Source organism: Methylobacterium sp. E-045, from assembly GCF_022829685.1.
GTDB lineage: Bacteria > Pseudomonadota > Alphaproteobacteria > Rhizobiales > Beijerinckiaceae > Methylobacterium.
Genome location: NZ_JAKSYE010000122.1, coordinates 106,626 through 162,038 on the forward strand (window position 1 = coordinate 106,626; position 55,413 = coordinate 162,038).

The 55,413-nt window shown below is 69.0% G+C and carries 58 protein-coding genes and 1 pseudogene (2 of these 59 running past the window's edge); 40 read left to right on the forward strand and 19 right to left on the reverse strand.

The features are described from left to right. From MKK51_RS22780 to MKK51_RS22805, 6 genes are all read left to right on the forward strand, one after another. Positions 1-4, forward strand: partial view of a Do family serine endopeptidase gene (locus tag MKK51_RS22780; protein WP_243981239.1) — the 3' portion only. It extends 1,532 nt beyond the left edge of the window; the window shows 4 of its 1,536 coding nt (coding positions 1,533-1,536); its start codon lies off the left edge, out of view; it ends in the stop codon at positions 2-4. Positions 5-331: 327 nt separating this feature from the next. Then, a complete protein-coding gene (locus MKK51_RS22785; protein WP_243981240.1) occupies positions 332-787 on the forward strand; it encodes a hypothetical protein in 456 nt (151 codons plus the stop codon). 43 nt (positions 788-830) lie between these two features. Then, on the forward strand, positions 831-1,346 hold the full coding sequence (locus MKK51_RS22790) for a hypothetical protein (RefSeq protein WP_243981242.1): 516 nt from the start codon (positions 831-833) through the stop codon (positions 1,344-1,346). A 10-nt stretch (positions 1,347-1,356) separates the two neighbouring features. Then, entirely contained in the window at positions 1,357-2,214 is an 858-nt protein-coding gene (gene kdsA, locus MKK51_RS22795; protein WP_243981250.1) for a 3-deoxy-8-phosphooctulonate synthase, read from the forward strand. 104 nt (positions 2,215-2,318) lie between these two features. Next, positions 2,319-2,642 (forward strand): hypothetical protein, encoded by a 324-nt coding sequence (locus MKK51_RS22800; RefSeq protein WP_243981251.1) that lies wholly within the window; start codon positions 2,319-2,321, stop codon positions 2,640-2,642. Between the two features lie 151 nt (positions 2,643-2,793). After that, a complete protein-coding gene (locus MKK51_RS22805; protein ID WP_243981253.1) occupies positions 2,794-3,312 on the forward strand; it encodes a hypothetical protein in 519 nt (172 codons plus the stop codon). A 23-nt stretch (positions 3,313-3,335) separates the two neighbouring features. Here MKK51_RS22805 and queF read toward each other — a convergent pair whose 3' ends face one another. Beyond that, a complete protein-coding gene (gene queF, locus MKK51_RS22810; RefSeq protein WP_243981255.1) occupies positions 3,336-3,803 on the reverse strand; it encodes a preQ(1) synthase in 468 nt (155 codons plus the stop codon). Between the two features lie 348 nt (positions 3,804-4,151). Here queF and eno point away from each other — a divergent pair, with 348 nt between their 5' ends. Both eno and MKK51_RS22820 read left to right on the forward strand, forming a co-directional pair. Next, entirely contained in the window at positions 4,152-5,441 is a 1,290-nt protein-coding gene (gene eno / locus MKK51_RS22815; RefSeq protein ID WP_243981257.1) for a phosphopyruvate hydratase, read from the forward strand. 165 nt (positions 5,442-5,606) lie between these two features. Further along, a complete protein-coding gene (locus tag MKK51_RS22820; RefSeq protein WP_243981259.1) occupies positions 5,607-6,023 on the forward strand; it encodes a thiol-disulfide oxidoreductase DCC family protein in 417 nt (138 codons plus the stop codon). Between the two features lie 126 nt (positions 6,024-6,149). Here the strand turns inward: MKK51_RS22820 and MKK51_RS22825 are convergent, their stop codons facing one another. From MKK51_RS22825 to MKK51_RS22850, 6 genes are all read right to left on the reverse strand, one after another. Further along, positions 6,150-7,031, reverse strand: a complete 882-nt coding sequence (locus tag MKK51_RS22825; protein ID WP_243981261.1) for a WecB/TagA/CpsF family glycosyltransferase — start codon at positions 7,029-7,031, stop codon at positions 6,150-6,152. Beyond that, a complete protein-coding gene (locus tag MKK51_RS22830) occupies positions 7,028-8,989 on the reverse strand; it encodes a GumC family protein (RefSeq protein ID WP_243981263.1) in 1,962 nt (653 codons plus the stop codon). Before MKK51_RS22830 ends, MKK51_RS22825 begins: the two co-directional genes overlap by 4 nt. Before the next feature lie 312 nt (positions 8,990-9,301). Further along, positions 9,302-10,180, reverse strand: a complete 879-nt coding sequence (locus tag MKK51_RS22835; protein ID WP_243981265.1) for a polysaccharide deacetylase family protein — start codon at positions 10,178-10,180, stop codon at positions 9,302-9,304. Then, positions 10,177-10,980, reverse strand: a complete 804-nt coding sequence (locus MKK51_RS22840; protein ID WP_243981267.1) for a class I SAM-dependent methyltransferase — start codon at positions 10,978-10,980, stop codon at positions 10,177-10,179. The genes MKK51_RS22835 and MKK51_RS22840 overlap by 4 nt, the downstream gene beginning before the upstream one ends. A 248-nt stretch (positions 10,981-11,228) precedes the next feature. After that, positions 11,229-12,194 (reverse strand): DUF6492 family protein, encoded by a 966-nt coding sequence (locus MKK51_RS22845; protein WP_243981269.1) that lies wholly within the window; start codon positions 12,192-12,194, stop codon positions 11,229-11,231. Positions 12,195-12,294: 100 nt separating this feature from the next. Next, positions 12,295-13,641, reverse strand: a complete 1,347-nt coding sequence (locus tag MKK51_RS22850) for a lipopolysaccharide biosynthesis protein (protein ID WP_243981271.1) — start codon at positions 13,639-13,641, stop codon at positions 12,295-12,297. Between the two features lie 267 nt (positions 13,642-13,908). Here MKK51_RS22850 and MKK51_RS22855 point away from each other — a divergent pair, with 267 nt between their 5' ends. The 3 genes from MKK51_RS22855 to MKK51_RS22865 are packed head-to-tail and all read left to right on the forward strand — an operon-like array spanning position 13,909 to position 17,301. Continuing rightward, entirely contained in the window at positions 13,909-14,988 is a 1,080-nt protein-coding gene (locus tag MKK51_RS22855) for an endo-1,4-beta-xylanase (protein WP_243981273.1), read from the forward strand. Next, positions 14,985-15,950, forward strand: coding sequence for a glycosyltransferase family 2 protein (locus MKK51_RS22860; protein WP_243981275.1), 966 nt, complete (start codon positions 14,985-14,987; stop codon positions 15,948-15,950). Before MKK51_RS22855 ends, MKK51_RS22860 begins: the two co-directional genes overlap by 4 nt. 13 nt (positions 15,951-15,963) lie before the next feature. Next, on the forward strand, positions 15,964-17,301 hold the full coding sequence (locus tag MKK51_RS22865; RefSeq protein WP_243981277.1) for an O-antigen ligase family protein: 1,338 nt from the start codon (positions 15,964-15,966) through the stop codon (positions 17,299-17,301). A gap of 26 nt (positions 17,302-17,327) precedes the next feature. On the opposite strand, the gene MKK51_RS22870 is transcribed toward MKK51_RS22865, so the two are convergent. Further along, a complete protein-coding gene (locus tag MKK51_RS22870; protein ID WP_243981279.1) occupies positions 17,328-17,489 on the reverse strand; it encodes a hypothetical protein in 162 nt (53 codons plus the stop codon). A gap of 58 nt (positions 17,490-17,547) precedes the next feature. Beyond that, positions 17,548-18,660: a hypothetical protein gene (locus tag MKK51_RS22875; protein WP_243981281.1), complete on the reverse strand. Its 1,113-nt coding sequence runs from the start codon at positions 18,658-18,660 to the stop codon at positions 17,548-17,550. A gap of 247 nt (positions 18,661-18,907) precedes the next feature. Here MKK51_RS22875 and MKK51_RS22880 point away from each other — a divergent pair, with 247 nt between their 5' ends. The 4 genes from MKK51_RS22880 to MKK51_RS22895 all read left to right on the forward strand — a co-directional run bounded on the left by MKK51_RS22880 (position 18,908) and on the right by MKK51_RS22895 (position 23,470). After that, positions 18,908-19,735 carry a hypothetical protein gene (locus tag MKK51_RS22880; RefSeq protein ID WP_243981290.1) on the forward strand — a complete coding sequence of 276 codons (828 nt, stop codon included), beginning with the start codon at positions 18,908-18,910 and terminating at the stop codon, positions 19,733-19,735. Between the two features lie 169 nt (positions 19,736-19,904). Beyond that, a complete protein-coding gene (locus tag MKK51_RS22885; RefSeq protein WP_243981292.1) occupies positions 19,905-20,837 on the forward strand; it encodes a hypothetical protein in 933 nt (310 codons plus the stop codon). Beyond that, positions 20,834-22,024, forward strand: coding sequence for a GNAT family N-acetyltransferase (locus MKK51_RS27445; RefSeq protein ID WP_243981294.1), 1,191 nt, complete (start codon positions 20,834-20,836; stop codon positions 22,022-22,024). The genes MKK51_RS22885 and MKK51_RS27445 overlap by 4 nt, the downstream gene beginning before the upstream one ends. A 117-nt stretch (positions 22,025-22,141) precedes the next feature. Beyond that, positions 22,142-23,470 carry an LLM class flavin-dependent oxidoreductase gene (locus MKK51_RS22895; protein ID WP_243981296.1) on the forward strand — a complete coding sequence of 443 codons (1,329 nt, stop codon included), beginning with the start codon at positions 22,142-22,144 and terminating at the stop codon, positions 23,468-23,470. Between the two features lie 42 nt (positions 23,471-23,512). Here MKK51_RS22895 and MKK51_RS22900 read toward each other — a convergent pair whose 3' ends face one another. After that, on the reverse strand, positions 23,513-24,016 hold the full coding sequence (locus tag MKK51_RS22900; RefSeq protein ID WP_243981298.1) for a ferritin-like domain-containing protein: 504 nt from the start codon (positions 24,014-24,016) through the stop codon (positions 23,513-23,515). Between the two features lie 448 nt (positions 24,017-24,464). Here MKK51_RS22900 and MKK51_RS22905 point away from each other — a divergent pair, with 448 nt between their 5' ends. The 5 genes from MKK51_RS22905 to MKK51_RS22925 all read left to right on the forward strand — a co-directional run bounded on the left by MKK51_RS22905 (position 24,465) and on the right by MKK51_RS22925 (position 26,860). Further along, on the forward strand, positions 24,465-24,623 hold the full coding sequence (locus tag MKK51_RS22905) for a DUF2735 domain-containing protein (protein WP_243981300.1): 159 nt from the start codon (positions 24,465-24,467) through the stop codon (positions 24,621-24,623). 84 nt (positions 24,624-24,707) lie between these two features. Then, positions 24,708-25,523, forward strand: a complete 816-nt coding sequence (locus MKK51_RS22910) for a shikimate 5-dehydrogenase (protein ID WP_243981302.1) — start codon at positions 24,708-24,710, stop codon at positions 25,521-25,523. Positions 25,524-25,707: 184 nt separating this feature from the next. Further along, entirely contained in the window at positions 25,708-25,797 is a 90-nt protein-coding gene (gene pqqA, locus MKK51_RS22915; RefSeq protein ID WP_018043773.1) for a pyrroloquinoline quinone precursor peptide PqqA, read from the forward strand. Between the two features lie 466 nt (positions 25,798-26,263). After that, entirely contained in the window at positions 26,264-26,416 is a 153-nt protein-coding gene (locus MKK51_RS22920; RefSeq protein WP_243981303.1) for a hypothetical protein, read from the forward strand. Positions 26,417-26,581: 165 nt separating this feature from the next. After that, a complete protein-coding gene (locus MKK51_RS22925; protein WP_243981305.1) occupies positions 26,582-26,860 on the forward strand; it encodes a hypothetical protein in 279 nt (92 codons plus the stop codon). Positions 26,861-26,953: 93 nt separating this feature from the next. Here MKK51_RS22925 and MKK51_RS22930 read toward each other — a convergent pair whose 3' ends face one another. Then, on the reverse strand, positions 26,954-27,862 hold the full coding sequence (locus tag MKK51_RS22930; RefSeq protein WP_243981307.1) for a LysR family transcriptional regulator: 909 nt from the start codon (positions 27,860-27,862) through the stop codon (positions 26,954-26,956). A 93-nt stretch (positions 27,863-27,955) separates the two neighbouring features. Between MKK51_RS22930 and MKK51_RS22935 the strand changes: the two genes are divergently transcribed. Further along, a complete protein-coding gene (locus MKK51_RS22935) occupies positions 27,956-28,837 on the forward strand; it encodes an aldo/keto reductase family oxidoreductase (RefSeq protein WP_243981309.1) in 882 nt (293 codons plus the stop codon). A 434-nt stretch (positions 28,838-29,271) separates the two neighbouring features. Beyond that, positions 29,272-29,532: a hypothetical protein gene (locus MKK51_RS22940; RefSeq protein WP_243981310.1), complete on the forward strand. Its 261-nt coding sequence runs from the start codon at positions 29,272-29,274 to the stop codon at positions 29,530-29,532. Between the two features lie 260 nt (positions 29,533-29,792). On the opposite strand, the gene MKK51_RS22945 is transcribed toward MKK51_RS22940, so the two are convergent. Further along, the gene (locus MKK51_RS22945) at positions 29,793-30,101 is read right to left on the reverse strand and encodes a hypothetical protein (protein ID WP_243981312.1); all 309 of its coding nucleotides are present in this window, start codon (positions 30,099-30,101) and stop codon (positions 29,793-29,795) included. 60 nt (positions 30,102-30,161) lie between these two features. Here MKK51_RS22945 and MKK51_RS22950 point away from each other — a divergent pair, with 60 nt between their 5' ends. Both MKK51_RS22950 and MKK51_RS22955 read left to right on the forward strand, forming a co-directional pair. Beyond that, the gene (locus MKK51_RS22950; RefSeq protein ID WP_243981314.1) at positions 30,162-30,329 is read left to right on the forward strand and encodes a hypothetical protein; all 168 of its coding nucleotides are present in this window, start codon (positions 30,162-30,164) and stop codon (positions 30,327-30,329) included. Between the two features lies 1 nt (position 30,330). Then, the gene (locus MKK51_RS22955; protein ID WP_243981315.1) at positions 30,331-30,597 is read left to right on the forward strand and encodes a hypothetical protein; all 267 of its coding nucleotides are present in this window, start codon (positions 30,331-30,333) and stop codon (positions 30,595-30,597) included. A 128-nt stretch (positions 30,598-30,725) separates the two neighbouring features. Here MKK51_RS22955 and MKK51_RS22960 read toward each other — a convergent pair whose 3' ends face one another. Further along, positions 30,726-31,022, reverse strand: a complete 297-nt coding sequence (locus tag MKK51_RS22960) for a hypothetical protein (RefSeq protein WP_243981316.1) — start codon at positions 31,020-31,022, stop codon at positions 30,726-30,728. A gap of 33 nt (positions 31,023-31,055) precedes the next feature. Here MKK51_RS22960 and rsgA point away from each other — a divergent pair, with 33 nt between their 5' ends. Both rsgA and MKK51_RS22970 read left to right on the forward strand, forming a co-directional pair. After that, positions 31,056-32,168 (forward strand): ribosome small subunit-dependent GTPase A, encoded by a 1,113-nt coding sequence (gene rsgA, locus MKK51_RS22965; protein WP_243981322.1) that lies wholly within the window; start codon positions 31,056-31,058, stop codon positions 32,166-32,168. A gap of 45 nt (positions 32,169-32,213) precedes the next feature. After that, positions 32,214-32,843, forward strand: coding sequence for a 2,3-bisphosphoglycerate-dependent phosphoglycerate mutase (locus tag MKK51_RS22970; protein WP_243981323.1), 630 nt, complete (start codon positions 32,214-32,216; stop codon positions 32,841-32,843). A 45-nt stretch (positions 32,844-32,888) separates the two neighbouring features. On the opposite strand, the gene MKK51_RS22975 is transcribed toward MKK51_RS22970, so the two are convergent. Together MKK51_RS22975 and dinB are read right to left on the reverse strand one after the other, a co-directional pair. Continuing rightward, positions 32,889-33,275, reverse strand: coding sequence for a phage holin family protein (locus MKK51_RS22975; RefSeq protein ID WP_243981325.1), 387 nt, complete (start codon positions 33,273-33,275; stop codon positions 32,889-32,891). 116 nt (positions 33,276-33,391) lie between these two features. Continuing rightward, entirely contained in the window at positions 33,392-34,483 is a 1,092-nt protein-coding gene (gene dinB / locus MKK51_RS22980; RefSeq protein WP_243981327.1) for a DNA polymerase IV, read from the reverse strand. Positions 34,484-34,948: 465 nt separating this feature from the next. Between dinB and MKK51_RS22985 the strand changes: the two genes are divergently transcribed. The 4 genes from MKK51_RS22985 to MKK51_RS23000 all read left to right on the forward strand — a co-directional run bounded on the left by MKK51_RS22985 (position 34,949) and on the right by MKK51_RS23000 (position 39,814). Beyond that, complete coding sequence (locus MKK51_RS22985) at positions 34,949-35,449, forward strand: response regulator (protein WP_313898832.1); 501 nt, start codon at positions 34,949-34,951, stop codon at positions 35,447-35,449. Between the two features lie 64 nt (positions 35,450-35,513). Next, on the forward strand, positions 35,514-38,120 hold the full coding sequence (locus MKK51_RS22990; RefSeq protein WP_243981329.1) for a PAS domain S-box protein: 2,607 nt from the start codon (positions 35,514-35,516) through the stop codon (positions 38,118-38,120). A 220-nt stretch (positions 38,121-38,340) separates the two neighbouring features. Continuing rightward, complete coding sequence (locus MKK51_RS22995; protein WP_243981331.1) at positions 38,341-39,084, forward strand: Crp/Fnr family transcriptional regulator; 744 nt, start codon at positions 38,341-38,343, stop codon at positions 39,082-39,084. Between the two features lie 40 nt (positions 39,085-39,124). Continuing rightward, positions 39,125-39,814, forward strand: coding sequence for a sensor histidine kinase (locus MKK51_RS23000; RefSeq protein WP_243981333.1), 690 nt, complete (start codon positions 39,125-39,127; stop codon positions 39,812-39,814). A 163-nt stretch (positions 39,815-39,977) separates the two neighbouring features. Here the strand turns inward: MKK51_RS23000 and MKK51_RS23005 are convergent, their stop codons facing one another. The 3 genes from MKK51_RS23005 to MKK51_RS23015 all read right to left on the reverse strand — a co-directional run bounded on the left by MKK51_RS23005 (position 39,978) and on the right by MKK51_RS23015 (position 43,038). Next, the gene (locus MKK51_RS23005) at positions 39,978-41,372 is read right to left on the reverse strand and encodes an FAD-binding oxidoreductase (RefSeq protein WP_243981335.1); all 1,395 of its coding nucleotides are present in this window, start codon (positions 41,370-41,372) and stop codon (positions 39,978-39,980) included. Between the two features lie 168 nt (positions 41,373-41,540). Next, positions 41,541-42,023: a nucleoside deaminase gene (locus MKK51_RS23010; protein ID WP_243981344.1), complete on the reverse strand. Its 483-nt coding sequence runs from the start codon at positions 42,021-42,023 to the stop codon at positions 41,541-41,543. Positions 42,024-42,087: 64 nt separating this feature from the next. Next, positions 42,088-43,038 (reverse strand): antibiotic biosynthesis monooxygenase, encoded by a 951-nt coding sequence (locus tag MKK51_RS23015; RefSeq protein ID WP_243981345.1) that lies wholly within the window; start codon positions 43,036-43,038, stop codon positions 42,088-42,090. Between the two features lie 462 nt (positions 43,039-43,500). Here MKK51_RS23015 and MKK51_RS23020 point away from each other — a divergent pair, with 462 nt between their 5' ends. From MKK51_RS23020 to MKK51_RS23040, 5 genes are all read left to right on the forward strand, one after another. After that, positions 43,501-44,154 carry a response regulator transcription factor gene (locus MKK51_RS23020; protein WP_243981347.1) on the forward strand — a complete coding sequence of 218 codons (654 nt, stop codon included), beginning with the start codon at positions 43,501-43,503 and terminating at the stop codon, positions 44,152-44,154. Between the two features lie 13 nt (positions 44,155-44,167). Continuing rightward, positions 44,168-45,466 carry a sensor histidine kinase gene (locus MKK51_RS23025; protein ID WP_243981349.1) on the forward strand — a complete coding sequence of 433 codons (1,299 nt, stop codon included), beginning with the start codon at positions 44,168-44,170 and terminating at the stop codon, positions 45,464-45,466. A gap of 166 nt (positions 45,467-45,632) precedes the next feature. Continuing rightward, on the forward strand, positions 45,633-46,886 hold the full coding sequence (locus MKK51_RS23030; protein ID WP_243981357.1) for a glutamate carboxypeptidase: 1,254 nt from the start codon (positions 45,633-45,635) through the stop codon (positions 46,884-46,886). 382 nt (positions 46,887-47,268) lie between these two features. Further along, a complete protein-coding gene (locus MKK51_RS23035) occupies positions 47,269-47,829 on the forward strand; it encodes an HAD domain-containing protein (protein ID WP_243981359.1) in 561 nt (186 codons plus the stop codon). Positions 47,830-48,017: 188 nt separating this feature from the next. Next, positions 48,018-48,755, forward strand: coding sequence for a hypothetical protein (locus tag MKK51_RS23040; protein WP_243981360.1), 738 nt, complete (start codon positions 48,018-48,020; stop codon positions 48,753-48,755). 253 nt (positions 48,756-49,008) lie between these two features. Here MKK51_RS23040 and MKK51_RS23045 read toward each other — a convergent pair whose 3' ends face one another. Then, positions 49,009-50,010: a helix-turn-helix domain-containing protein gene (locus tag MKK51_RS23045; protein ID WP_243981362.1), complete on the reverse strand. Its 1,002-nt coding sequence runs from the start codon at positions 50,008-50,010 to the stop codon at positions 49,009-49,011. Positions 50,011-50,579: 569 nt separating this feature from the next. Between MKK51_RS23045 and MKK51_RS23050 the strand changes: the two genes are divergently transcribed. The 5 genes and pseudogenes from MKK51_RS23050 to MKK51_RS27455 form a co-directional block, all read left to right on the forward strand. Next, a complete protein-coding gene (locus tag MKK51_RS23050; protein ID WP_243981364.1) occupies positions 50,580-54,203 on the forward strand; it encodes a flagellin in 3,624 nt (1,207 codons plus the stop codon). 92 nt (positions 54,204-54,295) lie between these two features. After that, on the forward strand, positions 54,296-54,679 hold the full coding sequence (locus MKK51_RS23055; RefSeq protein WP_243981366.1) for a flagellar biosynthesis repressor FlbT: 384 nt from the start codon (positions 54,296-54,298) through the stop codon (positions 54,677-54,679). 170 nt (positions 54,680-54,849) lie between these two features. Continuing rightward, entirely contained in the window at positions 54,850-55,068 is a 219-nt protein-coding gene (locus tag MKK51_RS27450) for a hypothetical protein (RefSeq protein ID WP_313898833.1), read from the forward strand. A 27-nt stretch (positions 55,069-55,095) separates the two neighbouring features. Continuing rightward, positions 55,096-55,278 (forward strand): annotated as a pseudogene (locus MKK51_RS27655) (EamA family transporter); the annotation flags it as partial. A 12-nt stretch (positions 55,279-55,290) separates the two neighbouring features. Further along, positions 55,291-55,413: the 5' portion of a DMT family transporter gene (locus MKK51_RS27455; protein WP_409565750.1), read on the forward strand. Its footprint extends 321 nt past the window's final position; the window shows 123 of its 444 coding nt (coding positions 1-123); its start codon is at positions 55,291-55,293; its stop codon lies off the right edge, out of view.

The window sequence follows — 55,413 nt, forward strand, 5'->3', positions numbered from 1 at the left end:
CTGATCCGCGCGAGCCCGAGGGGGTTTCGCGGCGCCGGTCACCGGTCCCGTGGTTTAGAAACCTGCCATACGCCAAGGAGCAAGAAGCGCCGGCCCGTTCGTTCGGGCCGGCGCTTCTCGTCTGATGCGGGTCTCTCGCACTGATCCGCCGACCGCCCTGCAGGAGGGACCGGTTCTTGCATGCCCGATTGCACGTGCGGCCACGCACGTCGGCGCCGGATCCTGTCGCAAACCAGAGACATTGGGGAGCGACGCTGAACGTCCTGCCCCGCGGGGTGGATTTCCCTCGCGGGGATGTCGTCCCGCGCGGCGACCGACATGGGAGGTGGGGATGCCAATTCCGACGCGGATGATGACGCTCAGCCTGTCGCTCCTCGGCCTTGCCGGGGTCGCGTCGGCCACACCCGCCTCGGCGAAACCCGTCTGGGCCACCGGCACATTCGTCTATGCCGACCTGTGCACCGATACGGAGAGCGGCGAGCGGGCAGGGCGGCGGATCGTCCTCAAGCGCTCCCCAACCGGCGACGTGCTGTCCTACGAAACCCCGTCGCGGTCGGCGCGGGCCGAAGTCGTGACCCTCGACGACGCGACCAGGGAGCTGTCGTTCCAGGTCGGCGGCGAGGAAGGAGGCTTCGCCTTCCGGGGCACCCTCGCCACGGACGCCCTGGTCGGCACGGTGGAGGACGAGGCCGGAACCCGGCCGCTGCGCCTGCGGCGGGTCCTGCGGTCGCATGCCCACGAGGCCTGCCCCGGCGAGGTCACGGGGTCGATCGGGGTACGGCCCTGACCCGGCTGGGTCGGAACGGCCTTCCTGGTCTAAGGTCGGCTCCATGAAGGCCTTCTGCGTCCTGTTCCTTTCCGCCCTCGTCCTGTCGCCGCCGGCGGATGCCCGTTCCATGAGGCGGGCCGATTCCTGCGACGGGCTCACCGCGCGGATGATCCGCGCCACCGGCGCCTCCCTCGCCGGGCGCGACGGGTCACTGTCGGTGTTCCGCGCCCTGGATGCCGACCGCATGAGCCTCGAATGCCGGGCTCCGGCCCGGATGACGTTCGCATCGCAGGATCGCGAGCCGGCCGGGGCGTATTTCATCTTGATCGGGCTGGCGGCCGAAGGGCTCGTCGGCGCCGGGGCGGAGGAGGTCGAGGTCCTCGCCCGCACGCTCCACCAGCGCGCGCTGGTCACGGGGATGCCCCAGGCGGGGCGGGCAGGGCGCGCCGCTCTCCGCTGCGAGACCGGCGCCGCGGCGCCGGCGCAGCCCGCCGGGGTCCGCTGCGTGCTCGTCTCGCACCGGCCTGCCGCTCTGCGCCGCCGCGCCGGACTTTTCCCGGAGCATGAGCCGGTCTAGACCGACGTCCATGTCAGATCCCGCTCGCTCACCCGCCGGCCCCGTCGTGATGGCGGGGGCCACCGCCTTCGCCAATCACCTGCCCTTCGCCCTCATCGCCGGCCCGTGCCAGCTCGAGAGCCGCGACCACGCCATCGAGATCGCCGACGCGCTCAAGGGCATGACCGACCGCCTCGGGATCGGCCTCGTGTTCAAGGGCTCGTTCGACAAGGCCAACCGGACCTCGGGCTCCACCGCCCGCGGCCTCGGCCTCGCCGGGGCGCTGCCGATCTTCGCCGAGATCAAGGAGCGGTTCGGTCTCCCCGTCCTCACCGATGTCCATGAGGCCGGCCAGTGCGCGCCGGCGGCGGAGGTCATCGACGTCCTCCAGATCCCGGCCTTCCTGTGCCGGCAGACCGACCTGCTCCTGGCGGCCGCCGCCACGGGCCGGGTGGTGAACGTGAAGAAGGGCCAGTTCCTGGCCCCCTGGGACATGGCCCATGTGGCCGCCAAGGTGACGACGGCCGGCAACCCGAACGTCCTCGTCACCGAGCGCGGCGCCTCGTTCGGCTACAACACGCTGGTCTCCGACATGCGCAGCCTGCCGATCATGGCCCAGGTCACGCACGGTGCCCCCGTCGTGTTCGACGCGACCCATTCGGTGCAGCAACCGGGCGGGCAGGGCGCCACCTCCGGCGGGCAGCGCGAGTTCGTGGCGGTGCTGGCCCGCGCCGCCGTGGCGGTGGGGGTCGCCGGCCTGTTCATCGAGACCCATCCCGATCCGGACCATGCTCCATCGGACGGTCCCAACATGGTCCCCCTCAAGGCCATGCCGGAACTACTGGAAACCCTGCAGGCTTTCGATCGCCTCGCGAAGTCCAACGGCTGACGGAGACTCTTCACCCGGAATCGTTCGAGCGGCCATGACAATGGAACCAACCCGTCGTCATCCCGTTGTCATCACTTGAACGTGACAACGATTTGAGGAACTCCATGCGCAATTTCGCACTGATCACGGCCGTTACCCTCTCCCTCGGCGCCATGGCTGCCGGCACGGCGGCAGAAGCCCGCCCCGGACACGGTCATGGCTACGGTCGCGGCGGCCATGGTGGTTACGCCCACGGCGGCTATGGCCATCGCGGTTACGGCAATCGAGGCTATGCCTATGGTGGCGGTGGACGTCGCGGCATCGGTACGGGCGCGGCTGTCGGCCTCGGCATTGCCGGCCTCGCGGCGGGTGCCATTGCAGCCGGTGCCGCCCGCGATTCCTACTACAACAACGGGTATGGCCGGCCTGCCTACGGCTACGGCTACTGAGCCGACACACTCGAAACTTCTTGCGCGAAGGGCGGCCGGTTTCTACCGGCCGTCTTTTTGTGTTCCGATGCCGGCCGCATGACGAGGCGGTTGCAGAACGGTCTGAGCGGTTGCATGAAGGCCCCATTTCGAACAGGTGGGGACCCGCGCAATGCCGATCATCGCAGCCGTCTTCAGCGCCCTCGTGGCCGGACTGGTCTACTGGATGAAGTACGGCAACGGGATGGAGCATATCGACAACGCGGTGCGAGACTGGCGCGGCACCCGCCGTCGGATGGCGAGCGAACGGCAGATCCGCTCCGCCCCCCTGCGCTCCCTCCGCCATCCCGCCGATGCAGCCGGCGTCCTGATGGAAATGGTCGCCCGTCTCCGCGGCGTACCGACGCCTGAGCAGGAAGCCGTCATCACGGCGCAGATGCGCGGCATCGTGGAGGCCGGGGACGACCTCGATACCCGGATGGTGTTCGTCCGCCACGCCGCCGCGCAGGCTCCCGATACGACGCTGGCAATCAAGATCCTGGCGCCGGTCCTTCACGATGCCCTAAGTTTCGCGGAGCGAGACCATTTCGCCGACATGCTCAGGACGGTCGCGGAGGTCCATCAAGGTCCCACCGAGGCACAGGAACGCCTGATCGACGAGATCGTCCGCGCCATCGCCGAAGATCGGTGAGGCGGGATGCGGCTTTGCGATGCTCAGCCGCGCCCGCGATAGGGCGCGATACCCTGATCCGGGAGCCAGATCGCTTTCGGCGGCTCGCCGGTCTGCCAGAACACGTCGATGGGAATGCCGCCGCGGGCGTTCCAGTACCCGCCGATGCGGAAGTACCGGGGCTTGAGCAGGTCGACGAGGGTGAGGCCGATGCCCACGGTGCAATCCTCGTGGAACGCGCCGTGATTGCGGAACGCGCCGAGATAGAGCTTCAGCGACTTCGATTCCACGAGCCAGAGGTCGGGCACGTAGTCGATCATCAGGATGCCGAAATCGGGCTGGCCGGTGACCGGGCAGATCGAGGTGAATTCCGGCGCGGTGAAACGCGCCAGATAATCGGTCGTGGGGTGCGGATTCGGCACCCGATCCAGACGTGCCGCCTCCGGAGAGGCGGGCAGGGGGGTGGCCTGGCCGAGTTGCAGGCTATCGGAGGAGGGGGGCGGGCTGGTCATGTCCGCCGCTATAGCGCAGGCCGCGCGCCAGGGAAACCGCCACCCCGGAATACCTCATGAATTCAACGTCCTAGCCTGAAGGCCGCGGGGCCTTCCCGACTCCCGCGGCAGGATCGGCGCGGAGGACGGCGACCGGTGGATCGGACCGTCTCGTCACCTCCGCAAAGATTTGTGAACGCGAGGCGGGCTTCGTCGGCGAGGGACGCTTGCCGGATGCGGCACGTTGGCGGATAAGCCTGCCCTGTATCAGACCGGTCTCATGGGCACGCTCGCCGACGCGACGCGCCTGCAGGACAATGACGACTTGGCCGGGCGCCGGCCGCAACATCGTGAGAGCTAGGGGCACGCATGACCGCGATCACCAACATCGCCGCCCGCGAGATTCTCGACAGCCGGGGCAACCCGACCATCGAGGTGGACGTCCTGCTGGAGGACGGCTCCTTCGGCCGTGCCGCCGTGCCGTCCGGCGCCTCCACCGGCGCCCACGAGGCGGTGGAGCTGCGTGACGGCGACAAGGGCCGCTACGGCGGCAAGGGCGTGCGCAAGGCGGTGGCCGCGGTCCGCGGCGACATCCTCGACGCCATCGGCGGGATGGATGCCGAGGACCAGATCGCCGTCGACGAGGCGATGATCGAACTCGACGGCACCCCCAACAAGGCGCGGCTCGGCGCCAACGCCATCCTCGGCGTGTCGCTCGCCGTGGCCAAGGCGGCGGCCGAGACCGCCGGCCTGCCGCTCTACCGCTATGTCGGCGGAACCCAGGGCCGGGTGCTCCCGGTGCCGATGATGAACATCATCAACGGCGGCGCACATGCTGACAACCCGATCGACTTCCAGGAATTCATGATCATGCCGGTGGGCGCCTCCTCGCTCGCCGAGGCGGTACGCATGGGCGCCGAGGTGTTCCACACCCTCAAGGGCGCCCTCAAGAAGGCCGGCCACAACACCAATGTCGGCGACGAGGGCGGTTTTGCCCCCAACCTCCCCTCGGCCGAGGCCGGGCTCGACTTCGTGATGGAATCGATCCAGGCGGCGGGTTTCAAGCCCGGCACCGACATGGTGCTGGCGCTGGACTGCGCCGCCACGGAGTTCTTCAAGGACGGCGCCTACCATTACGAGGGCGAGGGCCAGACCCGCTCGATCGAGGCCCAGGTCGACTACCTCGCCAAGCTCGTGGATTCCTACCCGATCCTCTCCATCGAGGACGGCATGTCCGAGGACGACTGGGCCGGCTGGAAGCTCCTGACCGAGAAGGTCGGCAACCGCTGCCAGCTCGTCGGCGACGACCTGTTCGTCACCAACGTCACCCGCCTGTCGCGCGGCATCGCGGAGAACACCGCCAACTCGATCCTGGTGAAGGTCAACCAGATCGGCACCCTCACCGAGACGCTGGCCGCCGTCGATATGGCCCAGCGCGCCGGCTACACCGCCGTGATGTCCCACCGTTCGGGCGAGACCGAGGATTCCACCATCGCGGATCTCGCGGTCGCGACGAATTGCGGACAGATCAAGACCGGCTCGCTCGCCCGATCGGACAGATTGGCCAAGTACAACCAGCTCATCCGCATCGAGGAAGGCCTCGGCGCGCAGGGACGCTACGCCGGCAAGGGCGCCCTCAAGGCCTTCGCCGCCCGCTGACGCGCGGGGCCGGGCATCGCGAGCCCGGCCGCTGCCGTCATCCCATCGGGAGACGGCCACATCGTCGATTGCATCGAGGGTGTGGCCGTTTCGCTCGCATCGGCGTTGTCCCCGGACACGGCCTTCCTCTCCGGAGCCGGTGAAGACGGACGCGCCGAGCCCAGCATGACTTCACCCGCTGCACTGACCGTCTATTACGACGGGGCCTGTCCGCTCTGTTCCGCCGAGATCCGGACCTACCGGCGCAGCCGCGGGGCCGAACGCCTCGCCTTCGTCGATGTCAGCGGCGACGACGCCCCGGCCACGCTCGGCCCCGATCTCAGCCGCGAGGCCGCGCGGGCGCGTTTCCACGTCCGGGACGAACAGGGCCGTCTCGCCTCCGGGGCGTCGGGCTTCATCCGGCTCTGGCGCGAGCTGCCCGGCTGGCACTGGCTCGCGTCCCTCACGAGCCTGCCCGGCATGCCGATCCTGGCCGAGGCCGCCTATCGCCGGTTCCTGCCCCTGCGACCGCACCTCGCCAGGCTGTTCTCCCGGGTCTCGGGCGAATCCTGCGACACCGCCTGCCGTCCACCGAAGGGGTGAAGCCAGGCCCTCCGCCGATCATGACGGCGCGGACGATCAACGCCGTCCTGTCCGACACCAGCCTCCCGGCACTGGCGGTGAGAGACGAGCCGCGGGCTTCGCGCGGGATCGCGCGAGGAGGAGGGGTCAGGCGCCCGTCGCCCGTCTCCCGACGAGATCGTCGTCCCCGGGCTCCGTCAGCGCCGTCGCCTCGTCAGCCTTCCCGTCGCCCCGCCGCGCGCAGCGAGGGTCGCCGCTGCGCGTGAGCATGAGATAGAGGGAGTGGGGATTGGTGAGGACGTAGCGCCAGAACAGGCGCCGGGGCTCCTGTGCCAGCCGCCAGAGCCATTCGAACCCGACCCGCTGCACCCAGACTGGCGCCCTGCTGCGGCTTCCGGAGAGGAAGTTGAACAGGCCGCCCGAGGTCTTGATCAGGGCGACGTTATGCAGGAGCGGCCCGTGATCCCGCACGAAGGCCTGTTCGCGCGGCACCCCCAGGGCGATCCAGAGAATGTCCGGCGCCAGGGCGTCGATCTCCGCGATCTTGTCCGTCAGCGCGTCGCCCGCGAGGTAGCCGTGGTGATGACCGACGATGCGCAGTTCCGGATAGAGGCGCCGCGTCGTCGCCACCGCCGCGCGGTTCTCGTCCTCGGTGGCGCCGTAGAGATAGAAGGTCAGGCCCTCCGCCGCGGCCCTGCGGGCGACCTCGTGATAGAGGTCGGTGGTGGCGACCCGCACGGGCAGGGCCCGGTCGCCGACGAAGCGTGACACCGTCACCATCGGTTGTCCGTCGGCACTGATGAGATCGGCCATGTCCACCAGCCCGGCGAACTCGGCATCCCGTGCGTGCCGCGACATCACCTCGCCGTTGGCCGAGGTGAAGTAGAGGGGTGGTCCGGGTCTCGGATGGAGGCGTACGGCCTCGGCCATCCTATCCACGGTCTCCTGCATGCCCAGGGCCGCGATCGAGATCCCGCCGAGACAGGTGAGGGGAACCTGCCCGAGGAACGCCCGGGACGGCGTCGTCATCGCCCCCCTCCGACCAGGGCGGCGGCGCCCGAAACGCTGAACGATCCGGTCGACGGACGCTTCCCCGCGGCACGTTTGGCCGAGGCAGGTTTCTCGAACGACGGGGTCGCGGCCTGTTCCGGTTGGAGGGGCGGCTTTGGCTCGGGACGCGATTCGGGCTCGGGACGGGTCTGGGATCTGGCCCGCGGTGCCGGCTCCGCGGGGCGTGTCGGCTCCGCTCGCGCTGCGGGTTCGACGGCCGGCTTGCTCTCCGCCTCCTTCGCCGCGCTCCGAAAGAAAGCCATGGGCGATCGCCGGGGTGCGGGGAGATCGGCCGCCCGGAAGGCGCGAGGGGTCGCGGGGAACCGGCTGTCCCTGGCGGCACGCGGCGGGACCGGCACCTCGACCGAACGGGGCGGGTCCGGCTCGGTCACGCGGGCCGGCTGGGGAGCTTGCTCCGGCAGCGGGGCTTCCTTGGCCAGCGGGGCTTGCGTCCGCTCGGGAGCCTGCGCTGCCGCGAAAGCCCGGGCCGGCCTGGACACGCGGGCCGGCCGCCCGAAACGCGCCCAGTCGTCGAGCAGGGCGAGGAGAGCGCCGAGGCCGAGCCCCGCGAGGAGGCCCATCATCATCAGCGTGCGCGCCGGAGGCGGGAAGCTGCGCATGATCGGCTTCGTCGCCGGGGAGACAACACGGGCATTGCCCAAGTCGAGATAGGCCTGCTGGCCGGTCTCGCGCGAGCGAGTGAGGAAGGCCTCGTAGACCGAACGGCTGGCCTCGGCCTCCCGCTCGAGTTCGCGCAGGCGGATCGAGGCCTGGGCGAGACCGACCGTGCGGCCCTTGGCCTGATCGAAGTTCTTCTCCAGGGCCGATGCCGTGGCCCGCGCCTTGGCGAGGTCGGTCTGGGCCGCCTGGGCGAAGCGGGCGACCTCCTGGTCGATGGAGCGCCGCGCCTGGGCGACCTGCTTGGCCATGGAAGAGACGGACGGGTGGCGCGGCCCGAGTTCGTTGGTGAGTTCGGCCTGGCGCCGGGTGAGTTCCGCGTACTGGCCGCGCAGGCCGGCCACGGTCTGCGAGGCGAGGACATCGTCCGTCGCCCCGGCATCCAGGCCGGCGCGGGCGATGCGCTGGCTCTGCTCGACGCGGGCCTGCGCCTCCGCGACGCGCGCGCGGGCGGCGGCGAGTTGCGCGTTGATCTGCGTCAGCTGCTGGTCGCTGACGAGGGCGTCGCGGGTGCCCACGAGGCCGGTCTCGGCCCGGTAGGCCTGAACCCGGTTCTCGGCGGCGTTGAGCGCGTTGCGCAACTCCCCGAGGCGCGCGGTGAGGCCGGAATTGGCGCGGTTGGCGGCCTCCGTCCGGGTGGCCGCATCCTCGGCCAGATACGCCGCCACGACGGCGTTGGCGAGGCGGGCGGCCTTCGCCGCCTCCCGAGACCAGACCGAGACGTCGATCACGTAGGTCCGACCCGTCCGCCGCACGGAGAGGCGCTGCTGCAGCAGGGCGATCGCCGCATTCGCCTCGGCCTCTGCATCCGGCGGCGCGTCCGGGCTCCCGAGGCCGAGGGCGGCGCCGATCTTCGCGAGCATCCCGGCGCCGGATGCGGCGGTGAATTCCTCGTCCTTGGTGAGGCCGGTGGCATCCACGGCCCGGCGCAGGACGCTGCTCGAGGTGATGAGCCGGGTCTGGCTCTCCACCACGCTCTGATAGGCGTTGGAATCCTGGCCTCCGGTGGTCAACTCGCGGGAAACCAGGTTCAGGTCGCGCGGGTCGATGTAGATCTGCGCCTCGGCGGTGTAGCGCGGGGTCAGCATCTTTCCCGCGACGAGGCCGATCCCGGCCAGGATGAGGGCGCAGGCGAGGATCCAGACGATACGCCGGCGCCATGCGGAGACGACGCCCCCGACGGTCAGGCGGTATGCGCTCCGTTCCGGCTCGGCCGCGGCGGGCTGGGTGGATGCCGGGGGATCGTCGTAGACCAACATCAATCGCCTCCCAACATCACGGAGTTTCGAGGACATACGGGCCCCGGCGAGCACCGGGAGTGCTGGCGTGACGATCCCGCTCCCATCCGTCCCTGTCCCGACCTGGCACATTTCGTAGAGTGCACGGCCGAATGCACGAGAGAATAGCAACTGCGAGTCCAAATTAGATTAAATTCTCGGTCGATCATCAATGAATGCGTCACAACGCGAAACGATGATGAATCTCGTCTTTACGCGGCCCACCGGAGACGGCTGAAGCCATGCTGTCGTCATCACGCCGGACGGGACGGAAAGCCCCGGATGCGGTCGGGATCACGGGTCGCGCAGGCCGCCCTCGGCGCGCCGCACCGAGGCCTCGCCCGTGAGGCGGGGCTCCTCGTCCATGCGGCGCCGCTCCCCGGCGATCCCGCGAGCCCGCGCCATCCCTTGCGCGATCGAGACGACCGGGATGCCGCGCCGGCCGGCGGCCACGAGAGTGGCTTCCAGCAGGACGGGGGAGCAGCCGTAGGGGCTCGCTCCCTCGGCGACGTCGTGACCGAAGAAGATGACCCAGCCGTTGCGCGCCACCGCCTCATCCATCAGGCGCGCGAGGAGGCCGGCATCGAGGCAGCGGTCGAAGAGAGGGTTCGCGCGCAGGAAGTAACGGTCGATGCGGCCGGTATTCAGGCCCGGCACGATGCTGCGGCCCGACCCGTAGGTCCGGCTCAGCACGCGTTTTGCCGCCAGCGATGCATAGCCGTAGGGGAAGGCGAAATTCTCCAGCGTCAGTCCGGGCACGAGGGCGGCGAACGCGTCCCGGTTGCGCCCGATATCCGCGGCGAAATCCCCTGCGTCGAGGTTGGGAACGAGGCTGTGGTCATGGGTATGGCAGCCGATCTCGTGGCCACGACGATGGATCTCCGCCAGGGCCTCGACCCCGGCGACCCGCCAATGCTCGTTGGCGGTGCCCAGGAGGGTGCGGGAGACGTAGAACGTCCCCTTGGCGCCATGGGCGTCGAGGAGGGCGGCGCCCGTGCTGCAGGCCGTGTCCGGCACGTCGTCGAAGGTGATACTCACCATCGGGCCGTGCAGGCGGGGGAGCGCGGGTGCGGTCGGGACATGCCGCGACAGACGATGCGAGAACCTGGCCGGCAGGGAGAGGCGGGCCCTGAGTTCGGTCGCATCGCGATCGAGGACGGCGTCGGGGGTCATTGCGGCGTCGGATGCCCGGCCCGCTTGCGCAGCACGAGATGATAGTCCCCGTGCCGCAGGTTGATGCGCCGCCCCGCCGCCAGGTTCGCCAGATCGGTGACGCCGTCCACGAGGGCGCCCAGCCGAGGACGGCGCACCCGCATCTCCGCGTAGCGCGGGCTCTCGTAGACGCGCTCGTAGACGGGTTCGAGTCCGACGCGATCGAGGAACGGCTTCAGCCGGGCCGGCAGGACGAGCGGGTGGTAATGGACCGGGAACGGAGGCTCGCCCGGCTCGCCCGCCCGCTCGTGACCGCGGATATGGCGGTAGAACCAGACGTGGAACCAGTGCGGCGAATACTTCGTCACGAGGCCGGAGAGCGAGCGCGGATGCGGTGCGCCGATGAGCAGGAGGCCACCGGGCTTCAGGCATTCGGCGAAGCGCTCCATCGCCGCGCCGACATCCGGCAGATGCTCGATGACGTTGTAGCTCGTCACGAGGTCGAAGGTCCGGGGCGTGAAGCGGTGGACCTGAACGTCGCCGCAGATCACCGTCTCGGCATAGGCGTTGTTGCTCACCTGGGTCGGGTCGATATCGACCACGGTCACGCGGGAGCGGCGCAGCACCGAGACCGGAAGATAGGAGGAGGCCCCGCCGCCGGCCTCGTAGACCGAGACCTCGCCCGCCGGAAGCAGCGCCTCGAGGATCTCGTGGACCTTCGCGAGGCTGAACCCGGCCTCGCCGGCCGGCATCTCCGTATCGTGGTGGAGATCCTCCAGCGCGACCTGCCGCGCCTGCGTGGCGGTGTCGTCCCGTGTCATGGCCTGCATGCTCCGTCTCTAGTCCGTCATGATGGGGCGAGACGGGAGCGAAGACTTCTGCGAGGGCATGGGAGGGGATCCGCCGTCCGGAAAGTGCGTCGACCGTGCTCTCGCACATGACACGGCAAATCTTACTTTTCCAAGTACCGGGCGCGCGGAAACGTCTTCGTCCTCGGGTCGATGGCCCTCATCCTCGAGCACCCGCGAGCGATGTGCCTCTGCAGGTCCAGGCACGGGGAAAGACCGCCTCAGGCCGCGTCCGTCCGGCGCTTTGCCTTCTCCGCCCGGCGCGCGGAATGAAACCATTCCAGGCTCGCGCGGACGGTCGAGAGCGGCGTCGAGCCGAAGGACTGGATGCAGAAGGCCCGCTCCGTCGGCGTCGCGGCGTCCAGCATCGCCAGGATGTCGGGCTCGCTCAGGGCGTCGTCGTCCCAATGGGTCCGGCAGAAGCTCTGCGCCGTCACCGCGTGCCGTGCCATGGCCGAGGGCGTGTTGGCGACGAAGGTGCCGTAGATCATGTATTCCGAGAAGTTGCGGTCCCGGCACAGGGCGGCGACCCAGCCGTGGCCCGTCACCGCCTCGATCCGCTCGGTCATCGCCCGTGCGGTCGCCTGATCCCAGATGATGATCTGATCGATGTAATCGTCGGCGGGCACGCCCTGCGGACGGGTGCCGAGGAGGCGGCTCGCGGTGCCGATCCAGAGGATGTGGCGCGGCCGGTCGGTCACGACACCGCCGGGATGGACATGGAACGGCGTCGGGTTGGGCTCGGCCAGGGCGGCAAGGTCGAAGTCCCGGAAGAAGTAGATGTCGGAATCGATCAGGCAGTAGCGTGCCTCGGGAAGCCGGCGCGTGGCCTCGATCTTGACGATCTGCTGGACGTGCCAACCGCTGACCGGCTTGCCGAAGGGCGTGAGCCAGTAGCGGCGCCCGCGCCAGCGCAGGACGGGAATCGGCCGCATCCACCAGGGCAGGAACTGCGACAGCGGCAGGATGCGGCGATCGGGGCGGGCGAAGCGCGCGAACAACGCCACGTCCTCGTCGTCGACGATGACGTAATGGCGGCCGCGCGGCGTCGCATGCCGGTCGATGGTCTCGAACAGCAGGGCGCATCGTTCCAGGTCGCCCCGGTGGCTGAGCGTGATCAGGCCCACCGTCTCGGCCCGGTCCTGCCCCGCGGATGCGGAGGCAGGATCTGCGGTCTCGGCCTTCATGCGCATCTCCTTCGATCCGCCGCCCGTCATCGGGGGGACCCTGCGCCGGGAAGGGTGAAGGATTCCGTCATCGGACCGCGCCTGTCTCGGGGTGTCGCCATCACGGTGCCGTGTTCCGCCACAAAAGACCGTAGAGGGTGAAGAAAGAGAACGCGTAGATCGCCACATAGATCGCGTTCAGCCACAGGCTCCACTGCGCCGGATCGGGAAGCGCCGTGAGGAGCAGGATGAAGGCCGCCGCCTTGAAGGCGATGAGGGCGGCCGTGACGCCCGCGCGCAGCCCCATCCGGCCGAAGGCGAAGAACAATTCACCTTGAAACTCCAGGAGGTTGCGCACCGCCGGCACGGCGACGATGGCGGTGAGCATGCCGTAGGCGGCCGAGACGTTCGGGCCGAGCAGATCGGGCCGGATGTGCAGGACGGCGACCATGAAGACGAGGGCACCCGTCGAGACGGACGCCACCATCGCCTCCACCTTCAGGCATTCGCGCAAGGACGCCCGGGTGGCGCGGCCGGCCTGGATGAGCTTGCGCGAATACATCATGAACATCGGCCGCAGCGGCACGCCGGTGAGATCGATGAGCCGCATGGAGATCGCGTAGATGCCCGCCATGCGCTCGCCGGCGAGCGTCAGGACGATGAGCTTGTCGATCTCGCCCTGGGCCAGGAACATGAAGTAGGAGGCGGCGTAGAGCAGTCCGTCGCGCAGCCGGCCCTTGAGCAGCACCGCACGGAACCGCATCCGCGTGCGCGGGTGGAAGAGAAAGGCGAGGACGGTCACCGAGACCGCGTTGCCGACGAGATAGTAGGCGGCCCAGGCCTCGGCATCGCCGCCCCCCGCGGCCCAGAACGCCACGGCGGCGGCGGCGCGAAATCCCACGGGTAGCGACACCACCGTGGCCGCGGCGGCGTAGCGGCCGAGCCCGTTGTTCACCTGGACGAGGAGTTCGATCTGGCGCCAGAGCGCCACCTCGACCACGATGATCGCGAGATAGCCGGGCAGGGCGATCACGTCCCGGAACAGAAGCGCGTAGAGCGCCAGCGAGAGGCCGAGCATGATCGGCAGGGCGAGCCCGAAACAGGCATAGTAGACGGCGAGATATCCCCCCATCGACGAGCGCCGGCCGGCGGCCGAGCGCATCACGAAGGATTGGAAGCCGAAACCCGCCAGGCATCCGATCATCACGCCCGCCGCCGAGACGGAGGCGAAGACGCCCATCTCCGCCAGGCTCAGCGTATTGGCGAGAACCAGGAAGTAGACCATCTGGAGCACGAGGCGCCCGCCGGCGCCGGCCAGGAGTTGGCCATAGCCGATCAGCACGGTGCGGTGGGTCGACCATGCGCCGGCGACGAGGCGCAAGGGCGCGAGGCGTAGGGGCGCGAGGCGCTGGCTCCCGATGCGGCGTCCCGCGCCGGGTGTCGGATTTCGGGACGAGTGGGCGGTCATGGCCGATGCATCCGCAGAGCCCGTGCCACGAAACGGGTCAGGAAGAGGGCCGGCCTCGCCCGAAGCGGGCGGGCCGGGACGAGGGGCCGTCGAGGCCCGGCGCAGGAGGCCCGTCTCGATCACCGGGCGGCGGACGGCATGCCACACCCATGGAGCGTATCCGGGCGTGTCTTATCTCATGTGCGGACCTGAACTTGCAAAACCGTTCGCCATGCCCCGGCGGACTGTGCCGTTTTGGACGATCCCCATCCTTCGCGAGGTTTCGGCATGAGACAGGGCTTTCCCCATCGCCGGACCATCCTCAAGGGGGCCCTGGGCGGCGTGCTCGGCGCCGGAGGCCTCCTCGACGACCGTCCGGCCCTCGCCGTCCCGCGAAAAAAGATCCCGTTCGGGGCCGCTGTCCGCGGAGACGCCCTGGCGGCGGATGCGGGCTACGCCGCCGCCCTGGCGGACAGGTGCCGCCTGCTGGTCCCGGAAGGGGGCCTGAAATGGCCGGTCCTGCGGCCGAACCGGGAGACATTCGATTTCGGCGAGGCCGACCGGATCGCCGCCTTCGCCCGCCGCAACGGGCTCGGCCTGCGCGGCCACACCCTGGCCTGGTATGGCGGCATGCCGGCCTGGGCCGAGGCGATCACCAGCCGGGTCGAGTCGGAATGGGTGCTGACCGGCCATATCGAGACGGTGGTGTCCCGCTATCGCGGCTTCATCGGTTCGTGGGACGTGGTGAACGAGCCGATGCCCGACGATCCGGCCTCGCCGCAGGACCTGCGTCCCTTCGTCTGGACGAGGACGCTCGGGGCCGAATACATCCCCATCGCCTTTAAGGCCGCCCACGCGGCCGATCCCGCCGCCCGCCTCGTCCTCAACGAATACGACATCGAATTCGTCGGACCGCGCTTCGCCATGCGGCGCGCCGGCATCCTCGCCATCGCGCGCTCCCTTCTCGACCGGGGCATCCCGATCCACGCCATCGGCCTGCAGGCTCACCTGTTCGCCGACCGGGAGATCGACCGGGACGGCCTCCAGGGCTTCCTGCGGGAGATCGCGGCGATGAAGCTCGACGTCCTGGTCACCGAACTCGACGTGATCGATGTTGGCCTTCCGACGGACGTCGCCATCCGCGACGAGATCATCGCGCGGAAAGCGGCCGACTTCCTCCGCATTGTGGAGGAGGTGACACCGCCGAGCCAGGTTCTTACCTGGGGCATTACGGATCGTTATACCTGGGTACCGATATACTTCACCCGTCCCGACGGGACGGCGAACCGTCCGCTTCCCCTGGATTCCGACCTGAGGCCCAAGCCGCTCATGAGTGTGATCGAGCGCTTCACCGGAAGCGCGTCGTGAAGACGCGCGCCACCCCCGTCGACGCGGTGGTCTGCATCCCGACCTTCAAACGGCCGGAGCACCTCGTCCAGACCCTCGCCTCCCTGGCACGCCAGCGGACCGACCTGCGCTTCACCGTAGTGGTGGTGGACAACGACGCCGCGGCGCAGGCCGGATCGGCGGCGGCCGAGGCGGTCTTCGCGAAGGGCCCGCTCCAGGGTCAATGCGTGGTGGAACAGCGCCAGGGCAATTGCTCGGCGATCAACCGCGCCTTCACGACGGCGCTCGGCGCCTATCCCGAGACCCGCTATTTCCTGATGATCGACGACGACGAGCTCGCGCGGCCCGATTGGCTGGAACGCATGGTGGCCACCGCCCAGCGCACCGGGGTCGGCATCGTCGGCGGCCCGGTCATTCCACGCTTCGAGCCGGGCACCCGGTCCGGCCTCGACGGCCATCCCGCCTTCGCCCCCGCCTACGACAAGAGCGGGCCGGTGCCGGTGATCTACGGCAGCGGCAATTGCCTGATCACGCGGCGCACCTTCGCGCTGATGGGCGCGCCGCCCTTCGACACGGGCTACAATTTCCTCGGCGGCGGCGACACCGACTTCTTCGTCCGCGCCCGCCGGGCCGGCGTGACCTTCTATTGGGAGGCGGAGGCCGTCATCACCGAAACGGTGCCCCTGGCCCGCACGCGGACGGGATGGCTCGCCGCGCGGGGCCTGCGGATCGGCGCCGTCAACTACCGGATCGAGCGCAAGCACGTGCGCGGCAGCCTCGGCCTCGTGACCCTGGCCGGCAAGTCCTTCGCGGTCCTCGGGGTCTCGTTCGGACGCGCCATCCTCGATCTGGCGCGGACGCGGGAGCCGACCATCGCCCTTCACCCGATCCTCGTGGCCCTCGGGCGCTGCCTCGCGGCCCTGGGCGTCGAGCCGCAGCCCTACCGCGCCAGCACGCCGCGCCTGCGGACGCGCGGGAGATGAGGGCGGGAAACCGATGAAGACGGGCGCGTCCGGATCGCCGTCCTCGCAGACCGCCGCCGCGGGATGGCACCGGGTGCGGACGGCGCTCGCTGAAACGCCCGCCATCCTCATCGCGCGCAAGGCCGCCGTCCTCGCCTTCCTGCTGCTGACCTGGATTTCCCTCCGACCCTTTCAGGACCTGAGCAATCCGGACGTTTCGGAACTCGCCACGGGGCGCGAGGGCCTGACCTATGCGAGTTTCGGCCTCCTCGCGCTCCTGTGCCTCGCCCTGACGCTCCCGACGCATGCCCGGGCCCTGCGCACGTTCCTCTCGCCCAGGTTCCTGGCCCTCGGAGCCTGGTTCGCCTTGAGCGTCGTGCTGTCGCAGGATCCCGCCACCTCGGCCAAGCGCCTGACCCTGGCCGGTTCGGTGATGCTGGCGGCCGCCTGCCTGCCGCTGCTGGCGCGCTCGCGCAACGATCTGCGCAACCTCCTCGCCATCGCCTCCCTGCTGCTGCTCGGCGCCTGCTACCTCGGCATGATGCTCGCGCCGGACCTCGCCATCCACCAGGCGAACGACGTGGTCGAACCCATGCTCGCGGGCAACTGGCGCGGCGTGTTCGGCCACAAGAACGGCGCGGCGGCGGTCATGGCCATGCTGGTCTTCATCGGCATCGCGGTGGCGCGTTCGGGGCTCGTGACGGCGGGCTGCGCCATCGTCATCCTGTCGGGGCTGTTCCTCATCGGCTCGGAGGGCAAGAGCGCGACGGCGCTGCTGGTGGCGGCGCTGACGATCACGGGGCTGTTCACCGTCGTCCGTTCGTTTCCGGGGCGCGTCCTCCTCACCCTGGTGCCGCTCTTCGCGATCAACCTGTTCAGCGTCGGCACCGTGGTGAGCGAGCCCGTAGCCGCCCTCGTACGGCTGCTGCCGGTGGATTCCACCTTCACCGGACGGACCGACGTCTGGCAGTTCGCCATCGAGGCCCTGGGGGCGCGTCCGCTCACCGGCTACGGCTTCTCCGCGTTCTGGAACAACGTCACCGTGCGCGCGGCCTCCGATGACGGGTCGAGCTGGGCCGGATACGCCTCGCACAGCCACAACAGCTACCTCGACACCGCCGTGACCCTCGGCCTGCCCGGGCTCGTCCTGGTGCTCGGGATCGTCGTCGTGGCTCCCTTGCGCGACGTCATGAAGATCGAGGCGCGGGGCCGGGCCGACCCGCTGGCGACGATGTTCGTGCAGATCTGGCTGTTCGGCCTTCTTCTCTCCTGCATGGAGAGCTTCTTCTTCGATGGCGGGGACCCGGTCTGGGTCACCTTCCTCGTCTCCGTCTTCGGCCTGCACTACCTCGCCCGGTTCCGCAGCGCCTGACCTGCCTCGCGTCTCGGGTGCCGCCTTCAGAACTCGATGATCCCGACGGCCCAGCCGCCGAGGGTCACCAGCAGGCCGCACCAGAGCAGGGTCGCGACACAGCCGGCGACCAGCCCGCCGACCGCCCAGTGCCGGGCCAGTTCGGACCTGCTCCTTTCCGGAACGTCGCTTGGTTCAGATTGGGTCATGGCGCGTCTCCTAGCCCTTCGATCGCTGCGAAAGGGCAAGGTTCGCACCTTCGGACGGTCAGCCGAGGGCGTCCCTCAGGCTGCGGGCCGCGTCGGCGAACCAGGCCCGGCGGTCGAGGGCGGGAGGCAGCGTCGGTCGTGCCGACGCGGCCAGGGCGAGGTCGGCATAGGTCTCCGGTCCGGCCCCGCCCGGGGCGAGGACGATGGCCCCGCCGGTCAGGAGCGCCCGGAAGCGCGGATGGTGGTCGAACTCGTCCGCGCGCGCCGGCTCGGTGACGATGACCGGGCGTCCGGCCTGGACGCAGGCCAGGATGCTGGCGCGGCGCGCGGTGAGGCCCTCGGGGAGCACGTAGGCGAAGGCGTCGACCGCGTCGAACAGGCCGAACAACTCCTCGGGCGAGGCGACGTAGCCGGAGACCACCACGGTCTCGGCGAGGCCGAGCGCCGCAACCTTGTTCCAGAAAATTTCCTCGATCCCGTCGGAGGCACGGATGAACGAACCGATGAAGACGACGAGCGGGTCGGCGCCGCGCGCCTTCAGGACGGCGGCGATGTCGAGGATCGCCTCCGGCTGCTTGCCCGGATAGATCGAGCCGAAATGACCGAGGACGAGGCGCCCCTCCTCGCGGGCGGCACGCATCCGCTCGGACAGGGCGCTCGCCACGGTGGTTCCGGGCCGCGTGATGTTCGGGGGCAGGGGCATCATCACCGCCCGCCGGGCGAGGCGGCCGATCACGGGATCGGCGGCGAGCTCCTCCCGGACCTGGGGCGACAGGAGGACGACCGTGTCGGCGAGGAGGAGGAGCGGCCTCAGGACGAGGCGGCGCAGGCGGTGCATGCCACCCCATTCGTGCAGGATCGCGACCCGCCGCCGCCGCCGCAGGAGCGCCACGGCGAAGGCGGCAGGCGGCCCGGAGAGGGCCCGCTTCCAGGCGACGACGGGCAGGTTGGCGATGACCGCGCGGCTCTTCCCCACGGCGCGCCAGATCTCGCCGAGCGGCACGCGGCCCGGCGCGAGCACGAGGGTCTCCTGAGGCTGTCCCTGACGCCGGAGCGCCTCCACCAGCTGGCCCGCGAAATCGCCGACCCCGCAGGGCGGATGCCCCGTTCCCACGAGATGGAGGCAGGGGGAGGGCGCCTTCGGCTCACCCGGTCCAGAACGGTGCATCATGCGGCGGGATTCCGGAAGAGGACGCGACCGAGCGGTCCTAGCAGGCCGTCGCTTGCGAAAGGCTTTCGCCCGACCGTCGTCGAACGGGCGAGCCTTCGACCGTCTGCCCTCCCCATGGGGTCCTGTGGTCGGTTGAAACGCATCGGGCAGGTCGCGGAGGCAGGAGACGACGGGTTCGGCCGCCCCGGCCCGCATCATGCCATGCCGGTGAGGCCGATGTCGCCCGGCATGCTAAGCTGACACGGTCATGAGCGCGCTTCCGCCCCCGCCGGCAACCGTTGCACCCGATGCCGATGCACTGTTCCGGCTCCTCGCCGGCAGACTCTCGGAGGATGACCGGGTCGCCATCGCGCGGGCCGATCACGGGCAGGATGCCGACGCGCACCTCGCCGCCCTCCGGACTTTCATCCGGGACGGCACGCTCGCGCGCCTCTCGTGGTGGCCGCGGGAGGTGCTGGAACTCACGCGCTGGGATGAGCCGGCCCATGAGGCCGCTGCAGTCGAACGGCACTGGCGGCGCGCCTTCGCCTGCGCGGCGCTCCTCCGGGCGATGAGCGAGCCGGACAACCAGGATCTCGACGGGCAGAGCCAGACGCTGGCCAGCCTGCTCGACAGCCTGCACGCTCTGGGCCGACTTCCGCGATCCCGCGCGGAGAACGCCGTCGTGGAGAAGCTGGACGACGCGGCGACGGCGTTCCTCGCCTGGCTGACACCCCGCCTCGTCGCCGACGAGGGGACGGAACTGCCGTTCTATGGGCTCGGCCTGTTGTGGTGCGCGCTTGGGACCGATGCGTCGGATGCGGACCTCGTGTGCCTCGCCGATTGGGTGATGGCGGCCGAGGCGGCCGTCGCGCGCCAGCGCGTTTCCGACGGACCGTCCAGCCATCGTTGGCTCCTCGACACGACGCCCTACGACCAGCGCCACCATCTCTGGCGCGCCATGGGGACGAGGCTGCCCGACCGGCTGGCCCCTCGGCATGGAGCGGGGTTGTCCGCCGCCGTCCGCAGGATCGCGGTCCTGCTCGCCGGCGGGGAGGGGCCAGCATCGCCCCCGGAAGGATCAGCCGTGCCATGACAGCGTATTCACGCGGCCCGCGCAGTCATCCTGTCCCGGCGGCACCGCGAATGCAAAGATTCCATCTCAATCGGATATGGTGTCCGGAAATGGATCGTCCCTGTCCCGCAGGGGGACCGACCCATCTCGTCTGAAGAGCAGCGGGCCACGATACGGATTGACCGTAGCCATGAACGACCCGATCTTCACCTCCTGGGACGAGACCCACAGCGCCCTCTGGGGCCACCAGCCCCTGCGGCTCGAGCATCGGCTGCACCAATCCCCCCTGTTCTCGCGGGAAGCCCTGGCCGACCTGATCGACGCCTATCCGAGCGACCAGTACAGCCTCGTCCATATGGGCGCGGCCGGCCAGCGCAAGTTCTGGCGCGAGGGCGAGACCGGGGGACTTCCCGGAGCGCAGGTGATCGAGTCCATCGCCCAGGGGCGGATGTGGCTCAACCTGCGCAACGTCGAGACCGTGGACCGGCGCTACCGCGACACCCTCGACGCCCTATTCGAGGAACTGGCCCGGCGGGTCCCCGGCTTCTCGCCGGCGAAATCCACCTGCGGCATCCTGATCTCGTCGCCCAACGCCCAGGTCTATTACCACGCCGACCTGCCGGGGCAGCATCTGTGGCAGATCATCGGCGCCAAGCGCGTCTACGTCTATCCCTCGACCCCGCCCTTCGTGACGCCGCGTCACCTCGAGGACATCGCCCTGTTCGATGTGGAGGTCGATATGCCCTATGCGCCCTGGTACGACGCCCATGCCCGGGTGATGGAGCTGGCGCCCGGCCAGATGCTGAGCTGGCCCCTCAACGCCCCGCACCGGGTCGAGAACCTCGACTGCCTCAACGTGTCGATGACGGTCTCCTTCGTGGACGAGCCGATCCGCCGCAAGCAGATCGTCAACCTCGCCAACGGCATGCTGCGCCATCGCTTCGGCCGGGAGCCCGCGAGCCGCGCCATCACCGGGCCGGGCTACTGGTCGAAGGCGGTGATGCAGAAGCTGCTGCGCGACAGCGCCTGGGTGAAGCGGGAGCGCGCGGCCCGCCGCGCCGTCGATTTCCGTCTCGATGCGGCCCGTCCGGGCCAGATCCTCGAACTCCCCGCTCCGGCGTGAGCGGGACGGCGCCGGCGGCCCATCGCCGGAGCGTCGCGACGTCGCGGATCGGCACGTCCGGCGCGCGGGGCTATGACGTGGCGATCGCGTCCGACTGGACGGAGCACGTCCCCGGCTGGACGGGCGCGCCGACGCCCTTTCAGGATCCGGCCTGGATCGAGACCTGGTACGAATCGCTCCAAGGCCGCGCCGGGCTGACGCCGCTCCTGGTGACGGCGCGGGACAGGGCGACGGGAGCACTCGCCCTGCACCTTCCCCTGGTGATCGACGAGACGGGACGCCGCCGCATCATCGCCTTCGCCGATCTCGGCCTCACCGATTACAACGCGCCGCTCCTCGGCCCCGCGGCTCCGAGGGACCATGCCGGCGCCCAGGCGCTGTGGCGGGCGATCGGCCCTGCACTGCCCCGGGCCGACCTCCTCTCCCTGCGCAAGATGCCGGCGACCTTCGCCGACGGCCCCAATCCGCTGTCCCTCCTCAGGGGCGCCTGCCCGTGCCCGCTCAGCGGCAACGAGGTCCGGACGGGCGAGGATTGGGAGGCCTATCATCGCAGCCTCGCCAAGACCGTGCGCAAGGAACTGGAGCGAAGCTGGCGGGTGTTCTCCCGCGAGCCCGAGACGGCCTTCCGCATCGTCACCGACCAGGACGAGGCGCAGCGGGTGCTGGAGGTGATGGCGCGCCAGCAGGAGGCGCGGATGCGCAGCCTCGGCGCCGATTACCGCCTCGACGAGGCCGAGTTCGACGCCTTCTACCGCCGTCTCGTGGAACGAGGCCTCGGCCGTGGCTACGCCGTCGTCAGCGCCCTGACATCAGGCGACGAGGTCGTCGCGGCCTTGCTCGGCATCCGCGACGCCGGCACCTACGTCATGATCCGCATCAGCAATGCCGGGGAGGGCTGGTCGAACTGCTCGCCGGGACGCCTCGTCATCGACAAGACCATGGAGGCGCTTCACGCCGAGGGCTGCCGCTCGTTCGATTTCAGCATCGGCGATTACGATTACAAACGCCGTTTCAACGTGGAGCCCCTGCCGCTCGTGGATCTCACCGTTCCCCTCGGCTGGCGCGGCCTGAAGGGCGCGGCGCGGGCGAGGCTGGTCGCGACCCTGCGCCGCTATCCCGCCCTCGACCGGCGGGTGCGGGACCTGGCCTGCCGGGCCGTCCTGCTCTGGCGGGAGCGCCGTTCGTGACGGGGCGGCGTCCCAGCACGTTCGTTGCCTGTCTAGGCCAAAAACCAGAACCCTTTTCTCCCGCCGCTGCTGTATTCCAACGCCGTGCTTTCATCTGCCGGACGGAGATAGCCCCGCATGAGCCACCCTCGTCGCCTGCATCTCGGCGCCTTCATGCGGCCGATCGGCATCCACACCGCCTGGTGGCGCTATCCCGGCGGATATCCGGACGCGAATTTCAGCTTTCCCCACCTCAAGCGCTTCGCCCAGCGCCTGGAGGCGGCCAAGTTCGACGCGTTCTTCATGGCCGACCATCTGGCGGTGATGAACATGCCCATGGCCGCGCTGAAGCGCAGCGCCACCGTGACCTCCTTCGACCCGATGACGCTGCTGCCGGCGCTCGCCGCCGTCACCGAGCGGATCGGGCTCATCGCCACGGCCTCCACGACCTATAACGAGCCCTATCATGTGGCCCGGAAGTTCGCCTCCCTCGACCATATCTCGAACGGCCGCGCCGGCTGGAACCTCGTCACCTCCGGCAACCCGGACGAGGCCCTGAATTTCGGCCGCGACGCCCATCTCGACCACGCGGTCCGCTATGCCCGCGCCCGGGAGTTCTTCGACGTGGTCACCGGCCTGTGGGATTCCTGGGCCGACGACGCCTTCATCCGCGACGTGGAGGAGGGCGTCTATTTCGACCCCGACAAGCTCCACGTCCTCGACCATGCCGGCGAGTTCCTGAAGGTGAAGGGTCCGCTCAACATCGCCCGCCCCGTCCAGGGCTGGCCGGTGATCGTGCAGGCCGGCGCATCGGAGGCCGGGCGCCAGATCGCCGCCGCGACCGCCGAGGTGGTGTTCGGCTCCGGCTCGAAACTCGCCGCCGCCCAGGACTTCTACGCCGACGTGAAAGGCAGGATGCCGGCCCTCGGCCGCGACCCGGACCATCTCAAGATCCTGCCCGGCGTCTTCATCGTCCTCGGCGCGACGCGGGAGGAGGCCGAAGCGAAGAAGGCGCGGCTCGACGCCCTGGTGCCCACCGATAGCGGGATCGCGAACCTCTCCGTGCGCCTCGGCGTCGACGCCTCCGGCTTCGACCTCGACGCGCCCCTGCCCGAGATCCCTGAGACCAACGCCAGCAAGAGCTCCCAGGCCCAGATCGTCGGCTATGCCCGCAAGACCGGGGCGACGGTGCGGGAGCTCGCCCAGCGGGTGGGCGGCTATGGCGGGCTCACCATGGTGGGCACGCCCGTTCAGGTGGCGGACGAGATGGAGGAATGGCTCCACGCCCGCGCCTGCGACGGCTTCAACGTCATGTTCCCGTTCGTTCCGGAAGGGCTCGACGACGTGGTCGATACCCTGGTGCCCGAACTCCAGCGCCGGGGCCTGTTCCGCACTGACTACAAGGGGACGACCCTGCGCGACCATCTCGGCCTGCCGCGCCCGGCCAACCGGTTCTTCCCGACCTGACGGACGGGCCGCCCTCCGACGGGGGAGGGCGGCTTTGTCGGATCAGGCGGCGCGGCGGTTGACCTGTCCCTCGGCCAGGCGCGTGAGGCGCTCGTCGGTGGCCCGCTCTTCGTCCAGGGTCTGCTGCAGCACGGCGGCGCAATCGTCCCGGCCGAGTTGCTTGGCCCAGGCGACGAGGGTGCCGTACCGCGTGATCTCGTAATGCTCCACCGCCTGGGCGGAGGCGATGAGCGCCGCATCGAGCACGGTCTTGTCGCCGATCTCGCCGGAGACTTCGTTGGTCTCCTTGATGATGCCGTCGATGGCCGGACAGGTCACGGCTTTCGGCGTCTGGCCATGCATCTCGAAGACCGTCTCCAGGCGCGCGATCTGGCCCTCGGTTTCCGTCAAGTGCGCCTCGAACCCGCTCTTGAGTTCCGGATCGGTTGCCTTGGCGATCATCTTCGGCAGCGCCTTGGTGATCTGATTCTCGGCATAATAGATGTCCTGCAGGGTATGCACGAACAGGTCGTCGAGGGTCTGGATGTCCTTGGTGAAAAGGCCCATGGCGCGTTGCTCCGTGAATGAATTCGTAACGTATCGGACAGAAGCGGCGCGCTTACTCAAGAAATAATCCGGATCATCCCCTTGCAACCATTCTTCAACGGCAAAGCTTGATTCAGATTACGTCGCGATATCGGCGCGCGCTTGCTAGGCCGGATCAAGAGATTGACGCTGCGATGGTTCCAAAACGGCATGAGGCCGGCGAGGGGCTTGGCTGCGGCAGTGCACCATCACTCACGGTCTGAAACAAATTAAGGCATGCTCGAATTACCGGCATGTACTGTTTTTCGCACGTTAAGCCGGTGCAAATATCAGACACCGCTCATATCATCACAGGACGTCGGGGGCATGAAGGCCCAGCAGCTTTTGGAGACGTTGGATCATGACTTCGAGTTCACCTCGGAATTCGGCCGAAGTCTTTGCTTTTGTGCCCAGGAAGATTGCAGCGCCGATGCGTGCCTCTTCGACAGGCACGCGCGCGGGCGGCAACGCCGTGGTGGACCTCGCCTCACGCGTCGCGCGGCCGATGGAATTGCCCAGGATGGATTTCTGTGACGGCTGGTACCATGCCGAGGCGATCCTGGACGACGGGCGTAACCGCAAGGCCTGACGGGCGCGACGCATCGCGGGACATGGTATCGCTCCGGCGCCGGAGTGCGGGACGGACCGCGCCTCCCGCGAGCCGGAGACCGTGATGAAGCCGCCGATCGGACGCGAGACCACCCTGTGCATGTCCCTGTCGGGACGCCCGGGCCATTTCGGTTCACGCTTCCACAACCGGCTCTACGAGCTCATGGGGCTCGACTACGTCTACAAGGCCTTCATCACCACCGACCTGCCCGCCGCGATCGGCGGCATCCGGGCGCTCGGCATCCGCGGCTGCGCCGTCTCCATGCCGTTCAAGGAGGCCGTGATCCCGCTGCTCGACGGGCTCGAAGCCTCGGCGGCGGCCATCCACAGCGTCAACACGGTGGTTAACGAGGCCGGCCGCCTCACCGGCTACAACACCGACTACATCGCGATCCGCCTGCTCCTTGAAAGGCATGGCATCGATCCGCGGACGCCGTTCCTCCTGCGCGGGTCGGGCGGCATGGCCAAGGCGGTCGTCGCGGCCCTGCGCGATGCGGGTTTCGCGGACGGGACGCTGGTCGCCCGCAATGAACCGGCCGGACGGGCCCTGGCGGAAAGCCATGGCTATGGCTGGCGCCCCGAGATCGGCGAGGCGCAGGCCCCGCTCCTCATCAACGTCACGCCCCTGGGCATGGAAGGGCCGGAGGCCGACGCCCTCGCCTTCCCCGCCCCTCAGATCGCCGCCTGCGCCATCGCCTTCGACGTCGTGGCGCTCCCCTCCGCGACGCCCTTCCTGCGCGCGGCCGAAACCTTGGGAAAGCGCCTCATCACCGGCCACGAGGTGGTGGTGCTGCAGGCTCTGGAACAGTTCGTCCTGTATACCGGGCGGATTCCCGGCGAGGACCAGGTGGCCGAGGCCGCGGCCTTCGCCCGTACCTGAAGCGCTCTCTCCGCACGGGGCACCCGAGCCAGGTTCCATGAGAGAAAACTAAGGGAATCCTGCAGAATATTTCCGTCTTTCGGCTTGCTTTGGCGGGTGGCGGGCAATAGGTGTCTCTCAAGCGCGGTGATGCCGCGCAACCGAGATGTCTTCTAAAGAAGACTTGCAACGCAGGAGAAACATCATGGCTTGGACTGCCCCCGTCGTTCAGGAAGTGTGTGTCGGCATGGAAGTCACCAGCTACGAGTCGGCTGAGATCGACACCTTCAACTAAGGCGTTGGGAAGCTTTCGAGCTTCCTCCGCATGACATGAGACTCCTGTCTCCGCGATGAGCCGCCTCCGGGCGGCTTTTTGCGTTTCCGATAGGGAGTGGCGCCCGCCCTCCCGCCGCCGCCTCAGGATGGCATCCGGGCGCGCGACGATGATCGCGACCTCCCTCTGACGGCTGAGACCGAGCCTGCCGAAGATCGCCTTCAGGTGGACCCGCACGGTGCCCTCGCGGATCGCGGGGGATTCCGCCGCCTGCCGGGGCGAGTTTCTCCGGCGGTAGTCCATCGCCTCCGGCGCTTCGGCCATGGCGGTCGCGCCGCCGCCGAGGCCGGCGCCGTCATAGGGCGGCCAAGCCGATGTGCGCGCGGGCACAGCGGAACGGATCGCGGTCAGCCATGAACCCTTCAGGCGCCACAGGCGCATGATCTCAAGGTGACGATCCGACCGCGACCCAGCCCAGGAACCCGACATGACCGTTCCACGTCCCTTCCGCTGGCTGTTCGCCCTCGTCACGCTGGTCATGCCGGCATCCCTGATCCAGAGCCGCCCCACCGTCGACGAAAGCGAGCGCGGCCAGACGAAAGACCCTCAGAGCCAGGTCGTCTTCCGGCACTACATCTGATCCCGGCCTCGGATCGGCCATCCAGGACGGAGCGGCGAGGGCGCTGGCTCCCTTCAGCTACGGTTCAACCAGTACGGTCTAGCTTGGGCGGCCTTACGGGAGAGGCCGCCGCGAACGCCTGGCGGCGGGATCGCGCGAGGCACGTCGCGCACCCCCGTGGAAGCCATGCTCGCTCTCCCCACAACCACCCTCGGCACGCCCCTCCTGCAGGTCCCGTCGAAGGCGTCGCCACCGCCCCGTCCCGGCGCGGAGGCGTCCCACGCCTTCCTGCGCAGCACGATGCCCGCCCTCGACCGCGCCTTCGGCCTCGAATGCGTGGCCGACCTGCCCGAGGACATGGCACGGCTGATCGCACGGCTGCAGGCCGGCCCATTGGGTGCCCCCTCGCAGGACACGGTTTCGGATACCGCCGGATCGGCGGCGGCGGCCTACGAGCAGGCCTGATCGCGGCGACGGGACCGCAAGCCGAGGCGCCGCCCTCCGGTGCGATCCGCGGGGTGCTTCACTGTCCCGGACGACGGTCATCGTGCGACGGCATCAGCGAGAATCGCGATGCGCACCGATGAAGTCGACAAAGGCCCGAAGCGGCGCGGGAAGGTAACGCCGGCCCGGATAATAGAGGAACGGGCCGGAGAAGGATTGCCACCATGGTTCCAGGACAGGCTCCAGCCTCCCGCTCTCGAGATGCGGGCGGAGCCAATCCTCGAAGAGGGTGATGATCCCGGTCCCTGCGATGGCGGCATCCACCGCGAGGTCGGTGGCGGCGCCGACCCGGACGACGAGGGGACCGCTTGGGTCGACGCGCACCACCTCACCCTCGCGCTCGAACTCCCACGCGGTCTTCGCGCCGCTCGCGAAGCGGCCGCCGATACAGGCGTGTTGGAGCAACTCCCTCGGGTGGGCGGGACGCCCATGACGGTCGAGATAGGAAGGGGAGGCGGCCGTCGCGAAGCGCTGCCGGCGCGGCCCGATGGGAACGGCGATCATGTCCTGCTCGAGCCGCTCGTCGTAGCGAATCCCGGCGTCACACCCGGCCGCCAGCACATCCACGAAACCGTCCTCGGCCACGATGTCGAGCCGGATGTCGGGATAGGCCGCGAGGAAGGGGGGTACGATCCGCGGCAGCACGAGCCGCGCCGCACTGACCGGCACGTTGAGCCTGAGCGTGCCGGCCGGGCGATCGCGAAAGCCGTTCACGACGTCCAGCGCGGCATCCACCTCGCTCAAGGCCGGCATCAGCCGTTCGAGGAGGCGTGCGCCCGCCTCGGTCGGCGCGACGCTGCGGGTCGTCCGGTTGAGGAGCCGGACGCCGAGCCTCGCCTCCAGCCGGCGGACAGCCTCGCTCAGGCCGGATGCGCTCGCGCCGCTCGCCCGTGCGCCATCGCGAAACCCGCCCGCCTCCGCGACGGCGACGAACGCCGCCAAATCCCCGAGATCCGTCGCCATCGTTCGCCCTTTCGCACATCCCGTGCGGATGAGGGCGCATTATCACGCAATCCACGAGGCACTACAGTTCCGCTCACCACACAGGAGAGACACATGACCGAGATCGCACGAGCCGGGACCTACGCCCTCGGAGACCGAACCGTAAAGCGCCTGGGCTACGGCGCGATGCAATTGGCGGGGCCGGGGGTCTTCGGGCCGCCGAAGGATCGGGCCGGGGCCATCGCGGTCCTGCGCGAAGCGGTCGCGCGCGGCGTCGACCATATCGACACCAGCGACTTCTACGGACCGCACATCACCAACCAGATCATCCGGGAAGCGCTCCACCCCTATCCCGACGACCTCGTGATCGTCACCAAGATCGGAGCAAGGCGCGGTGCCGACGCCTCCTGGAACCCGGCCTTCTCCGCCGAGGACCTCACGGGCGCCGTCCACGACAACCTGCGCAACCTCGGCGTCGAGGCGCTCGACGTCGTCAATCTCCGGATCATGCTCGACGTGCACGGGCCGGCCGAGGGCTCCATCGAAGCGCCGCTCTCCGTCCTCGCCGGTCTCCAGCGCCAGGGGCTCGTCCGCCGGATCGGGCTGAGCAACGTGACGGCACGGCAGGTGGCGGAGAGCCGATCCATCGCGCCGATCGTCTGCGTCCAGAACCAGTACAACCTGGCGCATCGGGCAGACGACGCGCTGATCGACGATCTGGCGGCATCCGGCACCGCCTACGTCCCATTCTTCCCGCTCGGCGGCTTCAGCCCGATCCAATCGACGATCCTGAGCACGGTCGCCGAAGGGCTCGGCGCGACACCGATGCAGGTGGCCCTGGCCTGGCTCCTGCGCCGCTCTCCCAACATCCTGCTGATCCCCGGCACGTCGTCGGTGGAGCACCTGCGCGAGAACCTGGCCGCGACGGACCTCGACCTGTCGGACGACACGATGGCGGCCCTCGAGCGCATCGCCCCCCGGCCCGGGGAAGGCTAACGCGCGGAGCGTCCTCGGCCGGGTGACGAGAGACTCATCGGGCGCTGCGCCGATCCCTCCGCTCGGGCGGGATCGGCGCGGCGGCAAAGGGGAGGCGCCCCGACGATCGGGCGCCCCGGATCGCCGCGACCGGAGCGGCCCGTCCCGATATCAGGCTGTCGGCACAGGCACTTCCGTCACGGATGCCCCTGCGACACTCATTCCCGAGGCAGTCAGGGATTATAAGAACAACACCCGGCCATGTGCTTGCCGAATTAAAGCACAAAGCGCTGGTATTCGTTATATCCGTCGGTCTGATCTGTCCGGCATCTTTAATCCACGGCGTCATGTGCGTGCCGACACGCCACAGAGGCAATTATTACTTCATATTGGCTTCAAGCAGAAGAAGCAGCCAAAACGCGGCGGCTTCACAAGACAAGAAAGCTGTTGCTCACATGAAGACATACATCGCCGCCCTCTCGACTGCCCTCGTCATGGGACTGGTCTCGATCTCGCCCACGACGGCGATGGAGCGCCCGTCGCGTTACACGGCGTTCGCCCCCTACGATGTCGAGACCACCAACGCGATCCGAGCCGATCGTCGGGCCCCCGCGTCGTTCGGTTGTCCCATGAGTTCGGCCGCAGAAGGCAATGCCAACCAGCAGACCCGCGAGGTCATGCAATACGGCCAGACGTCGGGCGGCAGCCGCTGCTGAACCCGGTCAGGACAGCGCCTTGGCATCGATGCTGAAAGTCTTTTCCTACTTCATGGTCGGCGTTGCATCGGTGATGTTCGCAGCAACCATCGTCGGGTCCGCCACGATACTGATGAGCTCGTAGCGCGTCGTCCCGGATCACGATCCGGATCGGCTCCTTCCCACGCGGCGGCGTCCGCTGCGGGAAAGGAGCCGATTCCTCGTGGGCGTCCCATGGCGCGCGCGGGACGCCAGTCCCGGCGGACCTTCGCCGTCCGGTCTCAGGGGCGGCGCATCTGCTTGCCGGCATAGGCAACCAGCTGGGAAAAGGCCAAGGCCGCCGCCGAGGCCTGGACCCGGCTCGGATACGGCATCGGAGAATGGGCGACCTCCTGGCCGTAGGCATCGCGCAGGGACCAGCCCCAGCGCCCGGCCCGCTCCTCCAGCAGGTCGAAATGCATGGCCCGGTCTCCGCCCGCGCGGGGCGACGGCGCGCTCGCCGCCGAACCGGCACCCGCCCGTCTCGCCATGCCCGAGGGCAGGCCGGCGGGCGCGAGATTCCCCGATATCCACAGGTCGGCCGTCTGCATCTTGACCTCCGCGCTTGAACTCTATGTTCACTATATGTTCTTACTCGCGGAGTGTCCACCATGATGGCGAACCCTGCGGCGCGGATCGTCGCCCTGAGCGGGATCGGGATGCCGGACTTCGCCGACGAGGCGGTGGCCGGCGGCAACGCCGCCCGTGCCCCTCGCCCGTCCGCCGGGGGCGTGCCGCGGGGCGCCATCGGGGGCGCATCGCCCCGTTCGGCGGCCTGACATGGAGCGCCTCTGCGACGTGAGGGCCGCGCACCTCGTCATCGCCTGCGGCCCCTGCGAGCGTCGGGGCGTCTACCGTGTCGCCCGCCTGCGCGAGCGGTTCGGCGATCACGCCTCGATCCTGGACGTCTACCTGAGCCTGACGCAGACCTGCCGCTGGCAGCGCGAGGTCGGCAGCAGGCAGCCCAATGTCTACGCGGCAGGATGCCGGGCCAGGCTCGACACGTCGGGCTGGGCCGTCGCGAAGGGCCTGCCCTCGCGGACTTGAAGGGCCTCGCACAACTCCCGGTCACCGTCGGTTCTCGCTCAACGCACGACGGCGCAGCGGGAGTTTGGTGAGAGACACCGGGGCGAAGGGCGATCCCCCGACGCCACCGAATCCGGTGCGAACAAGAGTCAGGCGTCGTCTTCGCGGCCGAACACCTCGCCCTCTTCGGCGAGCCGGGCATCCGCCTCGTCCGTCCGCAGCTCCAGCAGGGCGCGGTACTCCCGCAGCCGCTGCCGGAGCCGCGTGCCCGCCTCCGTGCTATCGGCCGGCTCATCCGGACCGAGGGCGCGCCCCTCGATCGCCTCCGAGGTCCGCCGGTCGACGGCCGCGCGGTCCGCCTCGCTCCATCCGGCCGGATCGCCGAGGCCGAGTTCCGCCGCAATCAGGACCGCGATCTCCTCGCGCTTCTCATCCAGTTCCGACATCGCCACCCCCATCCCCTCGACTCCGGTGCCCTGATGATCGGGCACCTTGCCGCCGGGGAGCAAGGGGAGGGATGCCGGAAGGCGGATGGGGCGCTGGTCAATCCGCCACCGCCCTGTCATGGCTGGCCGGTGACCGATGATCCCAGCAACGCCCATCCCCTGCGGCCCTCCCGGCTCGGATGGTCCGATTTCTTCGAGGAGCAACGTGAACCGGCCGAGGCCGGTCTCGTGCCCATGCGGATCGCCACGGTCCACCGCTCCCGCCTGACCGCCCTGTCCCTCACGGGGCCGGTGGGGCTGGGTCTCCCGGTCCATACCCAGACCGGCGATTTCGCCGTGGGGGATTGGGTCCTGGTCGAGCCCGAGACCGGGACGATGCGCCGCCGCCTGTCGCGCCGGAGCGTGCTGCAGCGGCGCAACGAGGGCGGAGGCCCGCTGCAGCTGGCCGCGGCCAATGTCGACACCCTGTTCGTCGTCACGTCCTGCAACGCGGATTTCAACATCGCCCGGCTGGAGCGCTACCTGGCGCTGGCCAACCAGGGAGGCACGAATCCCGTCATCGTCCTCACCAAGGCCGACATGGCGCCCGATGCCGAGACCTACCGGCGGCAGGCCGCGGGCCTGCAGCGCGACCTCGCCGTCGTGACGGTCAATCCGCGTCTCCCCGACGCCGTGACGCGCCTCGCCCCCTGGTGCGGCGAGGGGCTGACCGTGGCGGTCGTCGGTTCCTCGGGGGTCGGGAAATCGACCCTGGTCAACACCCTCGCCGGACCGGACCAGGATCTCCCCCAGGAAACCGGCGGAATCCGTGAACACGACGCCAAGGGGCGCCATACCACCACGTCGCGCTCCCTCCATGCCATCGCGGGCGGCGGCTGGGTCATCGATACGCCGGGGATGCGCACGCTGCATGTGAGCGACGCGGCGGAGGGCATCGACACCCTGTTCGCCGAGATCGTCGAGCTGGCGCCCTCCTGCCGGTTCCGCGACTGCACCCACGCCCATGAGCCGGGCTGCGCGGTTCAGGCCGCCGTGGCGGACGGCGCCCTCGATCCCGAACGCCTGACCCGGTGGCGCAAGCTCCTCGACGAGAACCGGACCAACACCCCGGTGGTCACCGGGCCGCGCGGCAACCGTCGCCGCTGACCTCCCCCCGACTTCACCCGACCTCCCGCGGACACCACTCGCCGAATGCTCCTTCCCGACCGAACCCTCGTCATCGTCCGCCACGGGCAGAGCCTCGACAACGAGCACGACCTCTTCTCCGGCATCCGCGACCCCGATCTGACGGAACGGGGCGTCGGCGAGGCGCGGAGCTGCGGGCGCCGAATGAGAGAGGTCGGGCTCGCCTTCGACCTCGCCTTCACCAGCGAGCTGACGCGGGCGCGGCGCACCCTCAGCCTCATCCTGTCGGAGCTCGGACAGCTCGACCTTGCCGTCCACCGGAGCGCCGCGCTGAACGAGCGCGATTACGGTGAGCTCGCCGGGCTGAACAAGCGGGAATCCCAGGAGCGTTGGGGTGTCGCGCAGGTCCGCGCCTGGCGAAAATCCTTCGATGCGGTGCCGCCGGGCGGCGAGAGCCTGGCGATGACCGCCGACCGACTGCTGCCCTACTATCGGGACGAGATCGAATCCCGGGTGCGCGGGGGCCAGCGGGTCCTCCTGGTGGCGCACGGCAATTCGTTGCGGGCGCTGATCATGCATCTCGACCGGATCAGTGCCGACGCGGTCGCCGACGTGCATCTCGCCACGGCCCAGACCCTGGCCTATCGCCTCGACGAGCGGGGCGGGGTGGTGGAGAAACGGCCGATCTCCGCCTGAGCCACGAGGACACGGGCGGGACGGCGAGGCGCCCCCCGAACGGCGTCAGCGGGTCCGCAAGGCGTCCCGGTCCCGCGCGAGCTGGCGCCGCGTCCGCATGGGCTCCAGGTTCGAGAGGGACATCAGCCGATACCCGAAGGCAAAGAGACCCAGGGTCACGGCGGCGAAGGCGCCGCCGACGATCAGCGCCGCGACCGCCTCGGAGCCGAGGAGGAGCCCCAGCCCTTTGACGATCGCCACCAGGAGCACGAACAATCCGATCAGGACGAAGAGGGCCGCCATCAGGAACAGGATGAGCGGACGCGCCACCTGCCCGACCGCCGATCCGACCTCGGCCCGGAACAGGGCGAGGTGCTTGGAGAGGAGGATCTGGGTTTGCCCGATCGCGTCGCCGACGAGGAGCGGGAGGCTCTTGTCATCCCGGCGGTTCATGCATCCCCTCTCATCGACGTGTTCCGACCAGGCCCCGGCCGGTCCGTGCACAGACAAGCGAGATAGGGCGCCGGGGTTGCGCGGCAATCGCCGCACATTCCGGCCCGGTGCCGGCCTCAGATCGCGAGCCCGAGCTGGCGCGGTCCCTCCGTCTCGCCCTGCTGCAGGCCCGACAGGGAGACACCGAGCAGGCGAACGCTGCGGCGGAGCGGGAACACCGTGCGGAGCAGCCCCAGCACCGAGAGCATCATCGCATCGCGGCCGGCGACCGGGGCCTCGAAGGACTGCGCCCGCGTGATCTGGACGAAATCCGAGAATTTGACCTTCAGCGTGACGGTGCGTCCCGAGACGCCCTTGGCGGCGCAGGAGGTCCAGACCTTGTCGATCAGCGGCGCCAGTCGCTCCGCCATGGCGTCGAACTCGGTGAGATCCTCCGAGAAGGTGGTCTCCGCCCCCACCGACTTGCGGATTCGGTGAGCGCGGACCTGCCGCTCGTCGATGCCGCGCGCCACCGCATGATAATAGGCCGCCGAGCTGCCGAAGGCCGCCTGCAGTTCTTCCAGGGAGCGGGCCTTCAAGTCGCGGCCGGTGAGGATGCCGAGGCGCTTCATCTTCGCCTCGGTGACGGGGCCGACGCCGTGGAACCGGCCGATGGCCAGGTCCTCGACGAAACCCGGCCCCATCACCGGCGTGATCACGAACAGCGCGTCGGGCTTGCGGAAGTCCGAGGCGACCTTGGCGAGGAATTTGTTGTAGGAGACGCCGGCCGAGGCCACGAGGCCGGTCCGCGCGAGGATCTCCGCCCGGATCACCCGCGCCACCTCGGTGGCCGTGGCCAGCCCCTGCAGGTTCTCGGTGACGTCGAGATAGGCCTCGTCGAGGGCGACCGGCTCGATGATCGCGGTATGTTCGGCGAACACCGCGCGGATCTCCTCCGAGATCGCCCGGTAGACCTCGAAGCGCGGCTTGACGAAGACGAGGTCGGGGCACAGGCGCCGGGCGGTGACCGAGGGCATGGCCGAGCGGACCCCGAAGACCCGTGCCTCGTAGCTGGCGGCGGCCACCACGCCGCGCTCGCGCGAGCCGCCGACCGCGAGGGGGCGCCCCCGCAGGGCCGGATCGTCCCGCTGCTCCACGGACGCGTAGAACGCATCCATGTCGATATGGATGATCTTACGGACGGGGCTCTCGTCGCCGGGACTCGACATCGGATCGGGCTGTCACATCGGAGCGCGGGCCATGTGCCGTCATCGCGGGGACGGCACTGCGTTCGGTTTTTGTTCCTCGCGGTTTCAAGGTCCCGGGTCAACCGGCTGCGGCGGGCGCCGTGGTCTGGACTTTCCCATGGCGGGGCGCATGATGCCCCCCCGGTTCTCCCGTGCCGTGCGGGGAGCGGCCGGAACCGGGCCGTCGTCCCCGGCGGCATGTCGGGCGCGCTCCGCCCGACCGGCTCGGTGCCGGAACGACCACCATGATGGAGGAGGACGGCATTCCTCCGCATCCTGGCGCTACGCGTCTCGAACCGGGCATGGGAGAACGACGATGCCGAGCGACTCAGAGCCAAGCGCCTCAGAGCCAAGAGCCTCGAAGCCAAGCGCCTCAGAGCCAAGAGTTTCGCAAAGCGTCCCTCACAGGCTCCCGCTGCGCCGTCGTGTCCCGAGCGGGAACCGACCGTGACCGGGAGTGTCGTGCGGCAGGCCGGGCGGGCTCTCCGGGGGCGGCGCATCCTGGTGGTGGAAGACGAGTACTTCCTGGCCGATGAACTGGCGCGGGGCCTGGCCGGGGCGGAGGCCGAGGTGGTCGGTCCCATCGCCACCGCGCAGGGCGCCCTCGACCTCCTCGAAGGCCCGGCTCCGCCCGACGCGGCCATCCTGGACGTGAACCTCGCAGGCGAGGACGTGTACCCGGTGGCCGATGCGCTCCTCGCCCTCGGAATCCCGTTCCTGTTCACCACCGGCTACGACCAGGCGACGATCCTCGGCCGCCACGCGTCGGTCCGGCGGCTGGAGAAGCCGGTGGATACCGCGACGGTGTTGCGCGCGCTCGACCTCATCCTCGCCGATCGGGCATCACGGACGGGCGCGGCCGAATGGCGTTCGCACGGCCCCTCGGCCCCGGAATGGGGGACGCGCGCGCAGTCGCGGGAATTTGATCGCATCCTTGCGCGGGAGTAGGCTTCGCGATGCGTCGGTACGCCTGACTGCCGCGACTTCGAGCGAATGGCGGGCATCGAGAGACATGACACCGACGGTGCTGCCGGATGTGGTCGCGGGCCTGGACGAGATCCCGATCACCGACGCGCTGGCGACGCGTCCCCGACGCCGTCCCGACTACGAGGCGGAAGCCCAGGCGCTGGCCGAACTGGTCGAGGCACTCGCCGTCAGCCCGGCCACGGTCCCGCAACGCCTGGTGGACCTCCTCGTCGGGATGGGCGTGGCCGGATCGGCCGGCATCAGCCTCCTCACATCGGGCGAGATATCCGGGGAGACATCGGGGGAGGGCGCGAGGAGCGTCCGCGGCCGGGCGATCGCAGGAACCTGGGCCACGCATCGCGGCGACGGCGTTCCCTTCGATGAGGGCCTTCCCGCCCTCGTGGTGACCCGAAACACCCCCCTGCTGGTCTCGCGCCCGCAGGCCCGCGTCCCGGCGGCCCCTGTCGAGCCGCCCCTCCAGGAACTGCTGCTGGTGCCGTTCCATGCCGGCGACGAGCCGGTCGGCACGCTCTGGGCCGGCACGCATGACCTCGGGCGCGGCTTCGACGGCGAAGACCTTCGCCTGCTCACGCGGCTGGCGCGCTTTGCCTCCGCCGCCTGCGTCATGACCGGCGCCCTCGATGAGGCGCGGGCCGCCAGGACGGAGCTGGAGCGGCGGGTGGCGGACGGCGCGCGCGCCCTCGCCGAAGCCCACGAGACGCTCCGCGAAACCGAGGCACGGCATCGGACCGACCTGGAACGGGAGGTGGCGGAGCGCACGGCCGAGCTGCGGTCGAGCCGTGACCTGGTCCAGGCCACCCTGGACCGTTCCGCGGACATGATCCAGGTCTTCGAGGCCGTCCGGGACGCCTCGGGCGGGATCGTCGATTTCTACTGCCGGCTGAACAACCGCACCGCCGAGTGCCGCTTGGGCGAGATGCACGGACAAAGCCTCCTCGCATGCGATCCGGGCGCGGTCCGGGACGGCATCTTCGAGGCCTTCCGGCAGGTCGTGGAGACGGGCCGGCCCTCGGTGACCGAGCCCCGCCCTGCGCACGAGCCGTTCAACGGGCGGTTCCACCGATCGGTGGTGAAGCTCGGCGACGGCGTGGCGACCACCACCAGGGAGATGACCACCTGGAACGAGGCGCAGGAGGCGATCCCGCAGGCGGGCGACGCGGTCGCGCGCGTGCGGCTGGAGGAGAGCGAGGCGAAGTACCGCCATCTGTTCAACTCCATCGACGAGGGCTTCTGCATCGTCGAGCTGATCTTCGACGACCGACAGCGGCCGGTCGACTACCGGTTCCTCTCCGTCAACCCCGCCTTCGACCAGCAGACCGGGCTCGGCGACGCCACCGGGCGGACGATGCGGGAACTGCTCCCCGGGCTGGAGGCGAACTGGTTCGAGACGTTCGGCCGGATCGCGCTGAACGGCGTGGCGGAACGGTTCGAACGCCGGTCGGGCGCCCTCGATCGCTGGTACGAGGTCTATGCCTTCCGCGTCGGCACCGCCGAGCAGCGGCAGGTCGCGCTCCTGTTCAAGGACATCCAGCCTCGCAAGAGCGCCGAGGCGGCGTTGCGCGAGAGCGAGGAGCGCCTCAGCCAGTTCGGCGAGGCCTCGTCCGACGTCCTCTGGATGCGCGACGCCGCGACCTACCAGTGGGTCTATCTCACCCCGGCCTTCGAGACGATCTACGGCCTCGACCGCGCGACGGCCCTCTCCGGCGACCACATGGTGAGCTGGGTCGAGCTGATCGTGCCGGACGATCGCGCAGGGGCGGTGGAGAGCCTGCATCGCGTCCGGGCGGGCGGGAGCGTCACCTTCGAGTATCGCGTCAGGCGGCCCGGCGACGGCGGCATCCGCTGGATACGGGACACCGGCTTCCCCATGCGCGACGCCGCCGGCGCGGTGTGCTGGATCGGCGGCGTGGGCCGGGACATCACCGAGGAGAGGGAGACCGCCGAGCATATGAGCGTGCTCGTGGCGGAGTTGCAGCACCGCACCCGCAACCTCATGGGCGTGGTGCGCGCCACCGCCGACAAGACCCTGCGGAACAGCAGCGGCCTCGCCGACTTCCGGGAGCGCTACGGCACGCGTCTGGCGGCCCTCGCCCGCGTGCAGGGATTGCTGTCCCGCCTCGCGGAGGGCGAGCGCGTCAGCTTCGACGAGCTGATCCGAAGCGAGGTGGCGGCCCTCGACGGGGAGGCGTCGCGGGTCAGCCTGAGCGGACCGAAGGCGGTGGCGCTGCGCTCATCGACGGTCCAGATCTTCGCCATGGCCCTGCACGAACTGGCGACGAACGCGCTGAAATACGGCGCCCTGGCGCAACCGCAGGCGCATCTCGAGATCCGCTGGCACGTGGATGCTGCGGAACCGGAGCGGGCTCCCTGGCTGCATGTGGATTGGCGTGAGCGCGGCGTGCGGATGCCGGCGCGGGATGGCCTGCCGCAGGGGAGCGGCTCCGGCCGCGAACTGATCGAGCGGGCGTTGCCCTACCAGCTCGGCGCCAGAACGACCTTCGTGATGGAACCCGACGGCGTTCACTGCACCATCGCACTGCCCGTGTCGGAACAGACGATCCGGGAGAGAGCCAAGGCCGCCTTACGGCGGAATTCGGAGCCGGCCGATCCCGATGCCGATCGCGGGGGATGAGGATGCCCGCCCGCTCGCATTCGCCGCCGGGAGACGCACCGGGAGTGAAGCCCGGGACGGGGAGGCGGCGACCGGCACGCCTCGCGACGGCGGGCGCCGGCCCCTCCGAGCTATCCCTCCTCCATCGCCCGAGATTAGCCGGCGACGATCAACACTTCAGGCAGGTGAATGACCGTGCCACGGCAATTCCCCATGCGCGCCATGTGTGCGAAGAGACGGTATGCCGCACTACTTCATCCGCAAGCTCGAGCAGTTCACGAAGCTCTCGCGCAGCGACCGGCAGGCCCTGGAAAACGCGGCCGGCCAGCGGCGGACCGTTGCGAAGCACTCCGACATCATCAGCGAGGGCGACGATCCTCATCACGTCAACCTGATCCTGGACGGCTGGGCGTGCCGCTACAAGCAGCTCGACGATGGCCGGCGCCAGATCATCGCCTTCTTCGTCCCCGGCGACCTCTGCGACAGCCATGTCTACATCCTGCGCGAGATGGACCATTCCATCGTGGCCCTCACCCCCGTCAGGCTGGCTGAGATCTCGCGCGCCACGCTGGAGCGGATGGCCGACGACCATGGGCGGGTGACGAAGGCGTTGTGGTGGGACACCCTGGTGACGGTGGCGGTTCAGCGCGAATGGACGGTCAACCTGGGCCAACGCACCGCCCTGGAGCGTCTCGGCCACCTCTTCTGCGAAGTGTTCCTGCGTTTGCGCGGGGTCGGCCTGACGGATGGCGCCACCTGCGACTTCCCCCTGACGCAGGTGGAACTGGCGGATGCCCTCGGTCTCTCGAACGTGCACATCAACCGTACCCTCCAGGAACTGCGGCGTGCCGGCCTGATCGGGCTCAAGGGCGGGCGCCTGACCATTCCCGACTTCGATGCCCTGCAACGGGCATCGCTGTTCAACCCGAACTACCTTCACCTCGACCACGAAGGGCGTCTCTTCGATGCCGACGGACCGGTGTGATGCCGAACCGGTTCTCCCTCCAGCACGCCGTGGACTTGCGATGACGATGGGATCCGACCCGACGGGCGCCGAGGAACAGGTGGTGCTGCTGGCCGAGCTGCAGCACCGGGTGCGCAACACGCTGGCCACGATGCGGTTGATCGCGCGGCGCTCGGCGGAATTCAGCGAGAGCCTGGAGGACTACACCGCGCATCTCGACGGGCGGCTGGCCGCCATGGCACGGGTCCAGAACGTCATCATCCAGAACCCCTCGGCCGGGGTCGATCTCGACCGCCTCGTCACCGACGAACTCACGAGCGCGCTCGCCTACCAGGAGGAACGCACGCATGTGGACGGACCGGATCTGAGGCTGCATCTGCGGGCCGCCGAGCCCCTCGCGCTCGCCCTGCACGAACTCACGACGAACGCCCTCAAGTTCGGAGCCCTGGCCACGCCGACGGGCCGCCTGGCGGTGACGTGGCGGATCGACGAACGGGACGGCGGCCCCCACCTCGTCTTCGACTGGGTGGAGGGCGGCGTGCCCCTGGACGAGGACGCGTCTCGGCGCAGGGGATTCGGCACGGTCGTGCTGGAGGAGATGCTGGCGTACAGCCTGAGCGCCGCGACGACCCTCGCCTTTGCGCCCGACGGCTTGCACTATCGCCTGACGCTGCCCCTCACCAGCCGGACATTGCACGGCGGGACCGGTGCCCCGCCGCCGCCCCTCCGGCCACAGGACGGCCGTGGTTAAACGGGTTTCGCGAGAGCGGTCACCCGTTCTGCAGATCGCGCGACGGTGCGCTGGAGCGCTCTGCACCGACGTGGATGCCGGCTCCGCGAAAACGCGCGCGGCTAAAGCCTTCTCCAGGGGAGGGCCTTGTCGTCAGGACCCGGGACGTCTCGAGGACCAGGCGTCATCCCTCGACGAATCCGTCATCGTAGGCGAAGAACACGCCTTCCGGGTCGTGCCGTCTCCTCAGGGCGCAAAGCCGTTCCCATTTCTCGGCCGTGAAGGCCTGCGGGACGTTCGTGGGCTGCTCGACCGTATTCGTCTCGCCGATATAGTACCCCGTATTATAGGGGCGTAACGTCGTCGTGATCCGGCGATGCCACTCGGTGTTGAGGTCGTCGTCCTCGGCCTTCCACCACATGGTCCATGGGCCGCCGTAGACCTTGGCGGACACGGAATAGGCCATGTCCTTCTGCGCGGCCGGGACATCCGGGCCGCAGAAGATGGTCAGCAGGAAGACGGAGGTCGCCGACGGCGCATCGGGCAGGAGGGGCAGGACGGCCCGGACCAGTTCCCCCGGACTGTGATCGGAATAGGTCGCTTCCACACGGGAGCGGGCGCCCTCCGGCCAGAAGGATCCCGACGCATCGAAGAGCTCCTCGAACGTGAGCGGCGTCGCGAAGGACGACGACATCGGCGCGATCGGAGGGGATTCCAGAGCCTGCAGGGCGGTCTTCGCCCCGTCCGGCGTGTCCTCGAACACCGTCGCCGTCACCATGCAGAGCCAGCCGTTCTCGGCGGCGACCTGCCCTCTCAGCTCCGGCGGAGCCTGCACGATGAACAGGCTCAACTCGACCGCGGGGGAGATGCCGGGGGCTAACCTGCCGAGCCACGTCCCGATCGCCGGGGCGTCCGCGAGGCGATAGTAGGAGGTGCTGCCATGCATGGCTTTCGGCAGCGGATGAAGCTTCAGATGGTACTTCGTCACGATACCGAAGAATCCGGACCCCGCCCCTCGGGCGGCCCAGAAGAAATCCGTGTTCTGCGTCGCGCTCGCCGTGATCCGCTCGCCCTGGGCGGTGACGAGCTCGATGGCCTCGACGCTCTCCGCTCCGGATCCCCAGACGGTGGGGTTCCAGGCCATGCCGCCACCAAGCAGATAGCCGCTGGCTTTCACCTGCGGGCAATGGCCGGTGGGGAAGGCCAGCCCGAGGGGATTGAGGGCCTTCTGGATGTCGCGGTTGCTGACGATCGGCTGGATGATCGCCCTGCGGTTGTCGGCATCGATGGAGACGATCCCGGAGAAATTCGCGAGATCGACCAGGATCCCGCCATGGCGCAGGGTCGGCTGGCACCAGTTATGGCCGCCTCCGCGCACGACGACCTTCAGCCCGCTGGCGCGGGCGAACCGCACGGCCGCGACGACGTCATCCTCGTCCAAGGCCGTCACGACGGCCAGCGGCGCACGGTCTGGGATCAGTCTGTTCCAGAGATTCCCGTGGATCGCCTCGAGAAACCGCGCATCCTCCGCAGTGAGAACCTCGCCTTTGCAGGCCGCCCTCAGACCATCGATGTTCATGGCGTCACGCAGTCCGGGAGCGGCTCACGACACGTCCCGGCCACGGCCTGGTCTCGCTCGGAGCACGAGGGCGAAGCGGGGCCTTGTCGGCCACCTGAGAGGAAGAGGCCGCCCGGGCGAGAACCGCCCGGGCGGTGATCGGTTCACGGCGAGACCCGAGCCGCCGTTTCAGTAAGGGACCCGGTCCGCCTTCTGGGCGTATTTCTTCCAGACCTCGACGGCTTCCGTGCGCATGATCTGCGTGGTGGGAATGGACCGCTCGGCGACGTCCTTCTTGAGCTCGGCATAGATCATGCTGTCGTCGAACCCGCCGTATTCCAGCGCGTCTTCCACCTGGGCCGCATAATAGACCCGCTTGATGCCGGCCCAATAGGCGGCCGCCATACACATCGGGCAGGGCTCGGCGCTGGTATAGAGCGTCGCGTCGCGAAGCTTGAACGTCCCTTGTGACTTGCAGGCCTTGCGAATGGCCTCGATCTCACCGTGCCAGGTCGGATCGTTCTCGGCGACGACGCGATTGGCGCCCTCGGCGATGATCTCGCCATCCTGAACGATCACGCATCCGAACACGCCGCCGGCACTCTCGACCAGGGAGGTCTTCTCGGACAGGGCGATCGCCCGAGCCATGAAATCAGTGTGGTCGTGAGCCATTTCCAGTCTTCCTCGATGATGATGATGATGATCAGCGTTCGCTGTCATGGTTGGCGAGCTGTGGTCACATGACGCGAGAGAACACGAACAGCTCGACGGCGTACAAGGCCGCCAGAGCCGTCAGACCCAGCACCTCCGTGCGCCAGCGCTTCTGCGGATCCGGCCTCAGCCACCAGCCCAGGCCGAGGATCGCGACCGCCATCAGAGGCCACGACACCAGCGAGACGCTGATCGCATTGCCGATGAAGGTGGACACGGCCAGGGGCAACCCGTTCAGCAGGGGACTGAGGAAGCGGATTTCCAGCATGACGACGGGAAACAGGACGAGCAGGACGAGGCAGGTCTGCTTCCAGGCCGGCGGCGGAGCGAGACGCTGTTCGTTGGCGAACCACCCGGCGAACGGGTTGCTCATCCGGTGGCTCTGCCAGGTCGACACCTGAGGCGTCGCCTCGGCCAGGATGGCCTTCCTCTCCGCCGATTGCAGCCAGGCATCGAGGAAGGCCGGGCCTTCGAAGCGCACCAGCGTGGTCCAGTACGGGACGTCCGACGACAGGGGCGCCTGGACGAGGGTGCCCATGTATCCGGGAAAGCGGGCCTGGACCTGCTGGATGCGCTCGGCCCAGCGCCGGAAAGCCTCCTCCTGTCCCGCCTTCACGATCGTCGTGATGACCTCCGTGACGGTGGTCGTGGAATGGTAATCCGGTGCCGCCTCGTCGACGCGGGACGTCTTGCCGTCGCCCTCCGGGGCCGAGAGGTCGGCGAGGAGGGCGGAGCGCGCCTCGTCCTCGATCCATCGGGTCAGCGCTTCGGGCGAACGGAACCGCTGGATGATCTGCCAGTCGGACGAGCCGGAGAAGGCGGGGATGATCTCCAGGCTGACGAAGTCGTGAGCGGCCGAGACGACCCGCGTGAACTCGGCCTGCCACGCGGCGAAGCGCGCCTCCATGCCGGGCGGCACGGTGAGCTTCGTCGCGACGGCTTTCGTCGCCCCGACCTGCATCGCCCCGACTTGCATCGAACCTGACGAATCCCGGCGGGAGCCCGGAGCTTCGCCCGCATTCGGGATCTCGATGGCACCCGGTTCGTACATCGTCGACGACGCCCTTCCGCTGGCAGGCTTGCAGAATACGTGATCCGTGACGCCGCCCTGTAGGTCGATGACCTACAAGAGTTCGATCCTCACGCCTCTTTAGAAGGCACATCGCCAGCTATACCGACGACCGTAAACGGACTACGCCTCGTCGGTTCTGATTTATCGACGCGACGAGCCTGATCGCCCGGATGGTAAACGGCCGGTCTGCAATCAATGTCGCCTTGTCCGGGCGTCCTGCGCGGCTCGATCACTGTTCAGGGGCGCGCTGTTCATGATCGCGGGCGATGGGCATCGGCCAGGGTCTGCTGTAGGTCGATGACCTACGGTGGCGGCAGGGATTCCGGGGGACACTCACCCCGGTTGGCCGGCTCGCTCGGGGTAGACATGTCCTTCTTTCGACTGCTGATCGTCGATGACCACCCGATCGTGCTGGCGGGCCTGAAGCTGCTGCTGCGTGGCGACGGCCGTTTCGACGTGTGCGGGGAAGCCCGCTCGGCGCAGGCGGCCTGCATCGAGGCCGAGCGGCTCCAGCCCGACGTCATCATCACCGATCTGATCATGGGCGACGGCGACGGCCTCGCGCTGATCGAGGATCTGCGCGCCATGCTGCCGGCGGCCCGGATCATCGTCTATTCCAGCCGCGACGAGACCGTCTGGGGGCCGCATGTGATCTATGCCGGCGCGCATGGCTATGTGGCGAAATCCGAGCCCCTCGAAACCGTCGCCGTGGCCCTCGACCGGGTGATGGCGGGCGCCATCCATGTCAGCGAGCCGGTGCAGCAGCTGTTGATGGGCGATCTCGCGCGGCGGCGCGACCGTCGGACGGAGATCGGCGACCTGTCCGGCCGCGAACTCCAGGTTCTGCGGCTGATCGGCAGCGGTGCGACGCTGCAATCGCTGGCCAAGGAACTGGGATTGAGCGTGAAGACGGTCGGCACCTATCGGGAGCGCCTGAAGATCAAGCTCGGCCTGGACAGCGTGAGGATGCTCGAGCGCCATGCGGCGGATCACGTCGCGGGGCGTCTCGATCCGTCATGAAGGACAGTCCCTCATGAAAAGCTGGCTGGCACGCTGGGACGTGACCCCCGCCGAACAGGCCGGCATGACGTTCGGAGAGGTGCTGACCCTCGTCAATATCCGACGGGTGGAGATCGCCTGCATGCTGGGGCTGTTCACCAAGGCGATCGAGTTCGCCACAGGACTCAGGACCGTTCAGATCGTCGTGGAAATCGCGCTGGCGCTCGCCTTCCTCCTCGCCTCGCTGGCATTGCGGCGCGGCGGCGGACCATGGCGCCGGCGCGGCTTCGTCGCGGTCTTTCTGGTTCTGACCCTGCTCGATACCCAATGGGCGATCGCAGCCATGGGCGCCAAGGGGCGGCTGACCAGCGGATATCCCATGATGCTGCTGTCGCTGACCCTGCTGTTCGTGCTGCCGCCCCTCGCCTTCGCGGTGACCTTGATCCCGCTGCTGCTCACCTATTGCTGGATCGTGCTCGCCACGGCGACGTTCCCCGCCGAGCAGGTCATCGCCATCGTCAATGCGGCGATCGTCTCGGTCATCGCCGTCGTCGCCGCGGCCCTGATCCATGCCGGACGGCGCAGCGACTACGAGCAGAAGCGCACCATCCGTCTCCAGAACGATCGGCTGACCGCAAGGAACAGCGAGCTCGACACCCTCATGGCGATCACCGCGCATGACCTGCGCAGTCCCCTCTACGGCCTGCGCAACCTGTTCGACCTCGCCGTCCGGCGGGCGCCGCGGGAGCCGGAGCTGCCGCTCGCGGTCCTGCGGGAGGCGAAGGCGAGCATCGACGCGATGCTGGGTCTCGCCACGCGCCTGCTCGATGCGCACGCCGCCGAGCACCGGCCCCTCGCGCGCCTCGCCCATGAGGATGTGCGCCGGCATGTGCTGGCCGCCGTCGACCGGATCCAGCCGCTCGCCCAATCCGCCGACGTCCGGATCGCGGTGGATCTGCCGGACCGGCCGTTGATCGCCACCCTCGACGCGGGCGCCCTCTCGCAGATCCTCGACAATCTCCTCAGCAACGGCGTCCGGTTCAGTCCGACGGGCGGCATCCTGACGATCGGCGCCGCCCGGGATGACGGGTCCGTGGCGATCGAGGTGCGGGATCGCGGGCCGGGCATCGATCCGGCCGGGTACGATCTCCTGTTCAAGAAGTTCCATCAGGCCGCGGGCGCGCGGTCCGAAGGAGCGCCGAGCACGGGCATGGGACTGTTCATCGTCGCGACCCTCGCCGACCGCATGGGTGCCGCGGTGCGGTGCGAACCTGCGCCGCAGGGGGGCGCGGTCTTCGTGGTGACGCTGTCCGCGGGCGGGACCGAGACGTAGAGCGGCCGATGCCCGGCTCCCCGTCGCGGGCGAGCGGATCGGTCCTGCCCGTCGAATTGATGCGTCAGGGTTTTGCGAGCATTGATACGCGACCTCCGGGGAAGGCGGCCCCGGCGCGGGCGGCGGACGTGCCGCGCCGCGTCGGCCGCCGACGAACAGGATCTCCATGCGCACGATCGCCGCCTCGCTCGCCCTCACGCTGCTCGCGGCCCTGGCGCCGCTTCCCGCCCTGTCCGCTCCGGACAAGGCCGTGCTGGCGGTGGCCGAGGCCCAGAACGGCCCCTATCGCGAGACCCTGAAGGGGCTCGTCGACGTCGATACGGGCACCGGCGACGTGCCAGGCCTTTCCAAGGTCGAAGCGGTTCTGACGGCGCGCCTCGAAGCGCTGGGCCTTGCGGTCGAGACCCGGGCCGCCCCCGCCTTCGGCGGCAACACCCTGATCGGCACGCGATCCGGCAAGGGCACGCGCAACATCCTGCTGCTGGTGCACTACGACACCGTGTTCGGCACGGGCGACGCGGCCAGGCGCCCCTATACCGAGCGCGACGGCCGCGCCTACGGACCGGGGGTCGCCGATGCCAAGGGCGGCGTCGCGATGATCCTGCATGTCCTCGGTGCGCTGGAGGCGTTGCGGTTCGACGGCTACGGCACCCTCACGGTGGTGTTCAACCCCGACGAGGAGCGCGGCTCGCGCGGATCGCGCGACGAGATCGCCAGGATCGCCCGCGGTCAGGACGTGGTCCTGTCCTTCGAGCCTTCGTTCGCCGAGGCCGGCGTCGACGCCGTCACGGTGGCCACCAAGGGCATCAACTACGCGAGCCTGACGGTGAAGGGACGCGCGTCCCATGCCGGGGGTGCGCCGGAGGCCGGCCGCAACGCGGTGGTCGAACTCGCCCACCAGATCCTCCAACTGCAGGACCTCGGCGACCCGGGCAAGGGGACCAGCCTGCATTGGACCATGATCCAGGGGGGAACCAAGCCGAACATCATCCCCGAGACCGCCAAGGCGGAGGGCGACATGCGCTACTTCGTGGCGGGCGAGTACGACCGCATCCTGACCGAGGCCCGCAGGATCGTCGGTACGCATCGCGTTCCCGACACGCAGGTGAGCTTCGATCTCGCCAGAGGCCGTCCGCCGCTGCCGCGCAACCCGGCATCGACGTCGCTCGGCGACCGCGCGAAGGCGATCTATGCCGAGTTGGGCGCGGACCTCGCCCTGGCCGAAATCGGCGGCGGCACCGATGCGGGCTACGCCTTCCAGCCCGACAGCCCGGCGAAACCCGCCATCCTCGAGTCGCTCGGCATCGTCGGCGGCCACTATCACAGCGCCGAGGAGTTCGCGGTCCTCGCCAGCATCACGCCGCGGCTCTACCTCGCGACCCGCCTCGTGATGGAGGCGGCGCAGGATTCGGGCCGTTGATCGCCAAGGCCGGGGCGTCGTCCCGAGTAGGCTTGGCGAGACGTGGCTCCGGTTCCGCGATGGACCCCTGCGACGCATCGAAGGCCTCGGCGAGGTGAAGCGTCGACTTGCCCGTGCGAACCTGCCGAGGCCGGGGACATCGGGCGGCAGGCTGGCGCGCCGCGAGTTCCGGCGGAAGGCCGCCCGCGACCCGCAAACACTTGCCGAGCACTTGCCGAGCACTTGCCGAGCCTCGCCACCGCCCCCCGGACAGCCAGGCTCGGCGGCAGGGTCGTCGCCGTCGGATCGCGCGGTTCGCCGTCGGAACGCTGGACGGGTGCAGCGCCGCATTGTACGCGTCCGCGGCGGTTGCACGCGTGCTGCACCAGACGAGGTTGGCCTCTTGAACGAGCGTGGAGGGGCGACACCGTTGACGGTCTACCTCGATGTGGACGGCGTCGTGACGACGGTGGGCTATCAGCGGCGGGTCGGCAAGGACAGGCTCGACCCGGCCCAGGTCGCCCTCGTCGCCGGCCTGGTGAGAGAGTTCGACGCGCGGGTGGTCGTGTCGTCGACGTGGCGCATCGACGATTGCCGTCCGACCCTGATCGAAGCCGGCCTTCCCGAGGCCTGCTTCCACCCCGACTGGCGGACCGCCATCCTGCCGACGAGCCGCGATGCCGAGACAGGCGGGATGCTTCCCGCCGAGCGCGCCGGGCGCGGCGACGAGATCACCGAGCACGCGACCCGCAACCGCATCACGGACTACCTCGTCCTCGACGATGTCGAGGTTGGCCCCGCCCACGCCGGTCGGCACGTCCGACCGGCGGCGGAGTTCGGCCTGAGCGAAGCGGATGGGGTCCTGGCCCGGAGACTGCTGGCCGGGATGGATGAGGCCCGCCGGACGACGGGTCGGAATGGCGCACCGCCCGCCACGGACGATTTACGCTTCCGTAGGGATTGAACTTTCCGGAGGCTCGGGTCATTCCATGACAGTGGAGTGACAGGCGCGTCACGCTGCCCCCGACATCGACAGGGTCACCTCGACCTTCGCCGGACCTGCCCGTCCGGCCCATCCTCGCCAACCGCACCCGTGCGGTGGCCGGGGGCGCGTCGCGTCGGATCGCCGAGTGGCAGGAAGGAGTGGCTGCGATGTTCGGGTTCAGAACACGGGACAAGACGTCCGCTCCGTCCCTTGCCGCCCTGGGCATCGTCGAACGGTCGGCCGATGGGGCGTATGCCACGCTCCTGGCCACAGGCTGGTCCGAGATCGGTTTCGGGTACCACGGCACCGTCCACGCGCACCCGGATCACCCGGAGGTCGTCGTGCGCTTCGCGCGCAGGGCCGATGGGTTCGGCGACTATGCGGCCCTGCTTCGCGCAGGGTTCACGGGATCGGATGGACCGCATGCGCCGCGGATCCATGACATGCATGTCAGCCGCTGCGGCGCGCTGATGACCGTGGGGTCGCGGCTGAGCGATCCCGCGCGCGACGCCTGGTGGCTGGCTTACGCCCACGCCGTCATCGCGGACCATCCGGGCGTCGCGATGGACGAGGGCGTGCGCAACCGATTCAAGGCCGAATGGCCGGCGCACGAACCCCGAATCGATCATGCGAGCTACGACGGTATCCGCGAGGCCTTCAGGGCGGCGTGGCCTGGATACGAGGCCTATGTCGCCAGACTGAGGGCCGTGTCGCCGCAGGAGCTCGACCCGAATATCGGCAACGTTCTCGTCGGCGGCGACGGCAGCCCCGTGGTGAACGATCCCCTGTGCGACGACGGATACGGCCTGTGGCGCTCACCGCTTTCCCGCGGGTGGAGCCGGTTCATGGATATCCTGCGTCGGCCGGCGGGCAACCCTGCCGGCAGAGCCCCCGTCCCCGCCTGATCGCAGGGGCGGCTCCCCGGAGCGGACCGGGTGCATCGGCAGGTGCATCGGACGGCCGACCCAGGACACCGAGGACGTTTCCATCCCGTGAGCCCGGCATTCGACGCTGCTCGTCGGTGCCGAAGGCGACCGATGCGCGTGGCCCCTCGGTTGGAGGACCCGCGCATGGACGGCCCGATGCCGGGGGCATCCCCCTCCGATCCGGGGGCCGGCCGATCTCACCGGCGGCGGATCGGTCGACCCCGCGCGGCGCTCAGGCGCTCAGGCTCCGCATCCAGCCGAGCAGCACCGGGGCGTTGTCCTGGCCATAAGGCGCGACCGGCCACTCCGCCAAGGCCTCGCTCGGAAGGAATCCGAAGCGTCTGCGAAAGGCGCGGCTGAACGTCTTCTCGTCGGAGAAGCCCGTGGCGTAGGCGACCGACGAGATGCGCGGGCGCCCGCCCTCCGCGCCGAGGAGCTTCATCGCCCGCAGCAGACGCCGCTCGCGGATGTGGCTGGCGACCCCGTCCTCCTCCTCGAAGAGCCGGTAGAGGGTGGCCCGCGAGAGCCCGAACCGGATGATCAGCGCGTCGATCCCGAGGGATTCCGAGGCCAGTTCCTGCTCGATGAACTGGCAGATGGCGACCTTGTTGAGCCGGTCGAGGGCCGGCGCCTGGTTCGCGTCGGGCTGGAAACAGGCCGCGCAGAGATCGGCCGCCGCGCTCGACAGGTAGCGCAGCTGGTGCGACTCGGCGGCGGTGGCGCTGGCCACGAGGCCGGACAGGTAGGTGTAGGACAGGTTCCGCACGGGGGCCGAGCGGTAATCGAGGGCTTGCCCGTGCAGGTTCTCGATGGTGGTGATCTGGTCGCCGAGCAGCTTGCGCGGGAGCATCACGTTGGTGGCCGAGACCGGCCCGGCCTCGCTGACGATCGGCTGCGCGAGGTCGAAGACCACGAGCTGCGAGGCCTTGACCTCCGTCTCGCGCCGGGCGGCGCCGACCCGGCCTTGGCCGGCGGTGTAGAACTGGATCAGGATGTGGTCGACGCCCTGCCGGGCGATGGTCCGGGCCGAGCGCTCCAGGCGCTGGGCCGGCGCGGTCACGGATCCGATCAGGGCTTCCCCGAAATGATACGTGGTCAGGGCGATCGGGGCGGCCAGGTCGGCATCCGACGCGAGCTCGGCCTCGAAGACCGGCGCGAGATGACGGCACCAGGACTGAGCCAGCAGTGCCGGATCGGTGGGAGCGACGAAGCGGTCGCAGAGAATGCCCGGCACGGATCAGCGGCCTTCAATGCAGCGACGTCCCATGGACGGCACCAAGACGTACCGATCCCGATCTATTCCAGAATGCTCATCCCACGGCGAATGGATTATTGAGATCATCGTCGATCAACATACGATATACAATCGGTCGCGCCGATTTATTCTTTCAAAAACGCCGCAGCACTCGACTACTTAAGCGTTCATGAGCGGATTAATCAGAGCACGATAGACCGTTAATGAACGTTTAATCGACGGAACCTTGAATTACAATGCCTCCTCCCTGCGATGACCAGTATCATCGGCCGAGGGAAGTAAAGCCTGCCGCCATGCTCATCTGAAACGAGAGGGCCGCCAAGGCAAGCCGGCCCGACGCGCCGGGGGCTCGACTATGAGACAAAAACGACTATGTTTGAGACACAGAGTTACACAAATATACTTTGAGACAATATGCACCTTAGATGAGACGCATCGCCCCCTAATGCAAGCACAGTTGAGATGTGCATTAAGATGTCGATAAGCGGATCCACCCCTGTCTGGGGCGTCGCCAACAGGGCGATATCTCGATCAACAGGATCCGCCCGATGTCCAGCGTCACCCTCACAGCCGCAACGCGGCAAAACCTGCTCTCGCTCCAGGACACGGCGAGCCTGCTCTCGACCACCCAGAGCCGCCTCTCCACCGGCAAGAAGGTGAACTCGGCGCTGGACAACCCGACGAACTTCTTCACGGCGCAGAGCCTGTCGGCGCGCTCGAGCGACATCAGCTCGCTGCTCGACGGCATCTCCAACGGCGTCCAGGCGATCCAGGCGGCGAGCCAGGGCATCACCTCGATCACCAAGCTCCTCGAGACCGCCAAGTCCACGGCCAGTCAGGCCCTCGCCGACAAGACCGGCGGCAGCAGCGGCATCACCGGCGGCGCGACGGCGCAGGCCGCCAAGGTGACGGGCACCTCGACCCTGGCCTCCCTCGGCACCACCGGCGCCACCGGCGAGACCACCTTCGACTTCAACGGCCCGACCAAGGACGCCTCCCTCGAGATCACCCTGGGCGGCACCAAGTCGACCATCCGCATCGATTCGACCACCCTGGCCTCGTCCGGCACCGACCTCTCGAAGATCACGTCGGACCAGCTCCTCACCGCCATCAACGGCCAGATCGCCAACAACAGCGCGCTCGCCGGCAAGGTCTCGGCCAGCACCAGCCCCGACGGCCGCATCACCTTCTCGACCACGACCACGGGCGCGGCCGCCAGCCTGAACGTCGCGGGTTCGGCCAACTCCACCATCGACATCGGCTACGGCAAGTCCACCACCACGCCGACCTCCGCCACCGTCACCGCCAATACCGCCCTGGCCCTCGCCACGGATTTCTCCACCGGCAGCGCCTCCCTGGTGGTGAGCGACGGCAACACCTCGGTCCAGGTCAAGCTCGACAAGAACTCGGCCACCGACGATCTCGGCGGCACGCTGGGCGCCTCGGCCTCGCGGGCCGATGTCGCCAAGGCGATCAACAAGCAGCTCAAGGATAGCGGCTCGACCGCGACGGTCGAACTGTCCAACACCAACAGCCTCGTGTTCAAGTCGGCCGATGTCGGCCCCGACGCGCAGATCTCCGTGATCGGCGGCATCGACACCACGGGCGGCAACGGCGCGGCCGGCATCGGCTTCAGCACCTTCACCGCGAGCACGCCGGTCGCGAGTGCAGCGGCGACGACTTCCACGACGGGGACTGCCGGTACGGTCGCCGCACAGACGACCACTCCCGGTGCGGCCAACAGCATCGGTGACGTGACCTTCACCACCGCAGCCCCAGCGACCGTCGATCTCGGCGCCGGCCAGAACACGACCTTCACCGTTCAGGACAACGTCGCCAACAAGACCATCAAGGTCACGATCAACAAGGATTCGCTTGACGCCAACGGCACCGCTCTTGGAACCTCGGGCGTCACCAAAGCGAAGATCGCAGAGGCGATCCAGCGCCAATTGAAGGCTGGCGGATCGGATATTGCCGTCACCGCGGCGGCCGGATTCAAATTCGCGAATGCCGCAAACGGTGCGGGCGCAGATCCGGTCGTCACCACCTCCGGCAACAACCTCACCGATCAGCTTGGTCTGTTCAGCACGCCTTCTAAGCTGGCGGCCGGCGTCGTCGCCACCAATACGGATCTGACCAATGGCAAATCCGCAACTTTCACGATCACCGACGGCACAACCGATAAGGCTGTGACGATCGATGCGTCGAAGCTCGACGCTTCGGGCACGGCGATCGGCACCAATCCGAACCAGCAATCCCTTGTCGAGGCGATCAACAACCAGCTCGCCGGATCAAAGTACTCGGCCTTCATCGACAAGACATCGAACAAACTGACGTTCGTTGGAGCGGACGATGTTACCGCCGCGCCGACGATCAAGACCGGCACGGCCTCCGACACGATCGGCCTCGGCCTCGGCACCGCCAACACGCTGACGGCCACCAACGCCGCGACCACGCCGTCCGCCAGCACCGCCGCGAAGGTCGTCGCCGGTGGTACGGCTGCGGCCGCGAACCTGACCCTCACCTCGACCGCCGACACCTTCACGGTCGGTGACGGAACCACGACCGCCAATATCTCGATCAGCTCGGCGAGCCTCGACAAGAGCGGCACCCAGCTCGGCACCACCAACGTCGCGCAGTCCAAGGTCGTCGAGGCGATCCAGCGTCAGCTCGACGCGCAGGGCGTCAACGTCACTGCCGCCTACAACAACAACAAGCTGGAATTCACCTCGAAGGGCGTCGGCACGAGCGGCACCGTCACCCTGACGCCGGGCACGGATGCGGCCGGCCTCAGCATCGGCGCGGCGGGCACGACCAATCCGGCGCAGACCGCGACCGGCGTCCCGGCCGGGTCCATCGACCTGTCGGGCGGCAAGTCCAGCGCCTTCACCATCAGCGACGGCACCACCAGCAAGAACGTCTCGATCTCGTCCACCAGCCTCGACAAGGACGGCAACGCCATCGGCAACGCGGCCACGCAGGCCAAGGTCGCCGAAGCCATCCAGGTCCAGCTCGACACGGGCGGCGTCAAGGCCACCGTCTCCTTCGTGGGCGATAAGCTCCAGGTGAAGTCGAACGCCGTCGGTACCGGCGCCGCCGCCCCGACCCTGACCGCGACCAGCGACACCGCCGGCCTCGGCCTCGGCACCACCACCACCGCCAGCAGCACCCCCGCCGCGGGCGGAGGCAAGGCCGCCGCCGGCGTCACCGCCTCCGGCACCGAGGCGACGGACGGCTCGTCCAAGGCCTCCATCGTCGGTACCGAGCAGACCGCCACCAAGGATTTCAGCGGCACGAAGGACGCGTCCTTCACCCTGAAGCTCGGCAGCGGCCCGCTCAAGCTGATCACCCTGAACAACTCCAACCTGGGCTCGGGCACCGCCACCAACCAGACCGCCATTGCCAAGGCCATCAACGACCAGATCAACGCCGATACCGGTCTGGCCGGAAAGGTCGAGGCGAGCTACGTCAACAACAAGCTCGTCATCGCCACGAAGTCCTCCGGCTCCGACCAGAAGCTGACCATCCAGGCGGCCCAGGTCACGACCGGCGGTTCGACGGGCATCGATATCGGCTTCGGCGTCTCCGGCTCCGGCGCGACCTCCCAGACGGCGTCGGGTACGGATGTGGGCGGCAGCAAGGGCACCAGCTCGGTGCGCTCGGCTCTCGCCACGCAGTACAACCAGATCCTGCAGCAGATCACCCAGCAGGCTCAGGATTCCGGCTATAACGGCGTCAACCTGCTGTTCCGCAACGGCAACAGCGCCGCCGACAACACCCTGCACATCTCCTTCAACGAGAAGAACACCTCGGCGCTGGACATCCAGGGCGTGAAGTTCGACGCCGCCGGCCTCGGCCTCGACGCCGTCGACGGCGGGTTCCAGTCGGACACCGACATCACCGCGGCCATCGAGAAGCTGAACTCCGCCACCACCCAGCTGCGGACCCAGTCCTCGACCTTCGGTGCCAACCTCTCGGTGGTGCAGAACCGTCAGGACTTCTCGAAGAACCTGATCAACATCCTCGACACCGGCTCGGCCAACCTCGTGAACGCGGACCTCAACGAGGAAGCCGCCAACTCGCAGGCCCTGTCGACCCGCAACTCCATCGCCACCTCGGCCCTCTCGCTGGCCAACCAGGCCCAGCAGGGCATCCTCCAGCTCCTCCGCTAAACGCGCGCGCCTCGCGGGGACCGGCCGTCAGGGCCGGTCCCCGCCCCATTCGATCATCGATCCAGGTCCGTTTCCAGAAGGGATGCACCGCCATGGCCCTGCGCCTCGACCTCAAGCCCTACGAGGGCCTCCTCATCAACGGCGCGCTCATCCGCAACGGTTCGCGGCGCTCCGACTTCCTCATCGAGACCCACTGCAAGTTCCTGCGCGAATCCGAGGTCATCAAGGAGAGCGAGGCCGACACGCCCGCGAAGGTGCTCTGCGTCACCCTGCAGATGCTGTACCTCGCCGACGACCCGGCCGAAGCCGAAGACCTCTTCGCCCGCCAGGCCACCGAGATCATGCGGGCGAGCCCGGCGCTCGCTCCCCACCTTCTGGCGATCCACGACGCGATCGCGGACCGCCACCACCACGGGGCGATCAAGCTGGGCCGCGCCCTCGTGGCCGCGGAGCGGAGCCTCGCCGAGGCCGCCTGAGATCGACACGGGCGCCGCGCGGCCGGCAGCATCGGCGCCGGCTCCGAAGTCCCCCAAATCCGCAGTGACCGAGGAGATCGGCCTCGGGAGGCCGCCTCCCGTTTCCCCCATCGCATCGCATCGGACGAGTGCCGATTCGGGCTGTCGTGGTCGCCATGATGCCCATGGAGATGACGACATTGGACGAGCGCGCGCAGAAGCGTGCCTTCAGGGCGACGCTGGTCGGCCTGGCGGCCATCCTGTTCTGGGCCGGCCTTGCCCTGCTGACCGTGACCGCGCGGGGGATCCCGCCCTTTGAGCTGCTCGCCCTCACGTTCGGGGTCGCTTCCATGCCCGGCACGATCGTGCTGGCTGCGCAAGGGCGCCGTTCGCTCGCGCGATTGCGCTAGCCGGCAGCGCCGTGGGTTACGGCTTTCGCGGCGATCTTCCTCTACCATGCGCTCTACTTCGTCGCGCTGGCGAGCATCGCGCCGGCACGGGCGAGCCTGATCGCCTATCTGTGGCCGCTGTTCATCGTGCTGTTCGCGGCGATGGCGCCAGGTGGCGCTCCATTGCGGCCGCATCATCTCGGCGGCGCGGTCCTCGGATTGGCGGGGACGGCAGCCATTTTCATGGATTGCCAGCCGGACGGAGGTTACTCGGGGGCGGGCTATGTCGCGGCCTTCGGCTGCGCGCTCGTCTGGTCCGGCTACTCCGTCCTCAATCGCCGTTTCGCGCACGTCCCCAGCGACATG

Coding starts and splice junctions, on each gene's coding strand:
- MKK51_RS22785 (WP_243981240.1), top strand. CDS start 332: ATGCCAATTCCGACGCGGATGATGACGCTCAGCCTGTCGCTCCTCGGC.
- MKK51_RS22790 (WP_243981242.1), top strand. CDS start 831: ATGAAGGCCTTCTGCGTCCTGTTCCTTTCCGCCCTCGTCCTGTCGCCG.
- kdsA (WP_243981250.1), top strand. CDS start 1,357: ATGTCAGATCCCGCTCGCTCACCCGCCGGCCCCGTCGTGATGGCGGGG.
- MKK51_RS22800 (WP_243981251.1), top strand. CDS start 2,319: ATGCGCAATTTCGCACTGATCACGGCCGTTACCCTCTCCCTCGGCGCC.
- MKK51_RS22805 (WP_243981253.1), top strand. CDS start 2,794: ATGCCGATCATCGCAGCCGTCTTCAGCGCCCTCGTGGCCGGACTGGTC.
- queF (WP_243981255.1), bottom strand. CDS start 3,803: ATGACCAGCCCGCCCCCCTCCTCCGATAGCCTGCAACTCGGCCAGGCC.
- eno (WP_243981257.1), top strand. CDS start 4,152: ATGACCGCGATCACCAACATCGCCGCCCGCGAGATTCTCGACAGCCGG.
- MKK51_RS22820 (WP_243981259.1), top strand. CDS start 5,607: ATGACTTCACCCGCTGCACTGACCGTCTATTACGACGGGGCCTGTCCG.
- MKK51_RS22825 (WP_243981261.1), bottom strand. CDS start 7,031: ATGACGACGCCGTCCCGGGCGTTCCTCGGGCAGGTTCCCCTCACCTGT.
- MKK51_RS22830 (WP_243981263.1), bottom strand. CDS start 8,989: ATGTTGGTCTACGACGATCCCCCGGCATCCACCCAGCCCGCCGCGGCC.
- MKK51_RS22835 (WP_243981265.1), bottom strand. CDS start 10,180: ATGACCCCCGACGCCGTCCTCGATCGCGATGCGACCGAACTCAGGGCC.
- MKK51_RS22840 (WP_243981267.1), bottom strand. CDS start 10,980: ATGACACGGGACGACACCGCCACGCAGGCGCGGCAGGTCGCGCTGGAG.
- MKK51_RS22845 (WP_243981269.1), bottom strand. CDS start 12,194: ATGAAGGCCGAGACCGCAGATCCTGCCTCCGCATCCGCGGGGCAGGAC.
- MKK51_RS22850 (WP_243981271.1), bottom strand. CDS start 13,641: ATGACCGCCCACTCGTCCCGAAATCCGACACCCGGCGCGGGACGCCGC.
- MKK51_RS22855 (WP_243981273.1), top strand. CDS start 13,909: ATGAGACAGGGCTTTCCCCATCGCCGGACCATCCTCAAGGGGGCCCTG.
- MKK51_RS22865 (WP_243981277.1), top strand. CDS start 15,964: ATGAAGACGGGCGCGTCCGGATCGCCGTCCTCGCAGACCGCCGCCGCG.
- MKK51_RS22870 (WP_243981279.1), bottom strand. CDS start 17,489: ATGACCCAATCTGAACCAAGCGACGTTCCGGAAAGGAGCAGGTCCGAA.
- MKK51_RS22875 (WP_243981281.1), bottom strand. CDS start 18,660: ATGATGCACCGTTCTGGACCGGGTGAGCCGAAGGCGCCCTCCCCCTGC.
- MKK51_RS22880 (WP_243981290.1), top strand. CDS start 18,908: ATGAGCGCGCTTCCGCCCCCGCCGGCAACCGTTGCACCCGATGCCGAT.
- MKK51_RS22885 (WP_243981292.1), top strand. CDS start 19,905: ATGAACGACCCGATCTTCACCTCCTGGGACGAGACCCACAGCGCCCTC.
- MKK51_RS22895 (WP_243981296.1), top strand. CDS start 22,142: ATGAGCCACCCTCGTCGCCTGCATCTCGGCGCCTTCATGCGGCCGATC.
- MKK51_RS22900 (WP_243981298.1), bottom strand. CDS start 24,016: ATGGGCCTTTTCACCAAGGACATCCAGACCCTCGACGACCTGTTCGTG.
- MKK51_RS22905 (WP_243981300.1), top strand. CDS start 24,465: ATGCGTGCCTCTTCGACAGGCACGCGCGCGGGCGGCAACGCCGTGGTG.
- MKK51_RS22910 (WP_243981302.1), top strand. CDS start 24,708: ATGAAGCCGCCGATCGGACGCGAGACCACCCTGTGCATGTCCCTGTCG.
- pqqA (WP_018043773.1), top strand. CDS start 25,708: ATGGCTTGGACTGCCCCCGTCGTTCAGGAAGTGTGTGTCGGCATGGAA.
- MKK51_RS22920 (WP_243981303.1), top strand. CDS start 26,264: ATGACCGTTCCACGTCCCTTCCGCTGGCTGTTCGCCCTCGTCACGCTG.
- MKK51_RS22925 (WP_243981305.1), top strand. CDS start 26,582: ATGCTCGCTCTCCCCACAACCACCCTCGGCACGCCCCTCCTGCAGGTC.
- MKK51_RS22930 (WP_243981307.1), bottom strand. CDS start 27,862: ATGGCGACGGATCTCGGGGATTTGGCGGCGTTCGTCGCCGTCGCGGAG.
- MKK51_RS22935 (WP_243981309.1), top strand. CDS start 27,956: ATGACCGAGATCGCACGAGCCGGGACCTACGCCCTCGGAGACCGAACC.
- MKK51_RS22940 (WP_243981310.1), top strand. CDS start 29,272: ATGAAGACATACATCGCCGCCCTCTCGACTGCCCTCGTCATGGGACTG.
- MKK51_RS22945 (WP_243981312.1), bottom strand. CDS start 30,101: ATGCAGACGGCCGACCTGTGGATATCGGGGAATCTCGCGCCCGCCGGC.
- MKK51_RS22950 (WP_243981314.1), top strand. CDS start 30,162: ATGATGGCGAACCCTGCGGCGCGGATCGTCGCCCTGAGCGGGATCGGG.
- MKK51_RS22955 (WP_243981315.1), top strand. CDS start 30,331: ATGGAGCGCCTCTGCGACGTGAGGGCCGCGCACCTCGTCATCGCCTGC.
- MKK51_RS22960 (WP_243981316.1), bottom strand. CDS start 31,022: ATGTCGGAACTGGATGAGAAGCGCGAGGAGATCGCGGTCCTGATTGCG.
- rsgA (WP_243981322.1), top strand. CDS start 31,056: ATGATCGGGCACCTTGCCGCCGGGGAGCAAGGGGAGGGATGCCGGAAG.
- MKK51_RS22970 (WP_243981323.1), top strand. CDS start 32,214: ATGCTCCTTCCCGACCGAACCCTCGTCATCGTCCGCCACGGGCAGAGC.
- MKK51_RS22975 (WP_243981325.1), bottom strand. CDS start 33,275: ATGAACCGCCGGGATGACAAGAGCCTCCCGCTCCTCGTCGGCGACGCG.
- dinB (WP_243981327.1), bottom strand. CDS start 34,483: ATGTCGAGTCCCGGCGACGAGAGCCCCGTCCGTAAGATCATCCATATC.
- MKK51_RS22990 (WP_243981329.1), top strand. CDS start 35,514: ATGACACCGACGGTGCTGCCGGATGTGGTCGCGGGCCTGGACGAGATC.
- MKK51_RS22995 (WP_243981331.1), top strand. CDS start 38,341: ATGCCGCACTACTTCATCCGCAAGCTCGAGCAGTTCACGAAGCTCTCG.
- MKK51_RS23000 (WP_243981333.1), top strand. CDS start 39,125: ATGACGATGGGATCCGACCCGACGGGCGCCGAGGAACAGGTGGTGCTG.
- MKK51_RS23005 (WP_243981335.1), bottom strand. CDS start 41,372: ATGAACATCGATGGTCTGAGGGCGGCCTGCAAAGGCGAGGTTCTCACT.
- MKK51_RS23010 (WP_243981344.1), bottom strand. CDS start 42,023: ATGGCTCACGACCACACTGATTTCATGGCTCGGGCGATCGCCCTGTCC.
- MKK51_RS23015 (WP_243981345.1), bottom strand. CDS start 43,038: ATGCAAGTCGGGGCGATGCAGGTCGGGGCGACGAAAGCCGTCGCGACG.
- MKK51_RS23020 (WP_243981347.1), top strand. CDS start 43,501: ATGTCCTTCTTTCGACTGCTGATCGTCGATGACCACCCGATCGTGCTG.
- MKK51_RS23025 (WP_243981349.1), top strand. CDS start 44,168: ATGAAAAGCTGGCTGGCACGCTGGGACGTGACCCCCGCCGAACAGGCC.
- MKK51_RS23030 (WP_243981357.1), top strand. CDS start 45,633: ATGCGCACGATCGCCGCCTCGCTCGCCCTCACGCTGCTCGCGGCCCTG.
- MKK51_RS23040 (WP_243981360.1), top strand. CDS start 48,018: ATGTTCGGGTTCAGAACACGGGACAAGACGTCCGCTCCGTCCCTTGCC.
- MKK51_RS23050 (WP_243981364.1), top strand. CDS start 50,580: ATGTCCAGCGTCACCCTCACAGCCGCAACGCGGCAAAACCTGCTCTCG.
- MKK51_RS23055 (WP_243981366.1), top strand. CDS start 54,296: ATGGCCCTGCGCCTCGACCTCAAGCCCTACGAGGGCCTCCTCATCAAC.
- MKK51_RS27450 (WP_313898833.1), top strand. CDS start 54,850: ATGACGACATTGGACGAGCGCGCGCAGAAGCGTGCCTTCAGGGCGACG.